The sequence below is a fragment of the Insulibacter thermoxylanivorax genome (assembly GCF_015472005.1).
GTDB classification, from domain to species: domain Bacteria; phylum Bacillota; class Bacilli; order Paenibacillales; family DA-C8; genus Insulibacter; species Insulibacter thermoxylanivorax.
This window is the reverse complement of the sequence record NZ_BMAQ01000002.1, coordinates 1-57,671: the sequence shown is the minus strand read 5'-3', so window position 1 is coordinate 57,671 and position 57,671 is coordinate 1. Positions and strand designations below refer to the sequence as shown.

At 54.2% G+C, this 57,671-nt stretch carries 43 protein-coding genes (1 of these 43 running past the window's edge); 10 read left to right on the top strand and 33 right to left on the bottom strand.

The window, feature by feature from the left end:
* From PRECH8_RS01470 to PRECH8_RS01455, 4 genes are all read right to left on the bottom strand, one after another.
* On the bottom strand, positions 1-863 hold the 5' portion of the coding sequence (locus PRECH8_RS01470; protein WP_242457376.1) for a sensor histidine kinase. The gene continues 334 nt to the left of window position 1, outside the view; only the first 863 of its 1,197 coding nucleotides appear in the window; its start codon is at positions 861-863; its stop codon lies beyond the left edge, outside the window.
* A 13-nt stretch (positions 864-876) separates the two neighbouring features.
* Positions 877-1,629 carry an ABC transporter permease gene (locus tag PRECH8_RS01465; RefSeq protein ID WP_200965298.1) on the bottom strand — a complete coding sequence of 251 codons (753 nt, stop codon included), beginning with the start codon at positions 1,627-1,629 and terminating at the stop codon, positions 877-879.
* Positions 1,616-2,341, bottom strand: a complete 726-nt coding sequence (locus PRECH8_RS01460) for an ABC transporter ATP-binding protein (protein WP_200965297.1) — start codon at positions 2,339-2,341, stop codon at positions 1,616-1,618. Before PRECH8_RS01460 ends, PRECH8_RS01465 begins: the two co-directional genes overlap by 14 nt.
* Positions 2,342-2,418: 77 nt before the next feature.
* A complete protein-coding gene (locus PRECH8_RS01455) occupies positions 2,419-3,693 on the bottom strand; it encodes a hypothetical protein (protein ID WP_200965296.1) in 1,275 nt (424 codons plus the stop codon).
* 354 nt (positions 3,694-4,047) lie between these two features.
* Between PRECH8_RS01455 and PRECH8_RS01450 the strand changes: the two genes are divergently transcribed.
* The 6 genes from PRECH8_RS01450 (at position 4,048) to PRECH8_RS01425 (ending at position 10,336) form a co-directional block, all read left to right on the top strand.
* Positions 4,048-5,448 carry a glycosyltransferase gene (locus PRECH8_RS01450; protein ID WP_200965295.1) on the top strand — a complete coding sequence of 467 codons (1,401 nt, stop codon included), beginning with the start codon at positions 4,048-4,050 and terminating at the stop codon, positions 5,446-5,448.
* Between the two features lie 98 nt (positions 5,449-5,546).
* Positions 5,547-6,635 (top strand): non-hydrolyzing UDP-N-acetylglucosamine 2-epimerase, encoded by a 1,089-nt coding sequence (gene wecB, locus PRECH8_RS01445; protein ID WP_200965294.1) that lies wholly within the window; start codon positions 5,547-5,549, stop codon positions 6,633-6,635.
* Positions 6,636-6,704: 69 nt separating this feature from the next.
* Positions 6,705-7,691, top strand: a complete 987-nt coding sequence (locus tag PRECH8_RS01440; protein ID WP_200965293.1) for a polysaccharide biosynthesis protein — start codon at positions 6,705-6,707, stop codon at positions 7,689-7,691.
* Positions 7,688-8,665, top strand: a complete 978-nt coding sequence (locus PRECH8_RS01435) for a sugar nucleotide-binding protein (protein ID WP_200965292.1) — start codon at positions 7,688-7,690, stop codon at positions 8,663-8,665. Before PRECH8_RS01440 ends, PRECH8_RS01435 begins: the two co-directional genes overlap by 4 nt.
* Positions 8,647-9,624, top strand: coding sequence for an NAD-dependent epimerase/dehydratase family protein (locus PRECH8_RS01430; RefSeq protein ID WP_200965291.1), 978 nt, complete (start codon positions 8,647-8,649; stop codon positions 9,622-9,624). The genes PRECH8_RS01435 and PRECH8_RS01430 overlap by 19 nt, the downstream gene beginning before the upstream one ends.
* Entirely contained in the window at positions 9,614-10,336 is a 723-nt protein-coding gene (locus PRECH8_RS01425) for a glycosyltransferase family 2 protein (RefSeq protein WP_200965290.1), read from the top strand. Before PRECH8_RS01430 ends, PRECH8_RS01425 begins: the two co-directional genes overlap by 11 nt.
* Here the strand turns inward: PRECH8_RS01425 and PRECH8_RS01420 are convergent.
* The 11 genes from PRECH8_RS01420 to PRECH8_RS01370 form a co-directional block, all read right to left on the bottom strand.
* Positions 10,333-11,418 (bottom strand): glycosyltransferase family 4 protein, encoded by a 1,086-nt coding sequence (locus PRECH8_RS01420; protein WP_200965289.1) that lies wholly within the window; start codon positions 11,416-11,418, stop codon positions 10,333-10,335. The genes PRECH8_RS01425 and PRECH8_RS01420 overlap by 4 nt on opposite strands.
* Before the next feature lie 399 nt (positions 11,419-11,817).
* Entirely contained in the window at positions 11,818-12,756 is a 939-nt protein-coding gene (locus PRECH8_RS01415; protein ID WP_242457375.1) for a polyprenyl synthetase family protein, read from the bottom strand.
* Positions 12,757-12,793: 37 nt separating this feature from the next.
* Positions 12,794-13,273, bottom strand: a complete 480-nt coding sequence (locus PRECH8_RS01410; protein ID WP_200965287.1) for a hypothetical protein — start codon at positions 13,271-13,273, stop codon at positions 12,794-12,796.
* 143 nt (positions 13,274-13,416) lie between these two features.
* Positions 13,417-15,249, bottom strand: a complete 1,833-nt coding sequence (locus PRECH8_RS01405) for an FAD-dependent oxidoreductase (protein WP_200965286.1) — start codon at positions 15,247-15,249, stop codon at positions 13,417-13,419.
* A gap of 165 nt (positions 15,250-15,414) precedes the next feature.
* A complete protein-coding gene (locus PRECH8_RS01400; protein ID WP_200965285.1) occupies positions 15,415-16,338 on the bottom strand; it encodes an FMN-binding protein in 924 nt (307 codons plus the stop codon).
* A gap of 172 nt (positions 16,339-16,510) precedes the next feature.
* The gene (locus PRECH8_RS01395; protein ID WP_242457374.1) at positions 16,511-17,473 is read right to left on the bottom strand and encodes a prenyltransferase; all 963 of its coding nucleotides are present in this window, start codon (positions 17,471-17,473) and stop codon (positions 16,511-16,513) included.
* Positions 17,474-17,520: 47 nt separating this feature from the next.
* On the bottom strand, positions 17,521-18,291 hold the full coding sequence (locus tag PRECH8_RS01390) for an energy-coupling factor transporter transmembrane component T family protein (RefSeq protein ID WP_200965284.1): 771 nt from the start codon (positions 18,289-18,291) through the stop codon (positions 17,521-17,523).
* Positions 18,270-19,166: an ATP-binding cassette domain-containing protein gene (locus PRECH8_RS01385; protein WP_200965283.1), complete on the bottom strand. Its 897-nt coding sequence runs from the start codon at positions 19,164-19,166 to the stop codon at positions 18,270-18,272. The genes PRECH8_RS01390 and PRECH8_RS01385 overlap by 22 nt, the downstream gene beginning before the upstream one ends.
* The gene (locus PRECH8_RS01380) at positions 19,142-19,966 is read right to left on the bottom strand and encodes an ATP-binding cassette domain-containing protein (RefSeq protein ID WP_200965282.1); all 825 of its coding nucleotides are present in this window, start codon (positions 19,964-19,966) and stop codon (positions 19,142-19,144) included. The genes PRECH8_RS01385 and PRECH8_RS01380 overlap by 25 nt, the downstream gene beginning before the upstream one ends.
* Positions 19,963-20,553, bottom strand: coding sequence for a Gx transporter family protein (locus PRECH8_RS01375; RefSeq protein WP_371871160.1), 591 nt, complete (start codon positions 20,551-20,553; stop codon positions 19,963-19,965). Before PRECH8_RS01375 ends, PRECH8_RS01380 begins: the two co-directional genes overlap by 4 nt.
* Positions 20,540-20,926, bottom strand: coding sequence for a NusG domain II-containing protein (locus PRECH8_RS01370; protein WP_200965280.1), 387 nt, complete (start codon positions 20,924-20,926; stop codon positions 20,540-20,542). The genes PRECH8_RS01375 and PRECH8_RS01370 overlap by 14 nt, the downstream gene beginning before the upstream one ends.
* A 174-nt stretch (positions 20,927-21,100) precedes the next feature.
* On the opposite strand from PRECH8_RS01370, the gene PRECH8_RS01365 reads away from it, so the two are divergent.
* Positions 21,101-22,174 (top strand): FAD:protein FMN transferase, encoded by a 1,074-nt coding sequence (locus PRECH8_RS01365; protein ID WP_242457373.1) that lies wholly within the window; start codon positions 21,101-21,103, stop codon positions 22,172-22,174.
* 911 nt (positions 22,175-23,085) lie between these two features.
* Here PRECH8_RS01365 and sfsA read toward each other — a convergent pair.
* The 3 genes from sfsA to PRECH8_RS01350 all read right to left on the bottom strand — a co-directional run bounded on the left by sfsA (position 23,086) and on the right by PRECH8_RS01350 (position 28,979).
* On the bottom strand, positions 23,086-23,772 hold the full coding sequence (sfsA, locus tag PRECH8_RS01360; RefSeq protein ID WP_200965279.1) for a DNA/RNA nuclease SfsA: 687 nt from the start codon (positions 23,770-23,772) through the stop codon (positions 23,086-23,088).
* A gap of 147 nt (positions 23,773-23,919) precedes the next feature.
* Positions 23,920-26,097 (bottom strand): glycoside hydrolase family 3 N-terminal domain-containing protein, encoded by a 2,178-nt coding sequence (locus PRECH8_RS01355; RefSeq protein ID WP_200965278.1) that lies wholly within the window; start codon positions 26,095-26,097, stop codon positions 23,920-23,922.
* A gap of 86 nt (positions 26,098-26,183) precedes the next feature.
* Positions 26,184-28,979, bottom strand: coding sequence for a glycoside hydrolase family 3 protein (locus PRECH8_RS01350; protein WP_200965277.1), 2,796 nt, complete (start codon positions 28,977-28,979; stop codon positions 26,184-26,186).
* 985 nt (positions 28,980-29,964) lie between these two features.
* Between PRECH8_RS01350 and PRECH8_RS01345 the strand changes: the two genes are divergently transcribed.
* Entirely contained in the window at positions 29,965-30,348 is a 384-nt protein-coding gene (locus PRECH8_RS01345) for a hypothetical protein (RefSeq protein ID WP_200965276.1), read from the top strand.
* A gap of 207 nt (positions 30,349-30,555) precedes the next feature.
* On the opposite strand, the gene PRECH8_RS01340 is transcribed toward PRECH8_RS01345, so the two are convergent.
* The 10 genes from PRECH8_RS01340 to PRECH8_RS01295 form a co-directional block, all read right to left on the bottom strand.
* Positions 30,556-31,938 carry a glycoside hydrolase family 10 protein gene (locus PRECH8_RS01340; RefSeq protein ID WP_242457372.1) on the bottom strand — a complete coding sequence of 461 codons (1,383 nt, stop codon included), beginning with the start codon at positions 31,936-31,938 and terminating at the stop codon, positions 30,556-30,558.
* A gap of 68 nt (positions 31,939-32,006) precedes the next feature.
* A complete protein-coding gene (locus PRECH8_RS01335; protein ID WP_242457371.1) occupies positions 32,007-32,972 on the bottom strand; it encodes a carbohydrate ABC transporter permease in 966 nt (321 codons plus the stop codon).
* A gap of 96 nt (positions 32,973-33,068) precedes the next feature.
* A complete protein-coding gene (locus PRECH8_RS01330) occupies positions 33,069-33,923 on the bottom strand; it encodes a carbohydrate ABC transporter permease (protein WP_200965274.1) in 855 nt (284 codons plus the stop codon).
* A 50-nt stretch (positions 33,924-33,973) separates the two neighbouring features.
* Entirely contained in the window at positions 33,974-36,517 is a 2,544-nt protein-coding gene (locus PRECH8_RS01325; protein WP_200965273.1) for a DUF5696 domain-containing protein, read from the bottom strand.
* Positions 36,518-36,532: 15 nt separating this feature from the next.
* Complete coding sequence (locus PRECH8_RS01320; protein WP_200965343.1) at positions 36,533-37,165, bottom strand: YIP1 family protein; 633 nt, start codon at positions 37,163-37,165, stop codon at positions 36,533-36,535.
* Positions 37,152-38,645: an NHL repeat-containing protein gene (locus tag PRECH8_RS01315; RefSeq protein WP_242457369.1), complete on the bottom strand. Its 1,494-nt coding sequence runs from the start codon at positions 38,643-38,645 to the stop codon at positions 37,152-37,154. Before PRECH8_RS01315 ends, PRECH8_RS01320 begins: the two co-directional genes overlap by 14 nt.
* 13 nt (positions 38,646-38,658) lie before the next feature.
* Entirely contained in the window at positions 38,659-39,513 is an 855-nt protein-coding gene (locus tag PRECH8_RS01310; RefSeq protein ID WP_200965341.1) for a carbohydrate ABC transporter permease, read from the bottom strand.
* 22 nt (positions 39,514-39,535) lie between these two features.
* Positions 39,536-40,468, bottom strand: coding sequence for a carbohydrate ABC transporter permease (locus tag PRECH8_RS01305; RefSeq protein ID WP_200965340.1), 933 nt, complete (start codon positions 40,466-40,468; stop codon positions 39,536-39,538).
* A 45-nt stretch (positions 40,469-40,513) separates the two neighbouring features.
* Positions 40,514-43,345, bottom strand: a complete 2,832-nt coding sequence (locus tag PRECH8_RS01300) for an extracellular solute-binding protein (RefSeq protein ID WP_200965339.1) — start codon at positions 43,343-43,345, stop codon at positions 40,514-40,516.
* 156 nt (positions 43,346-43,501) lie between these two features.
* Complete coding sequence (locus tag PRECH8_RS01295; RefSeq protein WP_200965272.1) at positions 43,502-44,893, bottom strand: ABC transporter substrate-binding protein; 1,392 nt, start codon at positions 44,891-44,893, stop codon at positions 43,502-43,504.
* A 317-nt stretch (positions 44,894-45,210) separates the two neighbouring features.
* Between PRECH8_RS01295 and PRECH8_RS01290 the strand changes: the two genes are divergently transcribed.
* On the top strand, positions 45,211-46,020 hold the full coding sequence (locus PRECH8_RS01290; RefSeq protein WP_242457368.1) for a helix-turn-helix domain-containing protein: 810 nt from the start codon (positions 45,211-45,213) through the stop codon (positions 46,018-46,020).
* Positions 46,021-46,068: 48 nt separating this feature from the next.
* On the opposite strand, the gene PRECH8_RS01285 is transcribed toward PRECH8_RS01290, so the two are convergent.
* The 5 genes from PRECH8_RS01285 to PRECH8_RS01250 form a co-directional block, all read right to left on the bottom strand.
* Complete coding sequence (locus PRECH8_RS01285) at positions 46,069-47,583, bottom strand: glycoside hydrolase family 43 protein (RefSeq protein WP_200965271.1); 1,515 nt, start codon at positions 47,581-47,583, stop codon at positions 46,069-46,071.
* Positions 47,576-51,595, bottom strand: a complete 4,020-nt coding sequence (locus PRECH8_RS14415; RefSeq protein ID WP_242457367.1) for a family 43 glycosylhydrolase — start codon at positions 51,593-51,595, stop codon at positions 47,576-47,578. Before PRECH8_RS14415 ends, PRECH8_RS01285 begins: the two co-directional genes overlap by 8 nt.
* Entirely contained in the window at positions 51,595-53,238 is a 1,644-nt protein-coding gene (locus PRECH8_RS01260; RefSeq protein ID WP_308808407.1) for a helix-turn-helix domain-containing protein, read from the bottom strand. Before PRECH8_RS01260 ends, PRECH8_RS14415 begins: the two co-directional genes overlap by 1 nt.
* The gene (locus PRECH8_RS01255; protein WP_242457366.1) at positions 53,210-54,973 is read right to left on the bottom strand and encodes a sensor histidine kinase; all 1,764 of its coding nucleotides are present in this window, start codon (positions 54,971-54,973) and stop codon (positions 53,210-53,212) included. Before PRECH8_RS01255 ends, PRECH8_RS01260 begins: the two co-directional genes overlap by 29 nt.
* Before the next feature lie 84 nt (positions 54,974-55,057).
* Positions 55,058-56,731 (bottom strand): extracellular solute-binding protein, encoded by a 1,674-nt coding sequence (locus tag PRECH8_RS01250; RefSeq protein WP_200965269.1) that lies wholly within the window; start codon positions 56,729-56,731, stop codon positions 55,058-55,060.
* A gap of 336 nt (positions 56,732-57,067) precedes the next feature.
* Between PRECH8_RS01250 and PRECH8_RS01245 the strand changes: the two genes are divergently transcribed.
* Positions 57,068-57,671 (top strand): cupin domain-containing protein (locus PRECH8_RS01245; RefSeq protein WP_200965268.1); only part of this gene is annotated, 604 nt, incomplete at its 3' end.

The following is a 57,671-nucleotide window of genomic DNA, read 5'->3' as shown; positions in this document are numbered from 1 at the left end:
TCACGGTCGATGCGGATCGTCACCGGCTTCTGCAGCCGGTCGCTTAAGGTCAGTGCAACGCCGGCCTGCACATAAGCATATCGATGGTCCTCCAGACAATCCTCAAAATATTTGCGCATATCCGTTACCTCAAAATGATAAGGAAGCTGATTCAGATCCAACTTGGAATACAGCAGCAGATCATCGATCATATTGCTCACCTGCAGCGCCTTCGAGCGGGCGATCTCCAGGTACTGCTGCTGCTTCTCCGGCGTGGCAGCCACGCCGTCCAGGATCCCTTCGATATATCCCCTGATCGCCGTGACAGGCGTCTTCAGATCATGGGAGATGCTGGACAGGAGGAACTTTCTGTTCTCATCGTACCGCTGCTGGATATAGATAGATTCCTTTAATTTGATCCGCATCTGCTCCAGCGACCTCGCCAGCTCCAGCACCTCGCCCTCGCCCTCTTCCGCGATCCCGCCGCTGAGATCACCCTGGCTGATGGTCACCGCCGCATCCCGCAGCCTCACTACAGGTGCGATGATGCCCCGCGAGAATCGAGAAGACACCCACAAGTTCAGCGCGATGAAGACCAGGATGAAGCTGATCACAGCGACCAGAGCCACATCCCCGTACAGATCGATCGCTTCGTCGGGCGTGATCGGCAGCGGCGCCGCAGATCTCCCGTCATGCAACTCGGGGGCCGCCGGCGTCGTCGGCACACCGCCGTCAGCAGGTGGCATCCCATCCTTACCTGGATTCTGGCCGCCCAGCCAGCGGGTGCGAACCGCCATATAGATCATCGACACAAGGCCGGCTGCTCCCAGGGACAACAGGACTGAGACAGCATTCCAGATGAAGAATCGTCTTGTTAGCGGCATAGGCTCCATTCCTTTACAGATCTCTGCGATCAAATAGATAAAAACCAGCTGTGAACAACATGATGCCAAGTCCGGCCATGAGCAATGTCTGCCGCAGAAGCTTGAGGATGTTCAAAGATTGGGAGATCCACAGCGTATACCAGGTGAACTGCGACGTGACGAAGAAGCTGGCATACTTCGAAAAGATAAACTCCATCATGATAAAACCAAGGAAGATGAACAGGGATAAGAAAAATACCGTCACCCCGCTGCGCACCAAATTGCTGAGCAAGATGACGAGCAGCGAGAAGACGAACACCGGCAGGAAGGACACCAGATAGGCCGCTGCGGCGCGCACCAACCCCATGAAACCTGCACTGACCGGATTAAAGATATAGCCTGCGAGCATAGAGACGAGCATGACGAACATCAGACTGCCAAGGATGAACAAGGCCACGCTCGTCACTTTCGCTGTGAAGACACTGAAGCGCGAGACCGGCCGCGTCAGCGTGATCTTCATCGTGCCGGCGGAATATTCGCCGTTGAACAGATCGATCGCGACGAAGGTCGCAAACATCGGCAGGATCGTATAGACGAAGAATGGCAGCACGATGAGCGGGAATTCGGCACTGCCTGCCAAGCGCACGCCAAACCCCGCCTGAACAGCGGTGACTGCTGCTTGCCCGATCAGCACGGCAAGCACGGACAGCACGGCCGCAGTGATGAGTTTTTTTCGTTTGAAGATCTTGTACAATTCGTTGATTAATGCAGCTTTAAACCCTGGCACTGCGGTCCACCTCGCTGACGAAGTAGTTTTCCAATGAGGCATAGTTAGCAAGGATCTCCTGGGTATATTGGACATCTACCAGCTTGCCCCCGTAGATGATGCCGACGCGGTTACAAGTGAGCTCTACATCATGGATCAGATGGCTTGAGATGAAGAAGGTCGTGCCCTCTTCCTCGTTCAGCCGCTTGATCAGCTTGCGCATGTCCAGCATCCCTTCGACATCCAGGCCGTTAAGCGGCTCATCCAGGATGAGTACCTTCGGCCGCGAGAGGATGGCCGCTGCCACGCCCAGCCGCTGTTTCATCCCCAGGGAGAACTTGCGCGCTTTCTCGTGCTTGTACGGCAGGATACCCGTGATCTCTAAGCATTCATCGATGCGCCGATCGTCGACATCGGGATAATATCTGGCGAACAGTTTCAAGTTTTCGTAGGCCGTCAGGTACGGATAAGACTCCGCCGTTTCGATGATGCAGCCGACATGCTGCATCGCTTCGACATATTCGTGCTGGACGCTTTTGCCGAAGATCTTCACCTCTCCGCTGTCCGGCCGCATCAGGCCGGCCATGATCTTCATCGCCGTCGTCTTGCCCGCTCCATTCGGACCAAGGAAGCCGAAGATATCCCCCTCGTCCACGGTCAGACTGAGATCGATGATCCCGCGCCCGTTTGAGTATCTTTTGTTTAGATTGATGATTTCGATGGCTTTATCCATAAGTCTCCTCCAAGTTATGCTGTATAAACGCGACAAAGCTGTCCCGGGAACGCTCGCTTCCCGGAACAGCTGAGCGATTATTCAAACACCCTTACAAACTGATGGTCAAAGTAAATATCTCGCAGGTCTTCGCCTTCATAGTAGATATGGCCGTCTTCATACCGCATGTTCAGGTTGAGGAAGATCTTGCCCGGTTCATAGATATCGATCTCGCCGTGACGGAGCTCGCCCTCCTCATTCGTATATTCAAAGATCGTGAGCCAATCGACCTGCTCCGCTGTAAAAGTAAAGTCGAGCGCCGCTTTCGGATACAGATCTGCATACTTGGGATCGATCGTCTCATAGTAACGGCCTTTGACGCTGCTGCCTGCAACATCCGTGATCTCTACCGTGCGCTCCCCGATCTTCAGGTATTGATCGCTTTGCTCAATCACGATGTTGTTGCGGTACGTACCGATATGCTTCTTGTTGAAGCGATGCATGGTATGCGGCTTCTCTACGACCGCATTGGTCAGATCCGGCTTGATCACCGCGGTGCTGCCGATGTCCTTTATCTGAAAAGCAAAGCCAAAGACCATCTCCATGGGTTCCCCTTGTTCATCAAGGCCGGAGAGAACCAGTTCACCGCTCATTTTCGTCAAGAGCCCTGTCTCATCTTCTGCAGCCTGACCGGATACGCGCTTGACATAGACATCCTCCGCCAACTTGCGGGTCATCGTCTCTCTGGAATAGCTGTAGCTGGTGATCTGCTGCTTCGCGAGGAAGGACACGACGGCATTCACGAGCGCCGGCACCTGGGCTTCTGACAGACTGCCGCTGTAGATTTTGCCGCCGTCCATCCCCATGTCGACCAGGACGTTGTCCTTTAGGTTGCCTACCAGCGCATCGATGATCCGCTCGATATCCCGGATCTCCTCTCCTTGGAACGGATCGCTGAAGTGTCTCCAGTCATTTATTTTGCCGTACTCGGTCACGTAATAGTGATCATCGCTGCTGCTCTTCCAAGCGGAGATCTGTTCGTCCCGGTAAGAATGACTGTTGTAGACTTCGCCGTCGACTCGCGTCGTTGCTGCGTATTCTTCCGACATCTTGTTCACCGAGTCGCTTTTCAGCACATTCGTGCTTTCGTACACGGTCTTATCACCGGCCCGCATGTAGAAAGTAGATTCCATCGTATAATTGCTCAGGCCGGAATCCATCTGGGCGAAGGTGAACTTCACCGCCTGCTTCAGCTGCTCATAACCTGAAGCATATGCAAGATCCGCCAGCGCTGTCGTGACGAACAAGCTTGCGCCCAAGATGAAGGACAGCAGAACCATCGATTGTTTGCTCCATTTTCCTCTCGTTTTCATCTAACCAACCGCCTCCTTTGTATACGATTCAAGATCGATTCTAGCTTCATTATAGACAAGGGCGATTGAATTCTTCTGAATAAATGATTAACAAAGTATTAAATCCACACAAGTAAATCTGCACGAGCTATTTTCCTACATTGTACCATCTTGCCGTGCGCAGGACGAGACCCCCGTCCAGGACAAGACCCCGTTCGTACGGATGAGAGTCGAACGAAAGGGCTGACGCCGATCCCGGGAGCCCTGCTGATGTTATGTTCGCTGTACAAAGGCCGTTGCTCGAGCGAATGCCCGTACATAGGATAAACCAGCCATGGACGTCAATGGAAATCCAAGCGTGCGGAGGTAAGCGATGTGACTGCCAGAACGCTGATGCTGTTCTCCCATATCTGCAATCCCAATCATATGACCGGAGCTGAGAAACTGCTGCACTTCATGCTGCGCGAGCTTGTCCCCTATCACCGCACTCTGCTTGTCGTGCCGAATGAGGGCATGCTGGCTGCCAGAGCCCGCAGTCTAGGCGTTGAAGTCATCGTCCACCCCTATCCCCTGCTATGGGAGATGTGGAATCCCGGTCCTTCCTTTGTCGAGCAGCTCCAACACTTCCGGCAGCCGCAGCAGCTGAGTGCGCTGATGAATCTCATTCACATGCATCGGCCCGACATCGTAGGCGTGAATACCTGCGTGAATCCCCTGCCCGCTATGGCCGCATCACAGCTGGGCATCCCCGTGATGTGGACGATCACCGAAATGATGCAGGACGGCCCGTATTCCCCTCATGCCACGCAGCTCATCGCAAGCTGTGCCAGGTGGATCGTCGGCATCTCCGAAACGGCTCTTGCGCCCTTTCGGCGGGACGGATTCGCTGCGCAGACGATGCTGCTTCCCCCGTCATGGCATCCCGACCAACTGCGTCCCGATACCTGGCCGACGCAGCGCCACAAGATGCGCCTCACCTATGGCATCGGCCGGCAGGAACTGTGCGCCGGCTACGTCGTCTCCGATATCGCTCTTCACAAAGGCTTCGACCATTTCGTGGAGATGGCCGTTCGCTTATGCCATACTCATCCGCACATTCAATATATGATCGTCGGCAATCCGACGGAACAAGCATATTACGATCATGCCGTTGCCTACATTCACAGCTCCGGCTTCGCCTCCCGCTTCAAAATGATTCCCTTTCACACCTCGATCGAAGCGATCTATCCTGCACTAGACCTGCTCGTTGTCCCCAGCATGGTCCCGGAAGGCTTCGGGATGACGGCCATGGAAGGCATGATCTTCGGCAAACCGGTGATCGCTTATCGCTCCGGCGGATTAGAGGAGATGCTGACGAACGTCGGGAAGAGCCAGTGGCTGGTGCCGCGCGGCGATATCGACTCGCTGACGGCACTTGCGGCAGAGCTGCTCCGCGACCGCAGAGCATGTCTTGCGATGGGCGAAGAAGTGCAAAGGGCGATCCAGGAGGTCTACGGCATCGAAACCTATCGCCGGCGGCTCAAACAGCTGCTGTCCGCAATCGAACCGAGCGCGGCGGCGCTGGTGCAGCATCATGCGCATGTGCGCGCTGTCTTCTCCGACGGCATGCTGGTGAAGGGCGTTCACACACCAGCGGTTTTCCTCCTGCAAGGCGGCAGCAAACGACCCCTCGCAAGCGAAGGCGCCTTCCACGGACACGGCTTCTCGTGGCGCGATGTCCAGATCCTCGATGAGACTTTGCTGCAAGCTTGGCCGACTGGAATGCCCATCTATTGAGATGAGCGGCCTGTTCATCCATTGAGATGACCGGACATCCCATCAATGAAGAACATGTCTAGTTATTAATATGTGCAAAGGCGGTGAAGAGATAGACCGTGAAGATCTTAACCGTTGTCGGAACGAGACCCGAGATCATCCGCCTGAGTTTGATCATCCATAAGCTCGACCGATATGCCGATCAGCATATCCTGGTGCATACCGGACAGAACTTCAGCGACCGTCTCTCCAGCATCTTCTTCCGCGATCTAGGCATCCGCAGCCCCGACTATATCCTCAGTGACCAGCAGCGCTCCTTAGGCGGGCAGCTTGCAGTCCTCTTCACACAGCTGGAGCAGCTCATCGCTAGGGAACGGCCGGATCGGCTGCTCGTGCTCGGCGATACCAACAGCGCCCTGTCCGCGCTCCTCGCCGAACGCATGGGTGTGCCTGCGGTGCATATGGAGGCGGGCAATCGCTGCTATGACAGCCGCGTTCCCGAAGAGATCAACCGGCGGGCGATCGATGCTGTTTCAACCATTAATATGCCCTATACCCCGCAAAGCCAAAGGAACCTGCTGCGCGAAGGCGTTCCCGCGGACCGCATCGTGCTGACCGGCAATCCGATCTATGAGGTGCTGCAGGCGTATGGAACACAGATCGAAGGCAGCGAGATCCTCGACCTCCTCTCCCTGCGGGAAGGCGAATACATGGTGGTCACGATCCACCGCGCCGAGAATGTCGACCATGAGGAAAGTTTGCTGGAGATTGTCCGCGGGTTGAATCTGGTTGCCGAGAGCTTCGGCTTGCGTATGATCACCAGCCTCCATCCGCGCACCCGTTCGAAGATCCGCCATATGACCGATGACCTCCACCCCTTAATTGAACTGTATGAGCCCTTTGGTTTTTTTGATTTTGTGAAGCTTGAGAAACATGCCGCTTGCGTGTTGACCGACAGCGGCACCGTGCAGGAAGAATGCTGCATCTTCCGCGTCCCGGCCGTTACGGTACGGATGACCACGGAGCGGCCGGAGACGGTGGACTGCGGCAGCAACATCGTGTCCGGGATCGATGCGGAGAGCATCCGGCGAGCAGCGGCGATCCAGCTGGCCTCGGACAGGAATTGGAGCCATCCGGACGGGTATCTGGAGCCGGCTGTCTCGGATACCGTCGTCAAGTTCCTGCAGGGCCGCATCCCGACAAGGTAAGCGGCGGAGGGTCAGGAACGCGGACTTACGCCGCTGGTTATGTTAAGAGACGCCTAAGGAGGTTAGAAGATGTACGAGAACAAAAAGATCTTCATCACCGGCGGCACCGGTTCATGGGGACATGAGCTGGTTCGCCAGCTGCTGACGAAGAACCCGGCGAAGATCGTCATCTATTCGCGCAGTGAAGCGAGCCAAGTGGCGATGCAGCGCGAGTATGATGATCCGAGACTGCATTTTGTCATCGGTGATATCCGCGACAAGGCCGCTCTCACCACGGCTTGCGCGGATATGGACTATATCTATCACCTGGCGGCATTGAAGCATGTCCCCGTCTGCGAGGACCAGCCTTATGAAGCGCTGAAGACCAACGTAACGGGTACGGCCAATGTCATCGAAGCCGCCATTGAGAACCGCGTTCCCAAAGTGATCTATATCTCCACGGATAAGGCGGCCAACGCATCGAATTTCTACGGCATGACCAAGTCCATCGGCGAGAAATTGATCGTCCATGCCAATACGCTGTCGGATCATACGAAGTTCGTCTGCGTGCGCGGCGGCAATGTCCTCGGTACCAATGGAAGCGTCATCCACATCTTCATGAATCAGATTCGCATCCGACGGGAAGTCGGGATCACCGACGCGAAGATGACGCGTTTCTTCCTCACCTTGGAAGATGCGATTAAACTCCTGTTCAAAGCATCGCAGGAAGCGATCGGCGGCGAGATCTTCGTGATGGTCATGTCCGCGTGCCGGATCATCGACCTGGCCGATGTGCTCGCCGAGCACATGGGTGTGAAGGATTACCGCATTCGCGAACTCGGTGTCCGCCCCGGTGAGAAGATCCATGAGATCCTTTATTCAGAATATGAGAGCCACAGCACCGTCGTCTATGATGAAGAATACCTCGTGATCCTGCCGACGCTGGAAATCCCGGGCTTAAGAGAAGCTTACCGCGCCTTTCCGCCGGTGGAGAAGGAGATCTATTGTTCGGCGGATTCGCTGATGTCGCGGGAAGAGATTCGCCGGATGCTCATCAAGGGAGGATTCTTGTCATGAAGATCCTGATCCTGGGCGGCGTTGGGATGGCCGGGCATATGCTTAGACGATATTTCGCCTCCAAACCGGGCTGCGAAGTGCTGTATACGATTCGCCAACCAGCCGATGAAGCCCTGGCACCGGCTTCTTCTTCAGAGAGATTCCTTGTGCTGAATGCACTCAACCTGGGCGATGCCGACCGCTTGCTGGAAGAGGTGCGGCCCGATATTGTCATCAACGCCGTCGGTATCCTGAATCAGCATGCTGAAGCGATGCCGCGGCACGCAGAGATCGTCAACGGTTGGTTCCCGCATTGGATCGCCGGGAAGCTGGACGAACTCGGGGACGGCGGCAAGCTGGTGCACATCAGCACCGACTGTGTATTTGCCGGAACAGTCGATGAGGCGGATGAAGTGAATGGTGTGAATAAAGCAGATGGAGCAGATCGTAAGGTGCGTGTCATAGAGGGCGATCGCCGCAGAGATACCGATGATTCAGATGACAGGGGGATAAACGGACGCTATCGGGAAACAGACATGCCGGACGGCACGAGTGTCTATGCGAGGACCAAAGCCGCGGGAGAAGTGAAGGATTCCCGGCATCTGACGATTCGCACGTCGATCATCGGACCGGAGATTAGAAGCCAAGGGATCGGCTTATTCGGCTGGTTCATGAAGCAGCACGGCATCGTGCACGGCTACACGCGAGTGCTGTGGAACGGGGTCACCACGCTGCAGCTGGCCAAATCCATCGATGACATGCTGCACCGCGGGGTCAGCGGGCTGTACCATCTCACTGCACCGTCATGCATCAGCAAACACGACCTGCTCGGGCTCATCGCTGAGCAGTTCGATAAACGCGATGTTCGGCTGATCCCTGCGGATATGCCGATCTTGGACCGAACGCTGGCATGCACGCGCACGGACTACAGGGCGGAAGTGCCGGATTACCCGAAAATGCTGAGCGAACTGCGCGAATGGATGGGTTCGTCATGAACCCGCTCATCCTCATCACGGGAGCAGGCGGCTTCACGGGAAGGCATGCCTGTGCTCATTTCCGGCGGAGCGGCATGCGTGTTGCAGCGCTGCTTCGCAGCAAACAGACTGCGCCGCTTGAAGCTGACCAGAGACACATCTGCGATCTCTTGGATCTAAAACGGCTCAGGGAGATCGTGCTGAAACTTCAGCCCGACTATATCCTGCATCTCGCCGGTGTAAATGATGTAGCCAGGTCATGGGAGGATCCGCTCAGCTGTCTCGAGAGCAATATCCGCGGGACGCTGCACCTCCTGACGGCGGTGCTCGAGTTAGCTCCGATGAAGCCGAGGATCTTGGTTGCCGGCTCGAGCCACAGTTTCCCTCCCGGCGAAGATCCGCCGCAGCCAAATCATCCCTACGCCCTCAGCAAGACCGTGCAAGCGCTGATCTCCCGCTCCTGGTCCCATCTCTACGGATTGCCCGTCATCGTCGCCGAACCCAGCAATTTGATCGGTCCCGGCGCTTCCGCCGGCATATGCGGTCTTCTGGCGGATTATGTCGCGCGCTGGGAACAAGGGATTTGCGACGCCCCTTTCCGCTTCTCTTCCTTAACGGAGAAGCGCAACTTCCTCGACGTACGCGATGCAGTTCAAGCCTATGAGAAACTCCTGCTCCACGGCACTCCCGGCGGCTTGTACCCCATCGGTTCACCAGAGACCCGCTCCCTCGGCGAAGTGCTGGACAGCTTCCGGCGAGCGGCGGGGCGGGATTTCCCCTATATCGATCTGCAGTCCCCGCCGCGGGATGACGACCCGCAGCCGCTGGATCTAAAGCCGCTTGTGGATCTCGGCTGGAGTCCGAGGATTCCCTTCGATCGTTCGATCCGGGACATCTTAAACGATGCACGCAGCCGCCTTAAGGAGACCGGAAAAACCAAAAACAAGCCTGTCAGAGAGGAAGTTGCTGATGATTCCTAAGGTGTCGATCGTCATTCCCTTCTATGCGGATCCCTATGTGCAGCATGCTGTGGACAGTGCGCTGCAGCAGACCTATCCAAATATCGAAGTGATCATCGTCAACGACGGTTCACCGCAGTACGGAGAGTTGTTAACACCGTATCTCCATCATCCTCAGGTCCGCGTCTATCATAAGGAGAACGGCGGAACGGCGAGTGCGCTCAATGCGGGCATTCGCAGGGCAACGGGGGATTATATCGCTTGGCTGAGTTCGGATGATTATTTTTATCCATGGAAAATCGCCCGGCAGCTCGCCTATATGATCCCGCGTCATGCACGCATCTCGTACAGCGACTATGATCTCATCGATGAACATGGGAATGTCACGCAGGCCTGTGCCGGGCTTAAGTTTGCTTCCTACCCTGAATTCTGCCGAACCTTCCTCAAGGGCAATCCCGTCAACGGCTGCACCGTCGTCATGCACAAAAGCCTGCTCGAGAAGATCGGGCTGTTCGATGAGGGGCTGCCTTACACCCATGATTATGATCTATGGTTTCGCATCATCGTATCGGGCATCGACTTCCATTATGTGCCCGAGTCCTTGATCCGCTACCGCGTGCACAGCGCCATGGGTACGAAGAAGCATCTGCCGGTCATCCTCCAGGAGACGGAAGTGACGAAGTCCCGCTGGCGGGAGCCGATGCTCGAGTTTCTGCGGCGGATCGGGCATTAGAACTGCTTCGCAGCCCCAAGCTGCCGCAGCATTTGCTTGAAGTGCCTCGCATATACCTCCGGAGAAAAATGCTTCTCCACATACCGTTGACCCTGCAGACGGATCTTCTGCCGTTTGTTCGGTTTGCGCAAGTATTTAAGCCCTTCGCGGATGCCGGCCTGCTCGTCATGTCCCGGATACAGCTTGCCGGTATGGTCATGGATGATGAAACTCGCGGGACCGTCGGAATCGCTGGCCAGCACAGGGCAGCGGCAGCTCATCGCTTCCAGCAGGGCATAGCCGAATCCTTCATTGAGCGACGTCGAGCAGAGGAAGCCGCCGGAATCACCGATCAAGGAGAACCTGCTTGCCATCTCCGCATGCGGGACATTCGTCAGCCGCACGAAGCGGCCGGTGTTGAAGGGATATGCAGCGACAGCCTTTTCAAATCGCGCGCGTTCGTCTTCTTCATATAACTGCGCATGCTCGAACATCCAGATCTTCACGGCGGGATGCTGCTTTAACCAAACTTGCGCCATGCGGAGAAATGCGGACCAATTCTTGTTCTTCTCGATCCGGCCGACCCAGGCGATCACCGGCTCGCTGAGCCGCGGCAGGGAGCGGTAAGTAAATTCCTTCGTATTCAGACAATTATGAAAGGAATAATGTGGCAGGTTCGGATACAGGTCTTGGAACAGTTGCTGCATATGCCGAGTCCGCGGATAAAGCACGGCATTGCAGCAGGAATGGATGAAGGGCAGCGCCTCCAGCAGCGTTCCCATCGTCTGTTCGATCGTTCCCAACCCCTGACATTCGAAGACCAACGGTCCCTGGAATCCGCAGCGGCGGATGCGTTCGAGCATCAGATAATTCGCATTCACGATGACCGCATCATAGGCATGGGCCGCAAGCAGCTGCCGCAGCTGCTCATCCTCGTCGGTGATATAGCGGATCATCCCGCCGGGCGGCGTTCCGCCATCCTCGCTGGGCCACTGATAGAGAAAATGACACTCCACCCCATGCGCCGACAAGGCAGCATACCGCTGACGATTCAATGTCTCCACCCCGCCGCTCGGGATATAGTAGGTGATCAAGATCTTCATGATGGTTCCGACTCCTCTCCCATGCACCTCTAGAACACTTTGGGCCTCTTAACACCATATTCTCTAAGCGTCATATGGTGATTGGCCGCAAGCCGTATGTTCTCATTGCCCGATGATCTCCTTGCGCCTGCATTCGCGTGAACTTGAGTAAACTGCGCCGCTTGCTTCCCGCTCTAACGGAACTGAAATCCCTTATTTTGACGAAAAAAGGAGCAAAAAAATCTAACGGAACGTCAGTACGCTATTTGCTGATTTCAGAGGGGATAACCCCCAATAAACAGCAAATAACGCACCATCGTTCCGTTAGATCTCGAAAAACGCAATGTTGGGGAAAATAGCGTATCGTCGTTCCGTTAAGATGTGCTGAAACCCAGCCCAGCTCATGCGCCAGCCCCGGACCTACGCTGAACGATTCGACAAAGCGTGCAACATCACGGTCAGATCCTCATGCGCCGGGAAATGATGCAGCTTGCGGAGCAACCTCTCCGCATATTCCGTATAGCGATCGCGAATCCGCATTGCCTTCTCGATCGCTGGGCTGGCTGCGATGGCGCTGATGACTTCATCGAATTCCTTCTGCAGCGACTGCGGATGCAGCCTGCGAATCGCATCCCCGAGCTCAGGATCCTGCAATGCCAAGAGCACCGGCAGCGTGATATTGCCGTTGCGCAAGTCAGCGCCGGCCGGCTTACCCAGTGCCTCATCCGATTGCACGAAGTCCAGGATATCGTCTTGAATCTGAAAGGCCATCCCAAGGGCATCGCCGATGCGATACAGCAGCTCAGCGGTGCGTTCATCCGCCTGAGCCGCTTCCGCTCCTGCCTTCAGACAAGAGGCCATCAGCATAGCCGTCTTCTGTCTCGTCTTTGCCACATAGAGACGCAGCGTGATGTCGAAGTCGAAGGCACACCGCATCTGGCGGTATTCACCGAGGCACAGCTGGGAAGCCAGGGCGGCCAGTTCATGGGATAACCTCTGCTCATCCTCGGAGTCTTCATCATAGGCCGTCTGAGTCCATTCCAGAGCGCGGGCGATCATATAATCCGCGATCAAAGCCGCCGTATAGACACCCGTTCTGCGGTGCAGGGCGATTTCACCGCGGCGCATACGAGCACCGTCGATAATATCATCATGCACGAGGGAGGCCATATGGAGGTACTCCATCAATACAGCGGTACGCAGCAACTTACTCTCTTTCGTCTTGCGGCCGAACCGTCCGCCGATGATCACAAGCATTGGCCTCAGCCGCTTGCCGCCGGAGGCGATCAGACGCAGCACGCTGTCGCGGATGATCGATGAAGAAGGAAGATCGGGATCACTTAAGATGACATCAGCCATCGCTTCATCAATGACTGATAAGGGGATGTCTAACCTTTCATGCAGCTTCATCGGTATCACCGCCGGACTTGGAAGATTCCCCTTCCAAGAAGTCGATGATCTCTTGTGGAAGCAGCGCAAGCGCGTCTTCAATCGATGTCCCGTGTATAAGCTTGATCTGAATTCTCTTGTAGGCGCTCGTCAGATGAGCGATCAACCGGTTCTCATCCATCAGATTGGCCATCTGAAAATACACGCCTAGCATATAATCCCCGTCCAGAATCGTCTTCGCCAAGGACTCATCCGGATGATCGGCTTCGCAATCTTGCAATTCTCGATGCCGCAGGATGGCATGATGGAGCAGATAATAGCAGCCGAGGATGACCACTTTGCGGACATAAGGAATCGGATAAGGATGAAGCATAGCGGCCATCTGTTCCAGTGCATCGCATCGTTGATCCAGCTGGATCTCCGCCTCATGGGACAGCTGTTGGTTCAGCAGCTGCTGCATATCTTGGATCAAACGACGATCGTCCATTGGGCTTCCCTCCATGTTCACGGATTGGTTCAACAGCTTGATAGTAGTCTTCCTGATTAAACGTCCGATTAATATGGAAAACATCAGGAGCCGAAACCATATGGAATATCGGATCCTGATGCTTTCACTAATGATGCAGATGATTAGTCCGCGTACAGATACCAACGCTTAACGAAAGGTATCTTCTTCCAAACTTTCTTCAGCCGCGGAATGACATAGTAGTCAAGGCCGAAGGTGCTTCCGGAACCGCCGATCAAGGCGATGCCGCCCATGATATACCAAAGCATCTCCGTTGGGGCCATACCGGAAGCCCAGATCATAAGGCCCATCAGAACCGTTGCAACAGAAGAAAGTGCTGTGAACAATCCGATGACCAGGAAGGCGCCGAAGATCAGTTCTGCGAACACCATTCCTGTCTGGAACACATATGCCATAGCAGTAAAGCTGCCGTCTGCCTTATAGAACATGAGGTCCATCGACCAATTGACCATATTCTCAACAAATCCTGGTACCGGCAATGCTTCAACCGCTGTTTCTGCCGCTGCAGATGCTGCCGAAGTTGCATCGGATGCTGCGCTTGTACCGTCAACTGCCTTGGCCGGAATCAAGAAGATCTCGCCTTCGAAGACCTTAGCAAGTTTGTCCCAACCTTGCATGAACCACAGTACACCGACGTAGATGCGCAGCGGCAGCAGCCAGAAGTTCGGCGAGCGCTTCGCAAAGTGGCCGCCGACGAAGCTGCGGTTATTCTCCACATGGAAGAACTGGTGAAGCATGTAGCTGTAGACTTTGTTGAAGCCGGCAACCTGGAACAGATAGAACATATTGATGAAGTGCTTGATGAACATTGCCAGGAAGCCGGAGCACATGAACTTCTTCTTCTCCGTGCCGACATTCGCTACACCATACCGGCTGCCGATCGACACCATCATGCCATGGAAGCTCGGTTTGTAGGACTTCTTCGGCTGATTGCGGATATCTGCGACGATGTTGTGTGCAACAAGCGGTGCCGATTGCTCTGCATTCTCAACCATCTGCGGCACCGGAGCGCTTGCGCCTTCCGGGATATAGAAGATGTTATCGCCGACGACATAGACATTCTTATGATCCACGGATTCCAATTTATCATTCGTGACGATCCGCTTGCGTCCCTGCTGCTGAACATCGAGGTTGTCAAGCAGCTCGGACCCTTCGACACCCGCCGTCCAGATCACCGTACTCGACGGAATCTCGCGATCACCGACGGTAACCGAATGCTCTGTTACCTCCGAGATCTTCGAACCGGTTAGGATGTTTACGCCCAGCTTCTTCAATCTCTTCTCTGACTTCTGGATCAAGCGATCAGGAAGAATCGGCAGAATCTTAGGCTGCATATCCGCCACATAGAGTTCAACCTCAGAACGTTCAACTCCGTATTCTTCACATAGATCTTCCACCCATTCGGCCAGCTCGCCGATCATCTCCACGCCGGTGAACCCTGCGCCGACGACGACGAAGGTAAGCAGCTGCTTGCGAACCTCTGGATTTCTCTCCTTGATCGCGCGTCTGAACATCTCCGGGATGTGTTCGCGCAGCCGTACGGCATCTTCGAAGGACCAAAGCGTAAAGGCATGTTCCTCCGCACCGGGCGTACCGAAGAAGGTCGGTTTGCTGCCCGTACCGATGACAAGATAGTCATAGCGGTAAGTCTTCGATTCCCCGATCAATTGGCGCTTCTTGAAGTCGATGTTTGTGATGTTGTCAAGTACGACGTCGACATTCTTGAATCCTGCGAAGATCTTCTTCAGATCGATCTTAACGGAATCCTCTCTAACCCGGTTTGCAGCGACTTCATGGATCTCTGTCAACAGGGTATGGTAAGGATTGCGATCGATAAGCGTGATTCGAATATCCGGTTGTTTCTTGAGTTTTTTGGCGAGTTTCTTGGCTGCGATGACGCCTCCGTACCCGCCCCCAAGGACTACGATTTGTTTCATGCCGATTCCCCCTATTGTTGTTAGCTGATCATGCTGCTCGCTGTTCTAATCCAGTCATACAGCTGTATGACCCAGCGGTGGAAATAAGTTGGGGATCACGTAAGATGCACTCTTAGCGTGATCCCGTGTAATCATTGATGCTTATGATGAGATCACTATTCAGGATTATTTTGCGTTTGCCAGCGCTTCTTCAGCCAGTGTGAAGAACTCTACGACGTGGATCGTTACGCCGGAGATGGCGTCCGTATGTCCTTGTTCCGTCGTGTAGGTGATGGCTGTTGGGTCTTGTGTTTCGATGAGGTACTGCTCAGCAAGATACGCTTGCTCGTGCCATTCTGCTTGCGCACCGCCCTTTTCGACCATGCCGTATTCGCCGTTCTTGGATACCGTATCCTTGTCATCGCCGCCGTCTTTGTGGATACCGTTCCAGTCAGCTGCGACGATGTTGCCGGCCATAACGGTGATCGTAGCGGTGTACTTCCAGCCGCTGCTGCCGAAATCCGGTTCTTCTGCGTAATAAGTGCCGTCCTTATACGGACCTGGTTCTACCGGACCAGCTGCGAGGGCTTTTTTGACCACGTCTACGAAGCCCTTCAGGTTGATCGTTACACCGGATACCGCATCGGTCTTGCCGTCTTCATTCAGAGCGAAGGCATCCAGGTCTTGTGTTTCGATCAGGAATTGCTCAGCTTTCTCCGCTTGCTCATGCCATTCTGCGATTGCACCAGCTTTGATCATGCCGTATTTGCCTTGTCTTGCGGCTTCTTTCTTGTCCAGACCGCCTTCCTTGTTCAGCGCGTTCCAGTTCACAGAGGTGATCTTGCCGCCTTCAACGGTCAGAGCTACAACCTCTTTCCAAGCGTTGTCCTCTCTGAACTCGCCTTCAGCGTAATACACGCCGTCTTCCCATTGACCTGCATTTGCTGCTTCGTTAGAACCTTCATTCTCTGTTTCTGCCGCCGGCGTGTTCGCTGCCTCATTGGCCGCATTGGCGTTGTCAGCGTTGTTCGCGTTGTTGCCGCCGCAGCCGGCTAAGACCCCAACTACCAACATCAGTGCTAAGAGTAGTACAGATAGTTTCTTCCCCATGTTTGATAGCCTCCTACTAAAATCTTGATAGTGTGAATTATTTCACATTCTATGTGAAAAATCTAACATGGAATGGCGGTATGTTCTGTGACGTTTATCACATTTATCGAAAAGTTCTTTCACGTTATTTTTGCCGCCTCTCCATGAAAACGTTTGTCCCGTCCGATCGATCTTAGATTTGGAACAGCGAAGCGATGATCATCGCCAGTCCAACCACTTGGTAGATCTGCACGGTCTTCGCATTCGCCGCTGTCAGCTGCGGGATGTTGCGTGCGTGCCTGCGAGCGATGCGCACCGTCTGCACTGCCCAAGGAATCGTCGCCAGTACAAGCAGCCAGAGCGGATTGCGGCTGACCACAGCCAAGATCACCGCCGACGCATAGGCCGCTGCGTAAAACCATGCATAGACCTTCACGCCCCGTTCCGGCCCAAGTCGCACGACCCAGTTGCGTTTACCCGCTTTGAGGTCCGCTTGATAGTCAGGATATTGGTTGATCCAGATGACATTCATGATCAGAAAAGCTACGGGTAAACCGATGAGTGCGATCTCCCATGACCAGGTATGGGTCAGCATCAGATACATGCCGGAGACGATCAGCGGTCCGAAGGCGATGCCGATGAAGATCTCGCCTAACCCTCTGTAGCACAGCTTAAACGGCGGGAACGTATAGGCGATGGCGATGATGCCCCCGGCCATGCCGATCCAGAAGATCCTTGGTTCGCAATAAAGCGCGATATAGACCCCGATGAGAAAAGCCGCAAACAGCGTAGCAACGGCGATGACGCCCGTCTCGAACAGGGACAGCTTCCCTTGGATGATCGTCTTCTTCCCGCCGCTGAATGGCGTGCGCTGGTCGCCTTCGACGTAGCGGTCGGTCCCCGACAGGAAATCAAAAAACTCATTGACCGCATTCTTGCCGATCTCGATCAGGTAGACGCCGACGAAGGCAATCGCCATCCATCCCCAGTCCAAGGAACCTGTCTTCGCATAGGCAAGAGCAACAGCCACCAGCATCGGCACCGTCGATGCGATCCAGATCTTCGGATCGGCAAGCTGCCAGAACCCTTGCCAGATTCTCCTGCCGTTAAACGGCAGGAACATGTGATTGTGGTGTTGTTGCAGCATAGCTTTCATGGTGTTCATCCCTCTCCATTTTTTCTATCTTTATGATATATCCATCATCACATCAGCACTCGCCAGGCGAGCGCCAGCATGAAGACGACTGCAAAACAGAGTACAAATCCCGAATCCATCCTGCTCCAGGTGAGCTGATGGTAACTTGTGCGGGGCATGCCCGGCACAAAACCGCGCGCCTCCATCGAATCCGTGAGCTCCTGCGCCCGCCGGAACGTCCCTGCCGTCACCGGCACGAGCAGCGTGATCAGCACCTTCGCCTTGTCCTTCCACGAGCGCTCAGCAAAGTCAGCGCCCCGCGAAGCCTGTGCCTTCAAGATGATCTTCGCCTCATCGATGATCGTCGGGATGAATCGCAGGGAGAGATTGATCATCATCGACCATTTCTCCGGCGACACGCCCAGGAAGCGGAAGGGCTGCAGCAGCCGCTCCAAACCTTGAGTAAGGCGCGCCGTCGGCGTCGTGAAGGTCAGGACGGCACTGAATAGGATGAACAAGGTCATGCGTCCCGCAGCGACCGTTCCTTGGACGAGATTCGCTGCCAGATCATGTTCATCGAACAGCACCGGGAAGAGGAAGATAAAGGCGATCAAATACCGAAGCGGCCGCAGCGAGCGCAGGTACGCTTTGAATGGGATGCGCGTCATGCTGATGATGAACAGGGAACCCGCTGCGAGCACCGCCAGTCCGATGAGTGAATGAATCGTCAAGATCATGGCAAAATACAGGATCATGGCGATGATCTTCGCCCGCGGATCGAGCCGATGAATCGCGGAGTCGGCGGCGATATATCGGCCTAACTTGATGGAACGGCGCATGCTTCCACCCTCCTCGCCAGAATATCGTGAATGCAGACCGCAAGCCCTTCCGGAGTCAAGGCGTCGCGGGTGATGTTCTCAGCGGGCAGCCGGTAGTGCTCAAAGATGCGGCGAATCATCCGCACCGTCGACGGCATGGGGAAGCCGCGTGCTTCGAGCTCAGCACTGCCTGTGATGAGTTCAGCGGCGCTGCCGTGAAACACCCGCTTCCCTTGCTGGAGCAGCACATACTCATCCGCATAGGGCAAGACTTCATCGAGGCGATGGGTTACCAGGATGATCGTCTTCCCTTCTTCGTCGCACAGCCGGCGGAAGATCTGCAGGAGTTCATCGCGGCTGATGGGATCAAGCGACGCCGTCGGCTCATCGAGGACGAGGATGTCGGGCTCTGCAGCCAGCACCGCAGCGATTGCAGCTTTCCGCATCTGACCGCCGCTTAGGTGGAAGGGGTTCGCCGTGAGGACTGCTTCATCCAATCCCAGCAGTTGACAGACCCTGCGCGCGGTCTGCTCCGCCTTCTCCCTGGGGATGCCGAAGTTCACCGGTCCGTAACAAAGATCATCGAGCACCGTCATCTCGAAGAGCTGGCGCTCTGGAAACTGGAAGACAAGTCCTACTCGTCGTCTAAGTTCATTTGCTAGCTTTAGCTTCTCCCCGGAGCGAATCCGGTAATCCAGGATATAAACCTCGCCTTCGCTCGGCTGATAGATGCCGTTGCAAAGCTGCAACATTGTCGACTTGCCCGACCCCGGCGGTCCGAAGACCGTGATGAAGCGGCCCGCGCCCAGCTCCAGGTTCAGATCCCGAAGAGCCGGAGGCACCTCCGGTTGGTCATCCGCATAGCGATAGGTCACATGTTCGAATCGAATGTCCATAGCTCATCCATCAACTCCTTCTCGCTCCATGCATCACCAACCGGAACGCCGCAGCGCTGCAATGCACGCGCGAACCTGGCTGCATAAGGCGGTGTAATCCGCAGCTTGCGAAGCAGTGCATCATCGGCCAGCACCTGCTTCGGCAGGCCGTCCGCGATGATCTGCCCGCCGCACAAGCCGATGACGCGGTTGGAAGCCAGCATCTCCTCGCAATCGTGGGTCACGGAGACGATCGTATAGCGGCCGGACGCCTGCAGCTGCCGCATGATCCCCAGGATCTCCTGCCGCCCTTGTTCGTCCAACATCGATGTCGCTTCATCGAAGAGCAGGATCTGCGGCTCCATCGCTAAGACTGCCGCCAGCGCAGCACGCTGCATCTGCCCGCCGGATAAGGTACCGGGATAGCGCGGCAGCAGTTCGGTGATGCCGAGGTGTTCGCTGTAACGGCTGAGTCTCTCCTCCATCACTGCCCGGTCCAAGCATTGGTTCTCAAGCCCGAACACGATATCATCCTGCACTGTCTGACCGACAAACTGGTTCTCCGGATTTTGGAAGACGAAGCCGATCTGCTGGCGAACAAGATGCAAGGTCTCATTGCTGAGCGGCACCTTGTTGATGATCACCTGTCCTGCTCTTGGTCGGAGCAGTCCGCCGATCACCTTGAGGAGCGTGGACTTCCCGCTGCCATTCGGGCCGACGATGCTGACCCATTGTCCCTCTGGGATCGTGAGTGTGACGTCCGACAGCACAGCCGCTGAAGCGCGGGCATGCCGGAATACGACGCTCTGCAGTTCAATCATGAATACCTCAACTCCTCAAAAGCCGGGATGCGCTCCAGCCGCTGGATGAGATAGCGGGCGGCCAAGCCCACGAAGATGCCCGTCACGATGCCTGCGGCCATCAGGAACGGCAGATAGTAGAAAATCTTCGCCGTCCCTAAGACGATCGTAGCAGCTCCCAGCTGTCCGATATTATGGGTGACTCCGCCGACCAGGCTGATGCCGATCATGCTGAAGCGGCCGCTGCCAATCCGCAGCAATCCGTACATGAACAGGAAGCTGAGCAGGGAGCCGGCGATGCTGAACAAGAAGCTCGAGAACGTACCCAGGATCAGCGCCGTTAATACCGTCTTCAGCGCGATGAGAGTCAATGCATCACGTGCCCGCAGAAAGTACAAACACGTCAGCACCATGATGTTGCCAAGACCCAGCTTCGCGCCGGGAACGGCCAGCTGGAGCGGGATCATCGCTTCGATCAGGCCCAATACAATGGTGATCGCTGCGAAGATGGCGATGATGACGACTCTTCGCAGATCATAATACCCGCGGCTGCCTATGCCCGCTTGATAGCGGTCGGACACCCGATCCTGCGGTTCAGGATACGACAGCATCAACATCCGCCTCCTCTCCATGCTCACCGATGATCTCTACAAGGACGCGGTTGGGCAGACAGACGATGGTATCTCCGATGCGGTCTTTGAACCCCATCAGCACGCAGAGGTCATCGCGGCAGTCCCCCTCGATCATCCTCACTCCCCCGTCTTTGACTTGCAGCAGATTATAACCGTGATTCGTTCGGATCTCGATCGTCTGTTCCTCATCTAAACGAACCGTGCGATAATGATTTCTATCGACGGTGATTCTGGCATATTTGACACCGTCATAGGAATCCGACGCGGCTCGCTGCTGAAACATCATCCAAGAGGTGATGCCTAAAGTGATCAATACGATTGCGATTAACCATATATCGCCGCGCTTCATGTGCTGTTCCTCTCCTCTCCCTGTTTCTTACTTGACTTTAAGTGTAATTTTTCTCATATTGATATTTGTCATATTAACATTTGTCACACTTAGAGTATGTGAAAAATATCACATTTGTATAAAGTGATTTTTGTTACGATCACACTATAGACGAGATAACGAGGAGAGATCACCATGCTGACTAAGAAAATGAAGGATTTTATAGCGAGCAAACCAGCGATGAAAATCATGATCTGCCTGCTCGGATTCGCTCTGCTGCTGGGCTGTTCAGATGATGGTACCAGTCCGGCCAATCAGATTCAATCGCAAACCTATTTTATATTTGACACTATTGTGACAGTTCGCATCTACGACGAGAAGGCAGGAGACCAGCACTTCGCAGCGATCGAAGACATCCTGGAAGACATCGATGCGAAGATGAACCGCAATCTGGCATCGAGTGAGATCGCAAAGGTCAATGCGATGTCCGGCAAGGAGCCCGTGCAGGTATCGCCGGAAACCTTGGAGGTCGTGAAGACCGCGGCCGCGTTTGCTGAATTATCTTCAGGGCGTTTCGATCCGACGATCGGCCCGCTGGTCGACCTATGGGGCATCGGCGGGGATTCACCGAAAATTCCAAGTGAGGCGGAGCTGCAGGAGGCGATGGCTTTGGTCGATTACCGTGAGATGGAAATCGATGAGGAGGCCGGCACGATCTACTTGAAGCAGCAAGGCATGTCCCTCGACCTGGGCGGAATCGCTAAGGGATATGCCGCCGACCGCATCTCTGCTTACTTGTCCGAAGCAGGTTTCGAAAGTGCGATCATCGACCTCGGGGGGAACATTCTCGCCAAGGGGATCAAACCGAACGGCAGTCTATGGACGATCGGCGTGCAAGATCCGGACGAGACGCGGGGCACAACCGTCGCCACGATCCGTGTAGAAGATAAGACGGTGGTCAGTTCCGGCGTCTATGAGCGCTATTTCATCCAAGACGGCGTGCGCTATCACCATATCTTCGATACGCAGACCGGTTACCCCGTGGACAATGAACTCCTCAGCGTCACCATCGTCACCGATCGCTCGATGGATGCCGACGCGCTGTCGACGGCGGTATTTGCCCTTGGTTTGGAGCAAGGTTTGGAGTTCGTTGCAACGCTGGATGAGGTCGAAGCGATCTTCGTCACCGAAGACAAGAAAGTATACCCATCTGAAGGCCTTAAGGGCAAGCTGGAGATGACCAGCGAGGAGTATACGCTGATCGAGTAACCCCAGGTAATGGTGATGGGTCGCTGGGTTATGGATGCCGCATTGTTTACCCGCGTTCAGGACGGCTCATATGCGGATCTAGCTCATGATCTGGGGTTCTCAATGTTCGGAGCGCCTAACGGGACGCCTAAAACGAGACGCCTAAACCGGGACGCCTAACGGAACGTGGGTACGTTATTTCTTCATTTTAGGCGGTTTTACAAAAGTAACGGAACTACAATCCGTTATTCCCCCTTTTTCTATGGTTCTCATGTTGAAAAGGGACGAATAAGGTACTGTAGTTCCGTTAACTTGTATTTAATATGTTTTTTCGCACAATAGCGCACCATAGTTCCGTTACTGCACGCACCGTACCGGACCCGCACAACATCAAACGCACCCGTTTCCACTTCTAGCATGCTGAGTCAACAAAATCTGTCGTTTCACGCCCTGTCTCCGCTTCCGAGCATGCTGAGCCGACATTTTCTGTCGTCTCACTCAACGGCTCGCTTCTAAGCATGTTGAGCCGACAATTTCTATCGTCTCACTCAACGTCTCTTCTCCCGTGCACACTGAGTCAACATTATCTGTCGTCTCACTCAACATCTCGCTTCCGAGCATGTTGAGCCGACATTTTCTATCGTTTCACTCAACGTCTCTTCTCCCGTGCACACTGAGTCAACATTATCTGTCGTCTCACTCAACATCTCGCTTCCGAGCATGCTGAGCCGACATTTATTATCGTCTCACTCAACATCTCGCTTCCGAGCATGCTGAACCGACATTTTCTATCGTCTCACTCAATGTCTCACCTGCCGTCACACTGACTCGTATCACTAGACTCGCATGCACCTGACTCATGCGCACTCGGCTGCCCGCCGCTCACCGATGCTTCTATGCATTCTATGCATTTCTGTGCATTCCTCTTAGCATTACAGTTTCACCGGGATCGGTTTGCCAATCGAGATGCTGTCAGCGGTCACTTCCGCATCATAAGCGAGCAGCTGCACGCCTGAACGGGCTGCTAAGGCTAAGGCCTCGGCGAAGGGAGCATCCATTGCCGCGTGCGGCGTAAATGTATGACATCCCTGCATCTGAACCAAGAAGAGGATGACCCCCTCATACCCTTCCTTAACGGCTTGCACCAATTCCAACACATGCTTCGTCCCCCGCGTCGTAGGTGCATCGGGAAACATCGCAACGCCGTCCTTCGCCAGAGTTACGCCTTTCACTTCGATGAAGCCGCGGCGCTCGTCCTTAATATACATAAGATCAAAACGCGATTTTCCGTACTTCACTTCCCGCTTCAGCTCATCGACATTCCCAAGCTCCGCGATTTTCCCCTTCAGGATGGCATCATAGACGACGGCATTCGGAACCTGCGAATCGATGTTCACCAGCGCCCCATCCTTCTCAACAGCGATCAAGGAACAGGCATACTTGCGGCCGCGGTTTGCGGACGCTTCGAGATAGACACGAGCACCGGCTGTGAGCAGCTCCTTAAGTCGGCCCGTGTTCTTCACGTGCACAAGCTCCGGTTTGCCGTCGATCTCAACCTCTGCGACGAAACGGTTGAGACGTTTAATGAATCTGCCGCTGATCACTGGGTGGTAGTTCATGATCTCTGTCTCCAATTAACCGCATATTCTTCGCTCATACTCACTACAGCATGATTCCACATACTCACTACAGCATGATTCCACATACTCACTACAGCATGATTCCACATACTCACTACAGCATTATTCCACATACTCACTACAGCATTATTCCACATATTCAAACTTCGCTTCCAATCCCTCTTCCGCGTTCGGTCCCGCTATGACCAGGAACTCGCCGGGCTCAGCTGCCCACTCACCGCTTCTGCCGATGATCGCCAGATCTTCCGCTGTGATCGGGAAGCTCACTTCCTTCGTCTCGCCCGCCTCCAGCTTAACTTTGGCAAATCCCTTCAGCCGCTTCAACGGCTGCGTCACGCTGGCGGTAAGATCGCGGATATAGAGCTGCACGACCTCTTCCCCTGCCCGTTCGCCGGCATTCGTCACGTCCACCGTAACCGTGAGGGTTTCCGATCCGCTGATCCGCGTCTTGTCCAGCCGTAAGTTCTGATAGGTAAACTCCGTATAGCTCAGCCCGAATCCGAAGGGATAGAGAGGCGCCGCCGGCATATCGATATATCGCGAAGTATACATGCCGCCCGGCGGACGACCGGTATTCTTGCGGTAATAATAGATCGGGATCTGTCCTTCGGAGCGCGGGAAGGTCACCGGCAGCCTGCCGCTCGGATTGACATCGCCGAACAGCACATCGGCAAGCGCATGGCCGCTCTGCACGCCTAAGTGCCAAGCCTGCACGATCGCATCCGCATGTTCCTCCAGCCAGCCGATCACAAGCGGCCTCCCGGTCATCAAGACGACGATGAGGGGTTTACCCAGCTGTGATGCGGCCTCTACCAGCTGCCGCTGCTTGCCGGGCAGATCCAGCTCCGCACGCGAATTGCCCTCGCCGCTCATCTCCAAGGCTTCGCCGACAGCGATCACCGCCGCATCCGCCTGCTTGATCACTGCGAGCGCCTGTTCCAGCTGCTCCTGCGTGCCGTCTTCGATGCCGCAGCCCTCGGCGTACAGAATCTCAGTTTCTGATCCGGAGAGCTTCGCCGTGATCCCTTCATACAAGGAGACGACGTCCTCTTCCCTGCCGTCAAGCGCCCAGCAGCCGAGTTGGTCGCGGCGGTTTTTCATCATCGGGCCGATCAGCGCCAGTTTCTGAATTTCCTTGGAGAGCGGCAGCGTATGATTATCATTATGAAGCAGGACGATGGATTCCCTCGCTGCCTGCCGAGCCAGCGAGATATGTTCCTCACTCAGGATCACGCTGGATTTTAATGATGGCTCGATAAACGGCTTATCGAACAATCCCAGCTTGATCTTCACCGCCAGGATGCGCTCCACTGCCTGATCGATCAGCTGGATGTCCACTCTGCCCTCTTCCACAAGCTCCGGCAAGTAGCGGAAATAAAATCCAGAGTGCATATCCATATCCGTGCCGGCTTTGATCGCGAGCTCCGCCGCTTCCTTCGGATCCTTAGCGACGCCATGGACGATCAGTTCAAGCAGCGCATTGTAGTCGCTGACGACGATGCCTTCGAAGCCCCATTCTTCCCTAAGAATCGTCGTGAGCAGATACCGGTTGGCACATGCCGGGATACCGTCCAGTTCGTTGAAGGAAGCCATGATGCTGAGAGCGCCTGCCTCAACGGCCATGCGGAACGGCGGCAGGATCACTTCCCGCAGCACCCGGTCGGAGACATCCACGGTGTTGTAATCTCTGCCCGCTTCAGCAAAACCATATCCCGCATAATGCTTAGGGCAGCTCGCCACAGACAGCTTCTCAGCGGACCATTCCTTAAGCTCCGCGCCGCGCACCCACGCTTCGGCGATCCTGCCGCCGAGATACGGGTCTTCCCCCGGGCTCTCGGCGATCCGGCCCCAGCGGGGATCACGGGTAATATCGATCATCGGCGCGAACACCCAGTGGATCCCATCGGCCGCCGCCTCTCCAGATGCAGCCGCCGCCGCTTGTTCGATCACCGCGGGATTCCAGGAAGAAGACATCGCAAGGGGAATCGGAAACACCGTCCGATAGCCGTGGATGACATCCCTGCCGATGATCATCGGGATGCCCAGACGGGAGTTCTTCAGGATCTTCTTCTGCAGCTCGTTCGCTTCCTCCACGCCGGAAATATTGAACAGCGAGCCGATCAGACCACGCTCCACCATATGCTTCATCAGCTCATTGATCTCGCCGCCGGCGTCGGGATTAATCGCATGGAACCCCCAATCGAACTGGCTCATCTGGCCGACTTTCTCCTCCAATGTCATCTGAGATACCAGGGATCTTGCCTTTGCCTTGATCTCAGGTGTCAACCATCTGCGGCTCCCCATCCTCATCACCTCTTCAGAAACTTATAATATTTAAGAAAAAAGCGAACCCAGTGCATGATCACGCACCAGATTCGCTTCTCCTGCCCTTAGTCTTCCAAACGTTCAAAACCGATCCAATCGATCTCCAGCCCTGGCTTGACATGATCCAGTTTCATCTCATAGAAACCGGCTTCGAGTTCTGCCTTCACGAGGCGTTGTCTCGTCCAGTGGCCGTCCGTGCCGTTCGTCTGCGGAGTCGCGACCCATTCACCGTTCAACGTCACGTTGCACGCACTCTGGGCGACGTTCATGCCGTCCTTCTTCACCCGTGCCATCAGTCGGTACAGGCCGGATGTCTTCACTTCGATAATCGTAGATCCGGATTCGTGCGGCTTGATCTCCGCGTAGTCTTCCAGCTGCTGAACTTCTTCTGCTGCAAGCTGAGACTTCGCTTGGATCTTCACGATCTGCTCCGGAGCCAGCTCCTGCTTGCGCGAGAATACCGGCGCTTGCATCAGGAAGCGGCAGATATTCATCGCCGAACGCTGCAGCTCACCGCGTGTCAGCGTGCCGTTGGCCAGCGATTCCAAAGTTTTGTCCTCGCTCGCATTGACTTCTGCACCGTAGTTCGGAACGACCATGTACAGATCGTTCTGCGCGCGGATCATGAAGTTCGTATTGTTGCGGGCTGCTGGACCGCCGTTCACCGAATCGTTCATCGTTGCCCACCAGTCGGTCATGACGATGCCTTCGAAGCCCCATTCCTTGCGCAGGATCGTTGTATTCAGGTCGTAGTTGGACGCCGACCAGATGCCGTTGATCGGGTTGTACGCCGTCATGATCGAATTGGCGCCGCCTTCCTTCACCGCGATCTCGAAGCCGCGCAGGTACAACTCGCGCAGCGCGCGCTCGGATACCACCGCATCGACCTTCGTCCGATACTTCTCTTGGTTGTTGCAAGCAAAGTGTTTCAGTGTGGCGTTGGAACCGCCCTTCTTAACACCGATCGTGCACGCCGCACCGAATACTCCGGTGATCAGCGGATCTTCCGAGAAATATTCGAAGTTCCGGCCGTTCAGCGGGCTGCGGCGCAGGTTCATACCCGGACCAAGCAATACGTCGATGTTATTGCGGACCAGCTCTTGGCCTTCCAGAACATACAGCTCCTCGATCAATTCCGGATCCCAAGTTGCTGCCAGCAGCGTGCCGATCGGCAATTGCGTTGCCTTGTGGCCGCTGTCCATGCGGATGCCCGAAGGACCGTCCGCTGTACATCCGACAGGAATGCCGTACTTGCGCAGGCTTTCGCTCATGCCGCCGAAGGCGGAAGCTGTACCCGGCGTCACCAGCGGGCTGCTCATTCCTTCTCCGCGGACGATCATCGCCAGTTCCTCATCGGACAATTGAGCGATGAACTCCTCCATCGACACCTTGCCGGCCTTCACGTCATGCAAGGTGTAGCCCTTATCGCCTGTGTATTCGTAGGTTTCAGGCAGATTGCGTTCGATCCGCTCTGCCAGCGAGATCGTGCGGGTCGGTACCGGCTCATAGGTCAGCTCATAGGTGCCGTCCGGCTTGCGTGCCCCCGGTTTGATCCGCTCGAAGCTCTCTACAGGCGCCAAAGCCTCTTCCAGCTGCTCAACGACGCGCAGCGTATCAACAACGTACCCATCGCGGCCGTCCACCTTCACTTGCTCCGTCTTCTTCACGCTGTTGCCCACGTGGATATAGTACGTGCCTTCCTCCAGCACGTATGCGGAGCGGTGTCCGGTTGCACCCGAATCGTCATAGGAAGCCAACGATGCGATCGGGAAGCTGACGACGACGCGCTCGGATTCACCCGGCTGCAGAAGTTTCGTCTTCTTAAATCCGGCCAATACCTTCACCGGTTTGCCCAGCTTGCCCTGCGGCGCTTCGACGTAGACTTGCACGACTTCCTTGCCCGCGTAGGTATCGCCGATATTCGTCACCGTTACGCCGATCTCCAGCCAATCCTCGCCGTCCTTCTTCACCGTCTTCGCTTCTTCCGGATTGACGTTGAATTCCGTATAGGAGATCCCGTAACCGAATTCATATTGCACCTTGTCCGGGCAGAAGGTCTCGAAGTAGCGATAGCCCACATAGATATCTTCCTGATACAGGTTCTTCGTTTCTGCACCGTAGTTCGCCGTAGATGGATAATCATCGATGGAGTAAGCGATGGTATCTGTCAGCTTGCCGCTCGGAGTCACTTCGCCGACGAGCACATCAGCGATCGCATTGCCTCCTTCCATCCCGCCGTGCCAAGCATAGATGATGCTTGTGATCGGATGGACGTAGTCCTTATCCTCCGCCCAGCTCATGTCGATGATATTCGAAACGTTCAGCACGACGATCGTCTGCTCGAAGTGCTTCGTCACGGCTTTCAACATCGCGCGTTCTTCATCCGTCAGCAGATAGCTGCCCGGTTTGATCTCGTTATCTTTATCTTCACCAGCGGTACGGCCGATGACGATGATCGCTTTGTCGGAATGCTTCCTGGCTTCGGCGACGAGTTCGTCGGTCAGAGGCATCTCTTTCTGGAACCAAGGCTCTGCTGCCCAACCGCCGCCGCCGTCATCGAACGGGTTCTCTTCGATCCATTGCTCATAAACCTTAGCGAGATCTTCATTGATGACGATATTCTTCTTGCTGCGCAATCCGTCCAGCAAGTTCGTCGTATAAGGCACGTTGACACTTCCGCCGGAACCCGTACCGCTGCGGTAATAGTTGATCTGTATACGGCCAAAAATGGACACACGATCCCCGTCTCTCAGGGGAAGGACTTGGTTGTCGTTTTTTAGGAGGACTGCGCCTTCAGCCGCTACTTTACGGCTAAAATCCGCAAACCCTTCCAATGGAACGCCTATCATGTTAGTGCTCATATGTATTCCCTCCATTTTCTCCTGTTCCACATACCCATGTTACTGGATTCCGAGATGCATATGCAAGCCGCTGGATCACTTGACCAAAAGTTTGGCATCCAATGCAAAATATTGGGACAACCTGAAAGCCTAGTGTCCATATCCCAGTTCACATGAGCATGACGGGCATATACTTTCACTTTAACACAAACGATTTCATTTCCAATGATCTGTATAGTTGAATTTTCTTCGAAAATGGGTGCAAAATAGTTGGTTTATACGGGTGTATGCGGGTGTATGCGTGCCATCGTACGCGAGTGTCCTGTAGCGCCGCCATTGTACGCGAATCTCCTGCACGCGAGGCGCTGGCACAGCCGGCAAGACATCGCAATGTTGCGGAACACAGATCCCTTATTTTGCGATTTTCCGGGGTATTGCCAAGTTAACGGAACTGCGGTACCTTATTTTCTCAAATCGTGCCCGGAAAGCTTCTTTTATGCGCAAATAACGGATCACAGTTCCGTTAGGTACAGCAAATCACCGTTTTTGTCACCAATAACGCATCCAGGTTCCCTTATCCTCCATCAAATCTGTAATAATCCTCATCATATTTTCAACAGCACCTCAATCCGCACACAAGAAAGCTTGTCCTCATAAACGAGTTTTCCCGTCTTTATATCTGTTTTCGTGCATACAGCGCGAGTATGGCATATAGATGTTCCGTGTAAATCTCTAATAGACACAGTAGTCCTCAGAATTAGACATGGAATCGCATTAAAAGACAACAGAATCTGTCGACTCACGCGCTGTTCTCCACTCACATACTGCCGAGTAAACAACATCTCATCATGATTCATCCTGCTTCAGCCACATCCTCCCATCAACCTCATAATTAACTTCTTACATGTGGAATAATTGCATAAATATTCTTATTCCATTACAATATCTTTAAAGTAATAGATCCATATCCTCACTAATTATGTAATAATCTAGGAGGCGAAGATACTTGAGATATGCAGTATTCCCTTTTATTTCGATATGCATAGCGGTTATGTTGACTGCTTGCTCACCAACCAAGGAAGACGCGATCCAAGAGATGGTTGCACCCGAGCCTGACACATATAATATTTATCTTTTTTGGGATGGGGAACATTCCGATCTACACGATCAAATATATGAATTGTTAGAAGTTATTAATTCGGAAATTATTCTTAAATCACTAAAAATTAATAATATGACCTCTATTAGTATGAGAGACGAAAACCAAAAGTATGATTATAAGAAATTGTTTAATATGGAGAAGTCACCTCATATCATTGTTCTGGATCATGAAGGGGTTGTTTTGGAGACAAATGATCCAGAAGATATATACACTCTCGTAGAAGACTAATCTATCTAGGGGACGGCATTCCCCCTTCTATATCACAGCACCAGCATATGGCGCCTTTCACGAAGTGATTTCACTTTCATCTGCAGATGACTTTCACCCTATAGAAGACGCCCATGCTGGGCGTACGAAAAAATCAGCTCCCCTCAGATGAGGGGAGCTGATCGATTCCTCATGTGATTCTTCCGCTCTTCGATCCGCCAACACTTCTCAAGTTTCATCCTCCTGAGCCGCCTCGATGACGCTCCAGAAGGCCGGCTTCGCATGATAGTTCTTATCGAACAAGAGCGGTGCTTCGGTACGGCTGTCCACGGGGAAGGAACTCAGCCAAGTATGGTTGTCGGCGATTCCCCAGAACGTTACTTCGCTGAGGATGTCGCTGTTCTCCCGGAAGGCTTTGAACAATTCCCCGTATCTCTCAGCCTGTTTAGCGAGGATATGATCCGGAATCTGATCGCCGAAATCGCTCCGGTCATTCCATGCATACAGGCTCATATCGAGCTCGGTGACGATATTGTCCAGGCCGAGTTCGGCAAACTTCTGCATCGATTCGATGATGCTGTCCACCGGCGGCCAGTGGATGCTGATATGCGTCTGATGCCCGACACCGTCGATCGGCACGCCGCGGTCCAGCATCTCCTTCACCAGCTCATAGATGCGGTCCCGCTTCCTCACATCATCCGTCCCGTAATCATTGATATAGAGCTTGATGTCCGGTCCCCCGGCTTCCCGCGCCGCACGGAAGGCAGTCTCAATATAATCGGTGCCCGTGATCTGATACCAAGGGCTGTTGCGCATGCCGTCCGGGTCGTTCGGCTCTACGACCTCATTCACCACATCCCAATACTTGATGTCATCCTTATAGCGTTCGACGACGGTGCGCACATGCGTCTCCAATCGCTGTAACAACAGCCGCTTATTCGCTTCCCGTTTGTCCGGATCCGTCTCATCGATCATCGGCTTGCCGTTCTCATCTAAGAAGAACCAATCCGGCACCTGATTATGCCAGACCAAGGTATGGAAGCGCAGTTCCATGCCGTTCTCCTTCGCGAATTGCACGATCCGATCGGCATTCTCCCACCTGAAGTTGCCTTCGGACGGCTGGAGCGAAGACGGCTTCATGGCATTCTCGGCAACGATCATGTTCACATGTTTCTTAAGCAGTTCACTGACAAGTCCCGTTGTCTGATGCGGTTCGATGGCCGCACCGATGGGGAAGTACGGCTCATAAACATCCTTCAGCGAAGGAATATCCTGTTCAACAGACGGCTCGACAGGCTCTTCCGCTTCCTCCTCTTCCTCATCTTCCTCCGCAGCGGCTGCTTCCTCTTCAAGCGCCTCGTTCGCAGGACTCGCATCCGAATGTTCCGTCGGCTCCGTCGTTTCTACATTGTCAGCAGCATTCACTGCTTTGTCGTTCTGACTGCCGCCAGAACAGCCGGCGATGAGGAACATCGCCAGCATCACCGTGATCACAAGCAGGATGCCGCGTGCTTTGTTTCGTCTGAACATTCCCCTTCGATACACCTCCACAATGGTCAGCTGATCATGCTCCACCCGCAGCTCGAGTCGGCTGGCAACACGACTGGGCATAACGGCTGCAACCGGTCGGGGATCATCGCATCATCGCTGCCAGTCATCTCTAGCCTATCAACCAGGGATTAACCGACAATACCCGTGCGCTCGACGCTCTCGACGAAATAACGCTGCACGAACAGATAGATGATGATCAGCGGCAGAATCGCCAGCAGAATTCCCGTATCCTGAACCATGCTTAAGTAGAACGGGTCTTCCTGCGATACGCCGGCCGTCAGCTGCACCTGCAGGTTATGCGGCAGCGACGACAACTGCGTCGACATCACTTTGCTGGACGTGAGATAAGTAGTCGTGAAGAAGCTGTCGTTCCACTGCCATACAAAAGAGAACAAGCATACCGTGATGATCGCCGGAATCGCATTGGGCAGCATGATATGGGTGAAAGTTTTCGTTACCCCCGCACCGTCCACATAGGCGGCTTCCTCGATCTCCTTCGGAATGCCGCGGAAGAACTGGCGGAAGATGAAGATGAACAGCCCCGCCTTGTAGGACACCGCCGTCATCGATGTGAGGACGAAGGGCCAATACGAATTGAGCAGATTGACGGGCTTGCCCCCGTTGAACAGCGGAATCAGACCAAACAAAGAGAAATCCTTGAGATTCAAATACATCGGGATCAAGATCGTGGTCGGCGGAACCAGGATCGTCAGGACGACGCAGGCGAATAAGACATTGCTGCCTTTGAACTTCAATCTCGCAAATCCATAGCCTGCCAGTGCACAGGAAATCGCTGTTAACACCGTTGTCATACCGGCCAAGGTAAAGGTATTGAGCAGGGTCTCCCAATAGTCCATGACGCGGATCGCCTGCCTGAAATTATCCAGCGAGAAATTCTCCGGGATCCATACCACGATCGGCGAATACAGATCGGCTCTGTCCTTAATCGCCGTAGAAATCTTCTTCAAGATTGGATACAGGATGACGAAGGACAAACCTACGATCAGTACAAACCGCACGATGATCCACAGCCACTTTTTCCAGAAGTTCAGCGATAAGATTCGGGCGCGTGCCGCAGCTAACAAATGACTCACCCTTCCACTACATAGTCGCATTCAGCGCATTTGAATGCATGCCGTCTGCGCTCATAAGCTCGATGTTCATCATTACACATCGCCGATCATACATGGTTAATCGTAATAGAACACCCGTTTCGAGATGATATAGGTGCTGATCAACAGGATCAGCGCCACAGCGGCAAAATAGAGCCAGGCCATCGCCGAACTTAAGCCGAAGTTAAAGTTCGTAAAGCCGACCTCGCGGATCAGCGCTGTCGTCTCATTGTTGCCGAAAGAATCGATGATCGTATAGATGACGTTCACCAAGATGAGCGGGCTGACCATCGGAAACGTGATCTTCCAGAAGGCTTCATACCCCGTCGCACCTTCGATCTTCGCTGCCTCATACAGGTGCGGCGAGATGGTCTGAATTCCCGCCAGGAAGATCAGAATCTGCACCCCCGACTGGCTGACGATGTCATAGATGCGATCCACCGCTCCTGTCAGATACATGACGATGGATTCATTCACGCCCGCTTCCAACATCATGCGCTGCAGTTCGAAGCTGCGCAGCCCGCTGATAAAGCTGCCGGTCTGGTTCTCCGCATTCAGGGCCTCGATAAGGCTCTCCGTCTCCAGCGTGGCGATCACGCCGGAAGCCAGGATGACCGGCAGGAAGAAGATCGCCCTGGCGATGCCGCGGCCGCGGAACTTCTGATTCAGCAGCACCGCAAGGAACAAGCTGAAGATCACGATCAGCGGAACATTCACGACCATATCGATGATCGATTCCACGAGTGTCCGGTTGAAGCTCGTGTTAACCGTCAACGCATTGATGTAGTTGTCCATGCCGATGAATTGCACCTGCAGCCCGTTGGCATTGGACTCCACTTTACTGAAACTGAAACGCAGGGAGTTTATCAGCGGGATCAAGAAGAACAAGATGAATCCGATGAGCCAAGGCAAGACATAGACGACTCCCCACATGGCCTTCTGCTGTTCATAGGTCCAGCGTTTCTTCAGAAGCTGTAATGGTCTCAGGATCGTTCACCACCTGTCACGAAGCCTTCCGCTTCTATAGTCTGGCTGTCAACGGTAACCGGGTTCTGATTGTAGTTCACGATGACATAGTATCCATTGCCGTATGTGGTTTTGTACACGCCCTCAGCCATCTTGCTGTGTCCGATGATCGGCTGCCCGTGGACGTTCTTCAACACAGCGTTAATCTCCTCATACATCTCCTGCGCCAGATCGATCCATTCCTTGTAGTGGACGGCATAGAGATGGTGGTATTCCGTATCTTTGAGCTTGTAATTGGGCTCATAGATCCATGTGAAATACACGCCGGCGCCGTATTCCAGATTCTTCAGAATATATTGGCGCGGATTGATATAGGTCGAGAGATTATAAGGTTCACCAGCGTAATCGACATGTCCGCGGACAACGATCGGATAGAATGGAATCTCTTCATCCTCGATCTTGAACCGGCTGTTGGCAAGCGGTGCATTCGTAATATCCGTGACATAAGGCAGGGCATAGGCATTGCCGCCGTCCGCCATCATCGTTAAGCCCGCTTCTCGAATCTTCTGCAAAGCCTGGATGGAGATCTGCTCCGACTGCGTGCGGTCCAGCTGATTGCGCTTGCGGTAATCGCTGTGCAGCTGCTCAGCAAGGTCGCGCAGCGAGATGCTGTTCATCCCTAATCTTTGCAGATCGTCCAGCATCGCTTCGACGACGCCTTCCACCAAGCGCGTCGCTAAGATATAGGACGGCGTCTGATCCCTCGCTGCCCGGTTGAGCGCCAGATTGTACGGATAAACAGCGGCCGGGGTTGAGGTCAGTCTTCTGGCCGCTTCCTTCGAGCGGCTGAAGCCCTTCGTATTCGAAACCTGAAGGATGCTGACATCCGGATACAGGCCGATTCCCTGCTGCTCTGCAAAATCTTGCAGGCGCTGCAGTCCCTTGCTGCCTCCGAGGACGCGGTTCACCTTGATCTTCTCTGGGAGCGTGTGATTCATTCCGCCGTTAAACCATCCCGCCAGCTTCAAGCGGATATCCTGAATGCCGCGCTCCTGCAGTTCGCTCAGGATGATCTCTGCCTCCCCAAAGGTCGTCAGCGGCTCCGAAGCACGATAAGGGATTCCGAGGAAGTGTTTCTTCTTCTCGATGCTGCCGATTAGTTCCACATAGAACGGGATATGCTCATCATCATCCGCCGAGCGTTCCGGCAGCTGGTTGCGCGCCAGCAGGTACTCCCGGTAATACTGTGCGAGATCAACATAGGTCGCCTCGTCCTGTTTGAAGAACACGTAGCGAACGACATAATCGGTTTTCATCGGCTCTTCCTGGAATTTGGGCAGCGAGCGTTTATGGCCGCCTGCATTCAGGCTGACATCATCTTTGTTGATAAAATAGAAGCTCGGATACACATGGTTATAGCTGTTCAGTCTGCCGCTGACGTCGGCATTAATAGCAGCCGCTGCTGCTCCCTGCTCAATGATGCCCAAAAACGCGCCGCTGGGCCGCAAAATCCCGAATACCGGCAAGCGGATGCTTTGGTCCCTGGACAGCGTGCCGCCGTATTGGAGCGTGAGATCACGGCCGTAAACATCCTGTCTGTAAGAAGGATATCTGGCCTTTCCGTTGTTAAAATGGATCAATGCTCCTGAACCGTCCGGCACGAAGAGGGATCCCTCGTCCTCCGGTCCGCCGGCACCGAAGAAGTTAAGCAGGGTGATGTTGTTGATCGGATATTCATCCGGATATTGGATGTCCTCAGTCGGCACGCGCACGATCAAACTTTCGCCGTCGAGGATATATTCGATCGTCAGGAAGAAGATCCGCGGCACCGGTTTCTCGATCACGATCCCATGTTCTTCCGAGTCCCGCATAAGATCTTCCGCTGTATAACCGATGGAGTCGAAGGCGTCCAAGATGCGCTGCAGCTGCAGCCCCTTCAGTGAACCGTCCAGCCGGTTGTAAAGCCCCGTCTCCTTGTCTTGAGCATAGCCGATGCGCATCGCGCGTTTGCCGGTATCATCCATCTTCGATGTTAGTTCCTCATAGCGCTCTGGACTCAGCTTCTGCGGCAGATCATCGATGCCCCGCTCGTCCTTGCCGAACATGTAAGTCACGCGAACACCGCGTTCGATCGGCTCCAGAGCAAACTGCCCATAAGCCACGCTGTCCGTATAGGAGTTGACCGAGCTGATCTGCCCATATTTATTGTAGAAATTAATCCTTGTCTGAGCGCTCAGCAGGTCCTTGTTCGTCCCCGAAGCGATCGGATCCTCCTCCCGGTGCTCGGGATTACTCCGCCAGATCTCGCCGCTGCGTTGGTCGACGACAGCGATCTCTGCGGTTTGATCATGGATATAAAGCTTTAGGTGCTCGCTTTCGGCGATTCCCTTCATGCCCGGGAGACGGCTGTCGGTAAACGCTGCCTTGAGCGTCTCGGATTCCGGCAGCTGCATGCGCATATCATCCTGCCCCGATGCGGTTTCTGAGCTGGAACATGCAGCAGTGATCATGATTAGACCGATGAACAACAGGGCATAGAGCGCTTTTTTCACCATTCTCATGTCTCCCCCTCCTCTCTAGGTGCGCAGCACGATTTCTTGATAGATCGTCACGACGAATCCGGTGATCTGCTGGATCAAGCTGAAGAACAACAGGCATAGGAATGCCATGAAGCCCATCGCTACGACCGTCAGAAGCAGCGTAAGCACCGTTTTGCCGGCTGTAAACTGCTGCACGGTCATATTCCCTATGAAGAGCAGATACAAGAACCAAAGGGCTGCGATGCTGCTGGAGACATAGTAGAAGGTTGTCTCCTCCAACGAGATAAAGTTGCTCAGGAAGATCCACGGCAGATTGATGATGATCAGCGGGGTGAGAGCATAGCAGGTTGAGATGAAGATCTCGACGAATTTGCCTTCCCCGTCCATCAGAGTGGTCAAAGACCAATTGGCGATGCAGAAGAACAGAACCGGTACGACGACGTAGACGATTTCCAAGAGGCTGTTCAGCTCGCGGGGGTCATTGTAATTGACAAGAAACCCGCTGTACTGACTCTGCAGGATCATCGTAAAGGAAAGTGCCGCCAGGATAATCACCGCGGTCCATAAGCTGGTTTTTAGATCCCGCTCATACTTGAGTTCCCAATAAGCCTTATATGGACGAACGGTCAAATAGAACGGAAACCTCAGCCATTCTTTACTCCATTTCAATCTGAACACCCTGCTTTCTTCCTCTCAATTTCAGAACCCTCCGCACAACGATGTACGCCGCGATGAAGATCAGAAGGCATGTCATCAGCGCAGGAAAGATCTCTCTCAGCACTTCCTTTCGATACAGCAGATAAGCCTTGGAATAATTCTTGCGATCCATCGCCTGCCGGAAATAATGCACCGCCTCTTCGTACTCTCCCTGCCTTAACAAAGACTTGCCGATTCCGTCGTACGCATACTCCAGGTTGGCATTCATATTCGCTGCTTGCTTGAACAGCTCGGATGAGCGCTCTTCATCCCCTCTGTAATAACTGCGCACCGCCTCATTCAGCACACGCCCGTACTCCGTTGTCTGGAATACCGTGATCTCACCCAGCGCCCGGTCCAATACGATGAAATCATCCCCGATGCGCTCGATCGCTGTCGGCGTGTGGAACTCCCCGATGAGATTGCCCTTGCCGCCGAAGACATACATCAAGAAACCGTCGCCGTTATAGGTAAAGATCCGTCCCTGCTTCGCATCCAGCACGGAGTAGATCTCGCTGTCCGTTACGTCGATATCGATCAGCCGGGCCGGCCCTTCGTCGATGTCATAGATGATGTCCCCGCCGGGCGAGAAATACCCGTTGCGCCGCAGGATATCCGTCCCCTGCGCGTTCAGCTTCTTGATGTTGTCCCCCCATTCATCCCCGTTTGTCGCATAGATGAACCCCTCTTCATCGATATCCAGGTTCGTGAATTCCGTCGGCGTAAACTGCACCATCTGGCTGCGCTGTTCGCGCGTCGACAACAGTTTCCAGATATATTCGATGGGATCGACATAGACCCGGTTCGCACCGATGAAGGTGGTAAAGGTTCCGTCGGCGTTGAATTCCATGAAGCCGTCGAATACACCGATCGCCATCACATAGATCCTGCCGGCTCGGTCGACGACCAGCCGCGCCGGCTGGAAGACGAAGGTGCTCGTTAAGAGATCCGATTCCGGCGCTTCCACGATCGCAAGCAGCGTGCCGTCGGGCGCTAGCTGCACGATCCGGTTATTCCCGGTATCCGCTACATACAACTGTTCATCCTTCGTCACATATAATCCCAAGGGACGGTTGAAGCCGTCGACTTGTCCTTCGTTCACGAAGGAATCGATGATGCGGAGCAGGCGGAACTGATCGTCCGTCACGACGACGCGATTATTGCCCGAATCGAGGATATACACCTTCTGATCCTCAGTCACATGAAGATCATTCGGTTCCAGAAGCGCACCTGCCCCGATCATCTCTCCCGTCACGATCTTCGTTGCTTGATAGGCAGCCGGGGAGGCCACCGCTTCATTCCAATACGAATAGTTATATGACGGAGGAGGAGGCGCAGCTTGTACGCTTGGCAGCATCAGCCCGGCAGCGATCAAGAAGCTGAGCAGGCTGAGCATCAACTTCCCGGCACGGCGTCTAACCGATCGATGTCTAGCATCTCTGAGGTTGGTCATGCACAGCTCCCCCCTAATCCTTCAATCCTGAAGTCGCCATCGTCTGGATCACGCTGCTCTGCGAGATCACGAACAAGGTGATCGGCACGCTCATGATGATCAAAGCAACGGCAGCACCGACGCCGGCTCGCGCAATCCCGCCCTGTGAAATCTGTCCCAAAGCATAGTTCAGCGTCTTCAGGTTCTCACTGTAGATGAAGTTCCCGCCGTCAGAGCCCCACAGCGCCGGGAACTGCAGGATCATCAGCGTAAGCCACGCCGGTTTTACGTTCGGCATGACGATCTGCCAGAAGATGCGGTATTCGGAAGCGCCGTCGATCTTTGCAGCTTCCAGGATCGCATCGGGGATCTGCTCCATGAATTGCTTCATAAGGAACAGTCCCAAAGACCATGCCAGTGCCGGCACGATCAGCGAGGCATGGGTGTCAATCCAGCCAAGCCAGGACATCACCATATAGTTCGGCACCGCGGTTACGTGGGGCGAGAACATCAGGGACAGCACGACGATCGAGAACAAGGTGCGCGACCCTGGAAAGCGGTACTTCGCCAGCGGATAAGCCGCCGCCGAGGCAAAGATGATATGACCGGCGGTGCCGACGATGGTGATGAGCAGCGTATTCGCGATATAACGCGAGAACGGCACCCAGGAGTTGCCCATCAAGATCACGAGATCATAGAAGTTGTCCAGCGTTGGGTTGACCACGAAGAAGCGCGGCGGGAAGATGAAGATCTCATCCAAGGGCTTAAAAGCATTGTTCACGGTGTAGATCAGCGGCAACGACATGAAGGCGCCGAACAGCCCCAACACCAGGAACAGTAGGATGCTGACCGTTAAGGAGCGGTTAAGCCTCCGCTGCATGCGAAACATAGACAGTGCTTTAGCCGCCACATCACTCACCTACTTTTCTCAAGAGTTTCTGCGTCAGTTTGTTCGTGCCGACCATGAGCAGGAACAGCACCGTTGCGATGGCGGATGCATACCCCATCTCGAAGCGGATCGTTCCGTAGTCGATCAGGTGCGTAACCACGGTGTGCGCTGCGTAGTTCACGCTTGGGAACCCTGCTAAGGCGATCGAGATTTCAGCCACAGCGAAGGCCTGCGTAATCTGCATCACCGCACCGAACATCAGCTGCGGTCTCATCGAAGGCAGGGTGATATACCACAGCTCCTGCCAGCGGTTCTTAATGCCGTCTACCGAACCTGCTTCGATCAGCGTCTGATCGATGTTCTGCAGACCGGCGATAAAGGCCAGGAAACTCGTGCCGAGGCTCATCCACAACTGCACGATAATCACGATCGTCAGCACATAATCTTCATTCTGCAGCCATTGGATCGGCTCAAGGATGATGCCGAGCCGCATGAGGAATCCGTTCAGATACCCGTAGCTATCTCCGGAGAAGACGATGAGCCAGATGAAGAACACGTTGCCGGAGATCGAAGGGGCATAGAAGACCAGCGTCATGATGGCCCGGATCTTCGGTGACAGCTCATTGATAATCCATGCGAAGATGAAACAAGCAATATAGCTGATCGGTCCCGTGATCACGGCGAACAGGAGCGTGTTCTTCAGTGCGATCAGGAAGACATCATCGTTTAGGAACAAACGGGAGTAATTATCCCAGCCGATAAACCTCGGAAACTCCAACATGTTGAAATAGAAGAAACTCAGGAGAAAAGAGAGGACGACCGGGATCACCGTGAACAGGAAAAACAGAATCATATAAGGGCTCATGAGAATATAGTAGTGCCTGTTCCTATACAACTCTCTCTTCAGCTGCGCCCACCTGGACGACGGCTTCTTCAGTTGAGCCGGAAGCGCCATCGTCTGCTTCACGCTGTCAGTTTGCAATGGTTCCACCCCTTGCCCTTACGGTAAGTTAAATTCCTTCCGCTTGATCGCGATCTCATCATTGATATAGATGACATAATCGAGCAGTGCTTCGCGGTAGTTCTCACCCGCATTGATCACCTTGCGGAAGGCATTGTCCAAGTGACGGCCTGTAAAATATCCTCCCGGCACCTGCGGGATTCCCCGCACCCATTTCCACTGTTCGTTCAGGTTGCGGTAATGCTCGACGGGCCACGGCAACTCTTCCAGCGCCTCGATGTTCGCCGTCGGATAGCGCGCAGCTTCTCCCATCAGGGCCTCCATCTCGCGGCCGAATTGGATCTGGATGTCCTTGGATGTCCACCATTTGAGGAACTCCCAGGAGGCCTCCTTATCCTTGGCCTTCTCCAAGATCAGAACCGCCGTCGTCGTGCTGGCTACGTCATGACGAATCGTACCGTCTTCTTTCTTTGTGCCGGGCACAATCGTAAAGTCCCACAAACCTTTGATCTCCGGCGCCATCACCGTCAGCAGGTTATAGGTCGTATAGTCGGCGATGCCAATAGGAATCTCTCCGGTCCGGAAGCGGTTCGGGAAGTCCACCTGTACGGGGAACTTATAATTCGTATAGAATTGGGTCCATCTGCGGAACATCTCGATGGCGATCTCCGAGTCCAGTGCACTGCGCTTATGATCTTCCGTATAGAACGCCCCGTCATTCTGATACAGAAGCATCGCAAAGGTCGCGTTCGGCACCAGGTTGCCGTTGTTAAGCGTGTTGTCGATCGGCAGATAGAAATCCATATGGTGCTTATGCAAGACGGAGATCATATCGTAGACATCATCCCAAGTCTCAGGAACAGATAGATTCAGCTCCTCCAAGATATCCTTGCGGTAGAACAGCATCGGGAAGGACTGTTGTTCCGGCAGCGCATATACCCCTCCGTCATAGCGGTACGGCGTCAAGGCGCTTTCCCGGAAACGCTCCGCCACTTCCTCAAAATCAGGGAACTGCGTCAAATCGTATGCTGCACCGCGCATCGCGTAGTTCACAGGTACATCCTCGCCCATCTGCATCGCAACATCCGGTCCTTCACCGGCCAAGGTCGCAGGCAGCAGGATGTTGGGCGGTACGAGTTTCAGCTGTACCGAGATCCCGGTCTCCGGCGTGAACAGATCGTCGATGAGGCCTTTCATCACCTGCGCTTGGTCGCGGCCTGTCGTAATCCACACTTCGATCGAGCGATCTTTCTGCTCAACGTTACCGATGCTCGTGTAATCCTCCGTATAGGAAGCAAAAAACGCCCCCACCTCATGCTTCAGATCCTCAAACCACGTGGATTCCGCACGGGGCAGCTCCTGATCCGGCGAGTACACGACGAGATAGTCGATCGTAAGCGGCTGCTCTTGTACGGTCAGAATCCATGTACCGAGACCGCCCACGTTGATCTTGTAAGTATCCAGGCGACGCGCCACCGTCTCCGGCCGCTCCGCCATATCCTTCAGCTGGACGACCATATTGATCAGCGGTGCGACCTTATCGCTCTGTTCACCGGTCATCTCCTTGAGATAATCGGCCACGGATTCGATGATTTCCGCCTGCCGTTCGAACACTTCCGTCATCTCCGGAATCCGTTTCTCCAGCTGATAATCGCGGAAGGGATCCGGGTTGTTCGAAGTGATCATCAAGATCTTGCGATACATCGCATTCAGTTCCAGAACACTGGATTCGATCGTCTGCAGGAGCGGAGCCAGCTCCCCCAGAGTTACCGTCATTCGAATGCGGTGCTTCCCTTTGGTCAGGTAAAACAGATACGGCTCATCCCCGCCGAGCACATCCATCTGCCACTTCGCGTTGTAGTTGAAACGGATGCGCTTCATCTCCTCAAAGGGGTGCTTGCCGTCAATCATGAGACTGCGCGTTGCGTAGACACCGCGCAGCTGGTCCTGTTTCCGCTTAAGAGCGATCTGATACAGCCCGTCCTCCGGCACCTCGATCTCCCATTCGATCCATTGCCCGGGCAGCCGCCAGTTCTGACCGCCGATGGCATTCATGCGAATCTTGGATACATGGTACGGCTCTACCGACGGGCTCGAGCGGTCCGAGATCGGATACAGGGTAGGTGAAGATTTGGCTATGGCCGCTTCTCCCTGCACCTTGATGAATTGGTTCTGCACCGGCTTTAGGCCCTGTGCTTCATACATGGCCTTGACTTCCTGATAGGAAGGAACCGCCTCCTCTTGGTACAGCTCGATATAATCGATCGCCATCGGTTCACGCAGCGAGACAAGCGTGATGATCTGCTCGCCTTTATCGAAATAAAAATAATACGGCTCCTCTATATAATGATCACTGTCTTTAAAGGAAGCCAGCATCCAGCGAGGATTCTCCACCTGCCGCGGTCTGAGATCATTGCCGCGGTCATCGCGCTTGATCTCTGGATCGCGGTTATCCCATACGCGGTCGAACAACAGGATCTCCGCCCCGGTGAAGGGAATCTCGCTGTTGATTCGGAGTTCCCTTTCGATGGCGGCGCTTTTGCCCTCCATTGGGAAGTAATGGATGCGAATCTGATACAAGCCCGCTTCCTCGATCGGAACCCGCCAGCTGATCGATCCAATCTCCGGCGTGAGCACGGCTGTACCGTCCAATCCCATATAGCCTTCAACGGTGATGAATTCACCGCCGTCAGCTTCGATATAGTCCTCGCCCTCGATGCGAATCGTGCGGTTCGGGCGGTTCGCATCGGCATGTTTCTCCAAGTACAGGGAATAGCTGTTTTCATCCACCGTCTCGACGATCGGAGTAAAATCCGCCTTCACCGTCAGCGGCAGCTGATGCGGACGATCGGACGGGATGATGTTCAACATCACGATGATCAACACGATCACGAGAGCCCAGATTCCAAATTTCCTTATGCGACGAGCACCCACAATTCCGCCCTCCTTCACTCCGGTGTGAACAGTCCCCATGAGAGAATCAGCCGGGGATTCCCCATGGGGACTATTCGCTGCTTTATTCAAGCTTTAGTTCTGCCACACTTCATCGATCGCCGCTTGGAACGGAGCCTTATACTTCTCGATCAACGTCGATATCGATACACCGCTTTGCAATTCGCCCAAGAAGTCCCAGTACGGCAGTGATGGATAAGCTTGACGGTCGATCACTCGCATGTTCTCGCCGACCATGCGGGCGTTCATAATATCGTTCTCGTCCGTGAAGTGGCTTTCCAAAGTCGCTTGGTCCGGATATTCATAGATCGATTCGATATCATGGATCTTCTCGTAGATATAGAGCAGTTCCCTCGGTTTATCCACGGTCTTCGGAATCGTCAGGAATTGTACGTCCGGTTCAACCGCATGATACGTGCTTGCGCTCGGTCCCTTCGGGAAGGGCAGGAAGCCGATATCGTATTCTGCCATGTCTTGCACTAAACCGCCGATCTCATACATCGCGCCCGGATACATCAGGACATTGCCCTGTACGAAGAATGCTCGCGGTTCTGTCCAATCTCCGCCTTCGGAAGGTCTTGCCACTTGTTCCGTGGCGATCCGGGACACAAAGTTAAGCACTTCGATCGTCTTCGGATCCTCCAGGTTCTGCTTATCTCCAGCGACTAGGTCCGTCTCGTTCGCCGCAAGAGCCATGTCTAACACATCGGATTTGGCCAGGCCCCAAACGTCGATCTGACCGTCGTTATCCGTATCACGGTTCGCATCCTTCGCGACTTGAATGAACGTCTCCCAGTTCCAGTTGTCCTCGTCCACGTATTCCTGAAGCGGTTTTATTCCAAGTTCATTCATCAAGGTCCGGTTATAGAAGATCCCTGTGATCAAGTTCGGCTGATCGTTAAATCCATAACCTCTGCCGTTATAGACCGAATATTCATTGGTGACTTTCTGGTTGAAAACATTGTCGTTCTTCGTCCACTCATCCACCGGCCAGAACAAATCCTGCTTCACCAGGGACGGGATCATATAGCGTTTCCCCATGCGCACATAATCGCCCAGCGGCTCGCCGGCCATGATCGAAGCAACGACTTTGTCTTGATATTCGTTAAAATCGATCACAACGTAATCTACTTTGAAGTTGTGCTTCGCCATCAGGGCTTCAAGGTTGGCCTTCTTCTGAATATTGTCCGGGTTATCTTCTTGAATCGTCATATCCCACCATGAGACGAAGGTCAGCGTGCGTCCGCCGAGATCGAAATCCATCTCCGGCGATGCGTTTGGATTCCCGGATGCCGGCTCCTCTGCTTCTTCATTTTCATTCGCTGCTTCGTTGTCGGCATCAGCTGCGGTATCATTTGCGCTGTTCACCGAATCCGGTGCCGCAGCATCATCCATGCTCCCTCCGCCGCAAGCAGCCAATGTGATGGATAACATGAACACAATTAGAAACATCCAGATTTTCCGCATAACAATCCCCCTGCCAATGATTAATTTTCCTTGATTTTAAGGCGAGTATAGCGTTTACATTCGAAATCGAACAACCTGATTCAGTGCATAGTTTCACCTTAGAAAGTATAGTTGGGGGTTAATGTCATATAATCAGAGGGGTCAAATGTCAAGGGATGTGAGGAATCTAAAAAATTGCACAATCCCTAAAGAAACAAGGGATTTCCGCCTTCCTCCAACTTGTTTCTTCCAGTGCCTTCGCCTCTGTGAGCAAATAGTAAACAAATGTTACAACTCTAAAAAGATGCACATTGCGAAGAAAAGACAACGCTTACATAATGGATGATAAGAAGGTAAACCACGCTTCGTATGATGAAACAACTTACGAAAGTGAGGGCCAGCACTCCATGATCAATACGCTGCTTGTCGATCCGGATTCGCAATCAAGGAAACGACTCCTTGAGCAACTGGATTGGTACCGCCTCGGCTACGAGATACAAGCGCCTGAACCTCAGACGTTCGAGGAGGTTCTGCACGCGATTGACAAGGAATCCTTTGATTTGGTGATCATCAGCCTGCGAGCTCTTCCGTCATTCAGCATGAGGCTCTGCGAACAGATCAGGAAACACAGCACCGCCTCGATCCTGCTTATCGGCGGCAGCAAGCAAATGAACATCGTGCACAAAGCGATCATGCTGAAAGTCAGCGATTATTTGCCTGATCCTTATGATGCACAGGATCTGGAGGTTTGTCTTGTAAATCTGCGCTCGAGCATACGCCGGCAGGAGAAGGCTGCCGGGCAGCCGTCCACCTCTTCTGCCTGTACAACTATTGAGATGATCAAGCGCTATGTACAAGAGCAGCTGCATCAGAACATCACGCTCAAGAAGATCTCCGACGAGCTGCATTTTAACTGCGCTTATCTCGGTCAGAAGTTCAAACGGCATGAGAAGATGTCTTTCAATGAATATCTGCTGCAGCAGCGCATGGAGAAAGCGAAGCGTCTGCTCATCGAATCCGATCTCAAAATCTATGAAATCGCACACCGCGTCGGCTATTCGGAAGTGGACTGGTTCTATAAGAAATTCAAAGAATACACCGGCGTAAGCGCCAATGAATACCGCAAGAAAATGAAAGATACGGCTTAACATAACAATCGGGCAGGTGCTTCGTTCACAGCACCTGCCCGATTTATGTTATTCAGAATCCCGCTCGTACCTAAAATAATCAAAATCCGCGTACCCGCCCGCTTGCACCGTAGCATAATGGAACAAACCGATGCGGCAGCCCATGAAATGATGCAGCGTATACCTGAGCTGCAAGGTGTCTCCGATCCTGCGCCATGTATGACCATCTGTAGAATAGTAAAAGTCCGCCGTATCCCTGTCCTCACGAAAATCAAACGCAATCTTCAGCCAAACGACCTTCTGCTCACAGCGGATGCGCTCCACGGCTTGCTGCTCTCCGTCTTCCCCGCGGACGCACATCACCGCATAACGCTCCCCGTGCTCATCCAACTGAATGCCTACGGTTCCATAATAATGCTGCAAGGCCGTAAGCCCGGCATAATCCCCCGGAGTCATATGCGAAGTATCGAGCTTCACTTCCGCACGGCACGCCGGTCCTTCCGTACGCTGTGTTAAGGTATTGCGCGCCTGCTCGATATTCCGCACCGGCCGGCCGGTGCGAAGACGCAGCCAGCCCGGCCGTTCCGTCACGGACCAAAGGCGGTGATCCGGGTTGTGATTCCATTGCCACTGCAGAGCCAGTGTGTTTTCGTCGTAGTCGAAGTCATCGCTGATCACCAGCGGTCCCGGCTCCGCCTCCGGCAGATCGATCTCGAAGGACACCGGCACCTTGCCATTGATGCCGATGAGCGGCCAATCCTCCTCCCAAGTCACCGGCACAACATAGGGGATGCGGCCCACGGCGCCGTGATCTTGGAACAATACCGCATACCAATCCCCTGAAGGCGTATCCACAAGCCCGCCCTGAGCGATGCCCTGGTTGCGATATCCCATATCATCATCGAGCAGAATCTTGCGTTCGTAGGGGCCCAAGAGATGCTTAGAGCGGTAACCGACGACTCTGCGCCGGGCGTTGCCCGTCCTTGGCCACTCGATGAAGATGAGGTAGTAATAGCCGTTGATCTTGTATGCGTGGCATCCCTCGCATCTTAGGCCGATGCCTTCGCGGGGCGTTTCCAGGACGAGCTGGTCGATCCCGCCCGGCTTCAGGCGGGTGCCGTCGGAAGTCAGCTCCCTGATCCTGATGTCGCCGTTGCCATAGAACACATAGACGCCGTCATCATCGAACAACAAGCTCGGATCATGGAACAGCTCACCCACAACATGGCGTTCCCATGGACCGTTTTCGATATCCTTCGTGGTATAGATATAGAATCGGTTCATATCATTGCACGAGAAGCACACATAGAAGGTTCCCTCATGATACCGGAGGTTGGCTGCCCACGAACCTTTCCCGTAGATGCCTTTACCGTCCAGGAGGTTGTGGGCATCATTGTCCTCCAGGATATCGAAGACATAATTCACAATCTCCCAATCCTTCAGATTCACCGAGCGCATGATGGGGCAGCCCGGCATCGAATGCATGCTGGTGCTGACCATGTAGTATACGGTGCCGACGCGGATCACGCTGACATCCGGCACATCGGCCCAGATAATCGGGTTGGTAATGACCGTTTTATTCATCTGCCAACCTCCAGTAATCCATCTCGAAGAGATCGACTCCCGCAGGACCAGCAAAGACCAAGTACAGATCGTGCACGCCCTGTACCGGCGAAAGCTCCGCGCGAAGCTCCGCCCATCCCGTATCAGCATCCTTCACGGCAATCGGCAGCGTGCCGATCCGTTCGCCGTCGACACTGCCCAGACGCAGTTCGATGAAGCTGTCCGCACGGACGTTGCCGATGGATGCGATAAAGCTTATCGCTTCGGAATCGCCGAAATCCACCTGCGAGAGGGCGATCCAGTCCCCGCTCTGAATCTCCGTCAGCACGCGGTTTTCCGGATCTCCTTCTTCCGCGGCTCTTGTCTTGACACCCGCATTCCATGCGAAGGTCTCCGCTTCCACCCGCTGGAAAGGATCGAGCGGTTTCAGCTGCGGTACCCCTTCATAATCCGCCGTGATCTCCTGAATCGATCCATCCTCGTTCATATAGACCTTGTTCAGATGCGTGGAGCGGTATCCCTTCGCTTCACCCATGGCTTTCGCCAAGGTCTGAGCATGGTAGGCGATATACCATTCGCCGTTGAACGAGAAGATCGCATGGTGATTGTTGCCGCCGACGCCGAAGAAATGCATCGGGTTCTTCAGGATCGTGCCGCCGTACTTCCACGGTCCCATCGGATTCTCGCTGTACATATAGACGATCTCGCCGGCGCCGGGACTGCCCTCAGGACGAACCCCGCTGTAGAAATTCGAGCAGTACGTATAGTAATAAATGCCGTTATGCTTGTGGATGCCGTTATCCTCGAACATAAAAGGCGCATCGATCTCAACGGCTTCGCCGACCACGCTGATCATGTCGTCGCCCAGCTGCATGACGCGCGAGGTCCGCGGCCGTTCAAACTGCTCGCCGGGCACACCGCCGCCGAAATAGATATAACCCGTGCCGTCATCATCGACGAGAACAGCCGGATCGAACAGCCAGTGCACCCCTTCCACACCCGGTGTAGAACGCTCGATCAGCGGCTTGCCTATGGGATCCACCCACGGTCCCAGCGGGCTGTCGCTGGTCAGCACGCCGATATTGCTGGCATTGTTCGCAAAATACAGGAAGAATCGATCCTTACCATCGATCACCTTATGGACCACAGCCGGCGCCCAGGACTGCGACGCCCACTTCGCTGCTCCCTGCGGACCGGCAACGGCAATCTCCCCATGGTCCGTCCAGTTCACCAGATCGTCGGAAGAGATCACGCCGATCTTGTTGATCTTGGCATAGGTGTTATCTTTGATATTGCCGTCCGCATCGTACTCAAAAACATCATTGGTCATATAGAGATAGACGCGGCCGTTGTATACCAGTGCGTACGGGTCTGCGCCGAACTTATGAGAGACGAGCGGGTTGCCGCTTGGCGGAACTTTGCCGATCGCCTCAGCGGGTTTCAACACATTGATCCGCGCATTAGCACTGCTGACATTGTAGGATTCTTGACGGTTATCCTTGTGATAAATTTCCATTGCTTTTAATTGAACCTCCTCTGGATCGGTTTGATCGTAATCGTGAGCCGCCTTGGCTCGGATGCGAAGCACCGCAAAGCGGCGGCTTCGGTCATGGTTGTCATAGATGATCGCTTCCTCGCCGTCCTCAGGCAAGATGCTGACAGTCCAGCTGCCATCCTTTTGACCGGTGTTTACCTTTACCGCTCCCAGATTCGCTTCATGGGGGAGGAAATCGATGATTTCAACGGTATCCCCGGCTGCGATCTCCAGGCGAATCTCGCTTACAGACTCCCCTTCAGGATAGCGGTTGATCAGGATCGGGAGGTCATAGGTGAGCTCCGGATCACTGCTGACAACGATCGTATCCGTGCTCATATAGACCCGGTAATCCTCCGGCGTGCGGCTGCCGGTCAGTTCCGGCGCGAAGCGGAAATAATCGACATCGACATATCCGCCGGTCTGCTTCGTAGCGAAGTTGAAGATGGCAAACCGATAGCCCATAAAGTGCGGCAAGGTATACCTCATCTGCAGTTCCGTGCCGAAGGGCTCCCACTGCACGCCGTCATAACTGTAGTAGAACCTTGCCCGATCGACGGTAAAGTCCAGATCTGCCTTCAGATAGACGCGTTCCTCCAGCAGCTCCGTTCTGGCCTGTTCTCCGTCCCAGCGCTCCATGACGATATAAGAAGTCCCGTTCTGCTTCGTGACCCCGATGAATCCATACTCCTTCTGGAAGGCGGCAAGTCCTGCGTAGTCGCCCTCCAGCATACGGCTCGTCTCCAGAGCGATCCAGCCGGAGCTGTAAGGTCCCATGGTCCGCTGGGTTAGGGTGTTCCGCGCCTGCTCGAGATTGTCGGCGATGTTTGCCGTATACAGGCGGAGGTATCCCCTGCGTTCAAGCAAGGACCACTTGCTGTTATCCGGATTATGGTTCCATTGCCAGGTGAGGCCCAGCTTTGATCCGTTGGGAGCCGATTCGGGATTGGCCCCGCCGCTTCCGCTCTCCTTGATGGATAGATAATCAACATAGAAATCCATCAGATCCTTCTCCGGATCAGGATGCTCCACCCAAGGCGTCTCCAGGAACAGATCGATGCTGGCCGCTTCCTCCGGGATCGTGAAGGTGCCTTGGATGACCTGCCACTCCCCTTTCTTGACCGTTCCTCTCACCAGGTTCTGATAAGAGGTTTGACCATCGATCACCTTCTGAGCAGTCAGGATGAACTCCTTGGACTCCGGTCCCTCTGTATACTTGATGCGGAATGCCGCCCGGTATTCCTTGCCGGGCTGCAGCCGCCAGCTGAAACTTTGTTCGATGCCGGCCCAGGTGCCGCTTCGTTTCGAAACATGGGCGATAGACTGGCCGTCCTCTTCGATGATCTTGATCTCCGATCCTCTGGCCTTCCAATGGGCCAGTCCCTCATCGAAGCGGGGATTTTTGGTATATTCCATCCCTTCATCGCCCGCCGGATCAGCGTCATCCTCCTCGGGGAAGAAGGCTTCCTCTTGATAGAACTCGTCGCTTTGCACCAGTTCCGTTTCAAAGTCACTTACGCCCGGTTTAGCGAATCGCAGCGGTACCTTGCCCTCTTCATCGCCGTATACCGGCCAGCCGTCCTCCCAGCGCACCGGCACGAGCACCGGCACGCGTCCGACGGCATCATGATCTTGGAACAACATCGCGTACCAATCGCCCTCAGGCGTATCGACCAGTCCGCCCTGGGCCACGCCGTGATGCTTATAACCCATGGTATCGCTTAGTACCAGACGCTCTTCATACGGTCCCTCGATGCGGTCGGCCCGATAGACATACTGCCTGCGAATATTGCCCTCTTCCCACCAGATCGTGGCAATGTAGTACCGCCCGTTGATCTTGTAGGCATGGGCGCCTTCCATTCCCTCTTTGCCCGAGGTGATGATCGTCTGATTCAGACCGCCCGGCTTCAAGGACTTGTAGTCTTCGCTCAGTTCCGTCACCGTCAGATCCGTTCGCCCGTGGATGATGTAGGCCCTGCCGTCGTCATCAAAGAGCAGGGAAGGATCATGCATGTACATCGGGAACTCCGTGCGGCTCCAGCGCCCTGCCGGATCCGTCGTGCTGAACAGATACGTTTTGCCCGTATCCAAGGCAGAGAACAGCACATAGAATACGCCGTCGCGATAGTTCAGACTGCTCGCCCACGAGCCTTTGCCGTAAGCGTTCTGACCATTGCGAAGGGCATAAGCGTCATTCTCCTCCAAACGATCATAGGGATAGCCGATGATCTCCCAGTTCACCAGATCCGTCGACCGCATGATCGGCGTTCCAGGCATCATGTGCATCGTCGTGCTGGACATATAGTATTCATCACCGACGCGGATCACGCTCGGATCCGGGACATCCGCCCAGATAATCGGATTCTCGGCATAGCCCGGATCCTTCGCCTGCGGCGGCAGGATGCTGCGGTTTAAGGTGATGATGATGGCTGCAGCTGCAGCGAGCAGTACCGCCGCGGCTGCGAGGTACGGCATCAGCCGCTTGGCTTGAATGCTCATCATACTGCTCCTCCTATTAATTGATCCCTGTACTCCTGAGGAGACAGGCCGGTTGTTTTCTTAAAGAATCGCGTGAAGGAATGCGCCGCTTCGTAACCGACGGCTGCAGCGACTTCCCGCACTTTCAGGTCGCGATTGGCCAGCAATTCCTTCGCCTTGGTTATGCGGCATTGCTCAATGAACTCCGAAAGATTCATGCCTTTCTCTTGTTTGAACAGCCGCGATAGATAGGAAGGATTGAAATAATGGACCTCAGCCAGCCGCACCAGGGACAGATCCTCACTCAAGTTAGCGATGATATAATCGCAGACCCGGTCGATGACCTTCGCCGCCCGATCTTTCTCCTTAAGCCGGTTGGATTCGAAGATGCGGCCTGCGACTTGATAGAGATAGATGAAAGCTTCACTGAGTGAGGGATGTTCATCGAATTTCATGAGTTTGCTGTAATCGCCGACATCGGACTGCAGACCAAAGCGGTTGATATGTCCCAGCAGGATCAGGGCGATCCCGTAATAGATCTCCACGGCCAGCGCCGCATTCGTCGCCGGATTCAAAGCTACGACATTCATCATCAATTCATCGAAGCCAGCATGGAACTCATCGACTTTCCCGGCATCCAGGTGAGCGGCCAGGACATCGACTTTCTGCTTCATCCGATAGGCATCCTGGCAAGCGAGTTCCTCGCTGTCCTCCTGCTGATCGCGGAGAATCGCGGGCAATCCGCCGCCAAAGCGGAGGTGGCGCAGCAGATGGAGGCGTTCATACTGCTGCGATACGTCAAGCCAGCGGCAAGCAGCGCTGCTGATCACGAAGGTCAGCGCCAGCCCTTTGTCCTCCATCACCGTCTGCTGTATCAGCTCCATCGTCCCCTCTAGATAGCGATGAAAATGTTCATGCCTCTGCTCCTCATGATGCGGATGAGACGGCTGAATGAACCACAGGACATCTCCGTAAGGGTCTTCGATGCCGATGCTCCGCACATGTTCAGCGAAGTAGGAATGCCACAGCAGCCTGACTTCATTCAACTGCTCGGAGCGTTCCATAAAGGTCAGACCGTCGCGGTATTCGAGATGGCCTAAGACCAAAACCACCGGCATGCGGACATCCAAGGGAATATTCAGGCGCTGAAAATCATTCGCCAAATCCTCCTCTTTCATCTCCTCCGGATGTTGAATCAGATAGCGGAAATAATCCCGCTGCCAAAGCAGCTGCACCTCTCCCATCAGCTCCTGGGATTTGCTGATCAGCTGGTCCATCCGTTCATGGTGGCGGATCTCTTCCAAGACCTCACGAACCGTCTGCACGACTTTGTCATAACCTTCGGTCTTCAGCAGATAGCGAACGCTGGGCACCTTCATCGCTTGATAGGCATAATCAAATTCGCTGTGCCCCGTCAGGAAGATGATGCGGCAGCGCGGCCAATAGATCTGAATCTCATCCATCAGCTCCAGGCCGTTCATCCCCGGCATGCGGATATCCGTCAGGACGATGTCGATCCGGGTTCGCGATAACCAATCCAGCGCCTCTCTTGCGGAATAAGCCCGATAGATGTCCAGTTCGTCGGACATCACCTGGTTGAATACTTCATACAAGCTGTCCGTGATGATCTCCTCATCATCCACGATCAACAGGCGATGCATCATCCCCGCTCCTCCCATCTAACATGATCTGAATGGTGACTTTCAGTCCGCCCATATCGCTTCTCGACAGTAAGAGGCCGCTCTCTTCGCCGAAGGCCAGGATCAGACGTCTGTGAATATTGATCATTCCCGTCATCTCATGGGTTTCCGGCGTATGATTCAGTCGCTTCCGGAGCTCTTCAATCTCCTGATCTGAGATGTCGCCGCTGTTCTCCACGATGATCTGAAGGAAACTGCCTGTTCTATGGAAGGAGACGCTGAGGCATCCTTCCTCGGTTCTTTCCAAGCTGTGTTCATAGGCGTTCTCAATGATCGGCTGGATGATCAGTTTAGGCACCCTCACCCGCTCTACCCCTTCCGGCAAATCGCCGAACTGGACCTTGATCCGTCGTGAGAAACGAAGCTTCTGAATCTCCGTGTACATCCGGGAGTGCCGCGTCTCGTCTTCCAGAGCGACAAAATCCTCGCCGTTGCGGGTGATGAAGCGGAAATATTCCCCGATCATCAATGTGAATTCCTCAATCCGTTCAAGATCGCCCACCTTCGCCATCGAATGCAGGATGAAGAAACTGTTATAGAGGAAGTGCGGATTAATCTGCGACTGGAGCTGCTTCAACTCCGCTCGCTGCACCATCATCTGCCGTTTATAATCCTGCTCGATGAGATCCTGCAGGCGGCTGATCATCTGATTAAAGCGGTCGTACAAATACCCGAATTCATCATGCTGATTGTGATCGATATGAAGATCAAGCATGCCTCCTTCCATCTTGCGGAAACTGCGCACCAGCACAAGCAGCGGCTGATGGATCTCCTTGTAACTGATGTAGGCATAAGCCACCACGGCAAGCAAGGATACACAGGCATAGATCCAAGCCCATTGCTCGAATCGATGGAGCGGACGCTTGACTTCTACTTCCGGCAGGTAACTGACGACGCTGAGCCGCAGCTCCTCCGATGCCAGTCGGTTAAGCTGATACTCCTCGCCTTGGATCGTCAAGATCTGTGGGCTTGCGATCTCCGGCTTCAAGTTCATTATGGACTCCTGCAGCAGCTGGTGGTCCCCTTCGCCGCTTGCCAGTACGTAGCCAAGGGCATCGAAGATCAGCAGCGAGCCGCTTCCCGTATACAAGTTCAGCCGTTCCATCGACTGCAGCATCTCATCCGTATCCAATTCGATCTGAACGATGAACAGCGGCGGCTCGCTCTTCCTGCCACTCTGCTTCAGGGCAGCCAGTTGCAAGGCATCGTTCATCAAGACAAATTTCCCTTCATGGTAGCGGGAGTTCCAGCTGAGATGGTCAAAAGCTCCCTTATCATAATCGTAGATCCCCATGACAGCGGAGACCGACTGATTCGCGGGCCGCATGTGCACATAGACATCCTTGATCAAGGAACTGCTGTTCTTGATCGATACCAGCCGCTGCTGCACATAGATCAAACTGTTCTTCCGCTCCACATTGCTCAGCAGCGACCAGGTCACCGCCGCGCGGTGAATCTCATTATCCTCCTTGATGTCGAACATCTGCAGCTCCAGCCAAGCGATCTCGCGCTCCAGGTTGTCAAGATAGGAAGCGAGCTGCGCTTCCTGCGCCCGGGAGATCTCTTCGCTGGCGTTATGATAACTCCAGCTGTACAGGTAGATGCCGAGCAGGATGATCGGGATGACGAAGATCAGGTAGATGATGACCATTCGAGTAAAGATCGAATTGCGTAATGAAGTGACCGGAAACCTTAACAATCTGATTCCTCCATTGCTGTACCGATGAAGTGCGGCGGACGGCCTGCGCGATGCAGCGATCATGAGCCGGTATCCGGCCTTGAATCAGCCCCTCGATTGATACCACTCATTCACTTCCTGGGTGATGCGTTCACCGCCCAGCATCAACCATTGCTCGACGAAGCGGTCGAATTCTTCGAGCGGATCTCCAAGGATGATGTTGATGTACATCTCGTTCTGCAGATGCTGCAAGAACTTATCCTGGTCGATCATCGTCGGCGTGGGCACGCCGGTGAACCGGTCATACAGCAGTTGACCGTTCTTATCATAGGCATCGATGATCGCATAGGCGCCGCTGGGTCCATAGATCCTCTCCCATCCCCAGCCCCCGGCATCACCTTCCTCCTGATAGGATCGCATATAACCCCAGATCGCTTGCGCTTCCTGCGTCACAAATTCCTGCAGCTCACCCTTCCTGTAAGCCTCGATCTCCCGATATGCATTGAGGTTCTTCCTGGGCGGGAAGGGGGTAACCGGAGAAAACTGCCAGACAGAGCCCGAATCATTGTAGTAACGCTCATACTCAGCGGTTTGGCCCCAATTTTTCTCCAGATGAAGATTAAACAGCTTAACGACGGCCTCGGGATGCTCATAATCGGACCGCACGGCGAAGAACGATGAGATCGTGAACTTGAGCGGGACCATGGGCGGGTGATCATAGGCCGAAACGATCGGAAAAGCCTTCCAGTCCGCAAAGGAATCGGTATTCCTGCTGCCTCCGACATGGAACGCGCCCCATTGCTCGCCGTACATCATGCCGATCTTGCCGTCGATGATGTCCTGCTTCACTTGTTCCCCCTTCTTAATCGCAAAGGAAGGGTCAAGGATCCCTTGCTGATAGAGATCCTGCAGCGCGGCCAGCGCCTCTTTGACCTCGGGCTGGATGCCGCCGTATACGAGGCGGCCCTCCTCATCTTCCAGCCACAGCTGCGGATAGGCATCATAACCCGCCATGAAGCCTGCCAGACCTGCCACCGGGTCCCACAGGTAGTGAGTTGCAGCGAGACCGTAGGTATCATGCAGCCCGTTTTGATCCGGATCTTCCTCTGTAAACGCTTTCGCTATGGCGATCACATCATCCATCGTCTTCGGCGGCTTAAGTCCCAGATTCTCCAGCCAATCCGTGCGGATCCAGATCAGCGAAGCCTTATCGATCGATGAATCCACCTGCGGGATGCCCATCAGCCTGCCGTCGATGGTCGCCGCTTGAAACGGCCCCAGCCCTTCCTGGGTTAATACTCCTTTCGTAAGATCCGTGGCATATTGCAGATAGGCCTTCGTCAAGTCTTGGATTTGCCCCGCGTTGCTCAATAGACGCAGCTGATTGGCATCCACCCGCACCACATCGGGGATATCCCCGGAGGATATGGCTACGCCGAGTTTCTTGTCGTACATATCCCCTCTCTCGATCCAGTCATAGACGATCTTGATGCCGAGCACTTCTTCATACAGCCTAGTCCAGCGATTATCAGCTAAGCTTTCATCGGGGAATACCTGCATGAGTTCCTCGATGAAGATGCTGCTCTCTCCCGCCATCGAAAGTTCAATGGGCGGATCATACGGCAGCAGGCCTAATTCATCATAGAGCGAATGCTTCGTGTGCACCTCCTCCGCCGCTGAATCCTCGCCGGATATCCCGTGCTCGCAGGATACGGTACAAAGCACACAAACAAGCACCAACGCCAGCAGCTTGATCATCATCCGAACCGGTCCAAGCATCGGTTGCAACCTCTTTTCGCTATAATTGACGTCAAATACAGCTGTTGCCCTTATTATCAAATCTATTGAATGCGATTACAATGAGCAAAACTTTGGTTTCTTGCCCGTTGTTTACTTATAGAAATAAGCATGCCTCCGCACAACAGCCGCAGACTTAAGTATACAGACCGAAGCGCGCGGACGCCAGGCACATTCTAACATCTATTCCATCAAATCCATCTTAACAGAAAATCACGCGGGATCCCTTAAACCCAACACCTTCGCCCTGCCGATTGCATATGAATGCCTATATCAACAACTGAATCAATAGCCCCCAGATGAGGAGGAGAACAAACCTTGGGCGAATCCATTGATTTATCGTCTCCGGCGGCGCAATTCGCCTTTGACCTCAACACGAATCCTTTTTACATCAAAAACCAGCAGAATTACATCAACTTAGCAGGAGTGGAGCAGCTGAACACCCTGGATCACATCTCGCTTCTGGATATCTACATGAGCGCCCATCAGATCATCGAACCCCACTATCATCAAAATGCCGCGCAAACGATCTACTGTATCTCCGGATCTGTCACGGTATCCATTCTAAGCCCCTTTACGAAGCAGATCCTCAATTACACCATCACCCCGGGACAAATCGTCAATGTGCCGAAGGGCTGGTGGCATTATGAATTGGCGCTGACGGATCAGACCCATCTCTTGGCGATCTTCAATGCACCGATGCCGGAGGTGATCCTGGGATCCGATCTGCTCAAGTTGACACCGGCGAATATCATGGCCTACACCTACTGTATTCCCGAGCAGCTGTGGCGGGAAGCGATTGCTCGCGTGAAGCCTGCAACCTTCATAGGCCCTGCGTGCAATCCGTCTGCACTAAGCCATGGAGCCGGGCATACAGGCAATCTCAACAAAACCGTTGATATGCAATCTAATGTGCAATCTA

Excerpts from the sequence above, each read along its gene's own strand:
- PRECH8_RS01460 (WP_200965297.1), bottom strand. The coding sequence starts at position 2,341 with ATGGATAAAGCCATCGAAATCATCAATCTAAACAAAAGATACTCAAAC.
- PRECH8_RS01455 (WP_200965296.1), bottom strand. The coding sequence starts at position 3,693 with ATGAAAACGAGAGGAAAATGGAGCAAACAATCGATGGTTCTGCTGTCC.
- PRECH8_RS01440 (WP_200965293.1), top strand. The coding sequence starts at position 6,705 with ATGTACGAGAACAAAAAGATCTTCATCACCGGCGGCACCGGTTCATGG.
- PRECH8_RS01435 (WP_200965292.1), top strand. The coding sequence starts at position 7,688 with ATGAAGATCCTGATCCTGGGCGGCGTTGGGATGGCCGGGCATATGCTT.
- PRECH8_RS01430 (WP_200965291.1), top strand. The coding sequence starts at position 8,647 with ATGGATGGGTTCGTCATGAACCCGCTCATCCTCATCACGGGAGCAGGC.
- PRECH8_RS01425 (WP_200965290.1), top strand. The coding sequence starts at position 9,614 with ATGATTCCTAAGGTGTCGATCGTCATTCCCTTCTATGCGGATCCCTAT.
- PRECH8_RS01420 (WP_200965289.1), bottom strand. The coding sequence starts at position 11,418 with ATGAAGATCTTGATCACCTACTATATCCCGAGCGGCGGGGTGGAGACA.
- PRECH8_RS01415 (WP_242457375.1), bottom strand. The coding sequence starts at position 12,756 with ATGGCTGATGTCATCTTAAGTGATCCCGATCTTCCTTCTTCATCGATC.
- PRECH8_RS01410 (WP_200965287.1), bottom strand. The coding sequence starts at position 13,273 with ATGGACGATCGTCGTTTGATCCAAGATATGCAGCAGCTGCTGAACCAA.
- PRECH8_RS01405 (WP_200965286.1), bottom strand. The coding sequence starts at position 15,249 with ATGAAACAAATCGTAGTCCTTGGGGGCGGGTACGGAGGCGTCATCGCA.
- PRECH8_RS01400 (WP_200965285.1), bottom strand. The coding sequence starts at position 16,338 with ATGGGGAAGAAACTATCTGTACTACTCTTAGCACTGATGTTGGTAGTT.
- PRECH8_RS01395 (WP_242457374.1), bottom strand. The coding sequence starts at position 17,473 with ATGAAAGCTATGCTGCAACAACACCACAATCACATGTTCCTGCCGTTT.
- PRECH8_RS01390 (WP_200965284.1), bottom strand. The coding sequence starts at position 18,291 with ATGCGCCGTTCCATCAAGTTAGGCCGATATATCGCCGCCGACTCCGCG.
- PRECH8_RS01385 (WP_200965283.1), bottom strand. The coding sequence starts at position 19,166 with ATGGACATTCGATTCGAACATGTGACCTATCGCTATGCGGATGACCAA.
- PRECH8_RS01380 (WP_200965282.1), bottom strand. The coding sequence starts at position 19,966 with ATGATTGAACTGCAGAGCGTCGTATTCCGGCATGCCCGCGCTTCAGCG.
- PRECH8_RS01370 (WP_200965280.1), bottom strand. The coding sequence starts at position 20,926 with ATGAAGCGCGGCGATATATGGTTAATCGCAATCGTATTGATCACTTTA.
- PRECH8_RS01365 (WP_242457373.1), top strand. The coding sequence starts at position 21,101 with ATGCTGACTAAGAAAATGAAGGATTTTATAGCGAGCAAACCAGCGATG.
- sfsA (WP_200965279.1), bottom strand. The coding sequence starts at position 23,772 with ATGAACTACCACCCAGTGATCAGCGGCAGATTCATTAAACGTCTCAAC.
- PRECH8_RS01355 (WP_200965278.1), bottom strand. The coding sequence starts at position 26,097 with ATGGGGAGCCGCAGATGGTTGACACCTGAGATCAAGGCAAAGGCAAGA.
- PRECH8_RS01350 (WP_200965277.1), bottom strand. The coding sequence starts at position 28,979 with ATGAGCACTAACATGATAGGCGTTCCATTGGAAGGGTTTGCGGATTTT.
- PRECH8_RS01340 (WP_242457372.1), bottom strand. The coding sequence starts at position 31,938 with ATGCCCAGTCGTGTTGCCAGCCGACTCGAGCTGCGGGTGGAGCATGAT.
- PRECH8_RS01330 (WP_200965274.1), bottom strand. The coding sequence starts at position 33,923 with ATGTGGGGAGTCGTCTATGTCTTGCCTTGGCTCATCGGATTCATCTTG.
- PRECH8_RS01325 (WP_200965273.1), bottom strand. The coding sequence starts at position 36,517 with ATGAGAATGGTGAAAAAAGCGCTCTATGCCCTGTTGTTCATCGGTCTA.
- PRECH8_RS01315 (WP_242457369.1), bottom strand. The coding sequence starts at position 38,645 with ATGACCAACCTCAGAGATGCTAGACATCGATCGGTTAGACGCCGTGCC.
- PRECH8_RS01310 (WP_200965341.1), bottom strand. The coding sequence starts at position 39,513 with ATGTTTCGCATGCAGCGGAGGCTTAACCGCTCCTTAACGGTCAGCATC.
- PRECH8_RS01305 (WP_200965340.1), bottom strand. The coding sequence starts at position 40,468 with ATGGCGCTTCCGGCTCAACTGAAGAAGCCGTCGTCCAGGTGGGCGCAG.
- PRECH8_RS01300 (WP_200965339.1), bottom strand. The coding sequence starts at position 43,345 with ATGTTGAACATCATCCCGTCCGATCGTCCGCATCAGCTGCCGCTGACG.
- PRECH8_RS01295 (WP_200965272.1), bottom strand. The coding sequence starts at position 44,893 with ATGCGGAAAATCTGGATGTTTCTAATTGTGTTCATGTTATCCATCACA.
- PRECH8_RS01290 (WP_242457368.1), top strand. The coding sequence starts at position 45,211 with ATGGATGATAAGAAGGTAAACCACGCTTCGTATGATGAAACAACTTAC.
- PRECH8_RS01285 (WP_200965271.1), bottom strand. The coding sequence starts at position 47,583 with ATGAATAAAACGGTCATTACCAACCCGATTATCTGGGCCGATGTGCCG.
- PRECH8_RS14415 (WP_242457367.1), bottom strand. The coding sequence starts at position 51,595 with ATGAGCATTCAAGCCAAGCGGCTGATGCCGTACCTCGCAGCCGCGGCG.
- PRECH8_RS01260 (WP_308808407.1), bottom strand. The coding sequence starts at position 53,238 with ATGATGCATCGCCTGTTGATCGTGGATGATGAGGAGATCATCACGGAC.
- PRECH8_RS01250 (WP_200965269.1), bottom strand. The coding sequence starts at position 56,731 with ATGCTTGGACCGGTTCGGATGATGATCAAGCTGCTGGCGTTGGTGCTT.